We start from the raw sequence: 48,989 nt of genomic DNA on the forward strand, positions 1-48,989 counted from the left end.
AGGACGGCGAGGTACATGGTGATCTCCGAACGAAAGTTTCTAAGGGTGATGGATGAAGCGGAATGAAGCAGATGAAGGGTGACGCAAACTCAGTGACTGTCTTCGGCCAGGCTCAGATACACGATCGACAGCATCATGAAAATGAAGGCCTGCAGCGGAATCACCAACAGGTGGAACAGCATCCAGCCGAGGCCGAATGCGCCGCCAGCGACCATGCCGGCGATGCCCGCACCGCCCAGCACCCAGATCAGCAGGAAGACGATCTCGCCGCCGAACATGTTGCCGAACAGTCGCATCGCCAGCGAAATCGGCTTGCTCAGCCACTCGACGATGTTCAAAAGCAGGTTGAACGGCATCATCCACTTGCCGAACGGCGCCGTCAGGAACTCCTTGGTCATGCCGCCCACGCCCTTGGAGCGCAGCGAGAACACGATCATCAGGAAGAACACGCTGATCGACATGCCCAGGGTGGCATTGACGTCGGCGGTGGGCACCGGCTTCCAGGCGTGGATGCCGGCCCAGCCCAGCGGGATGGCGATGAAATCGGCCGGGATCATCTTGATGAGGTTCATCAACAGGATCCAGAAGAAGATGGTGATCGCGATCGGCGTCACCAGCTTGCTGCTGCCGTGATAGGTGTCCTTGGCCTGGCGGTCGACAAACTCGAGGCAGATCTCGACAAACGCCTGCCACTTGCCCGGCACGCCGGCGGTGGCATTGCGGGTTGCCGTCCAGAACGCGAAGACCATCACCAGGCCCATCAACACCGCCATGACCAGGGTATCGACGTGGATGGTCCAAAACGTGCCGCCACCCTCGCGAACCGGATAGATCAGGTTCTGCAAGTGATGCTGGATATAGGAGGTAGGTGTTGCTGCCTCGCCCGCCATGTGTCCGGAGCCCTTTAAGTTCGAATCAACGCCTGGCCAGAGCCAGAACCTGAAAAATCAGCCCGATGGCGATACCCGCCAGCAAGGCCAGAGGAGGCAGCCGCCACAGGCCGAAGCCCAGCGCCAGCGCCACGAAAACCAACACCCACTTCAACACCATCGCCAGAATCAGCCGGACCATGGCAATGCCGGCGGCCTGGATACCGCCACCTAGCGCGGTACGTGCTGCCACCCAACCGCCCAGCACCGTCGCAAACCCGGTCAATGCCAGACCGGCGGAGTAACGGGGACCGACCAACAGCAACCCCAGACTGGTTATAGCTACAGCGGCAAGCGGATATACCGCAGCGCGCAGCATCAACCGCCGACCCGCGTCAACGGAGTTCAGCACTACGGTTACCTTACGTGTGAATGAGTGGGAAGCGCAGCTGCGCCTCGTCGAGCCGCGAAAGTATAGCAATGGGACAAATTGCGAGACAACCGGCAGAGGTCATCGCTTGCTGCAATGCACCACGTGGCTGCCGCCGCAGCGGGTGGGAACTTTGCCACAAACCGGCGGTCATAACCCGCGAGGCCTGCACATCCTCGTCGAAAGGTACTGCCGCAGGTCGCTTATGGGAGCCCCGGAACACCGGGGCTCCTGCTTTTTTACGCATTTTGTCGCACCTTGCGACCTTCCCGTCGGCGGTCCAATCCGCGCCCGCGTCAGGTGAAACACGCCATATCGCTTCGCGATTGGCGCGCGGATTGTGTGGCTTACGAATAAAGTCTGACCCCTGCAGCAGCGGACCGTTTTGTCCGATTGCTATCTCGGCCTTCACGCTCATGCGACAGTTCCTTCACTCATGGAAGACGTCGGCTTATCGAAGATGCGCCGCACAGGCCAGAACGCCTGACCATTCCAAGAATTCGGAGCTCCCCATGAAACACCTTCTCGCACTGGCCATCCCGTGCGTATTGGCTGCCGCCTACGCCGCGCCGGCGCACGCAGAAGATACCGATGACCGCTTCCAGCTCCGTCTCGGTGCGATGAACGTCGACAACGACAACACCATCCGTGGCAACACGCTGGTGGCGGGCAACAACGTGTCGGTCAACGAAGACTTCAAGCTCGGCGGCAAGGAGTGGGAGCCGCGCGTCGATGGCGTGTTCCGCATCAGCACCCGCCAGCGCCTGATCTTCGATTACTTCAAGTACGACAAGGATCGCCGCGAGACCCTGACCCAGGACATCAGCGGCGGCGGCGTCACCGTGCCGACCGGCAGCTTCATCAAGGGCGAGCTGAAGTATCAGGTCGCTACCCTGGTGTACGACTACTCGGTCATCGATTCGCCGGAATTCAGCCTGGGCCTGCAGATCGGCGCCGAGTACGCCAAGGTCGAAGCCAACGCATACGCCGATCTGGGCAGCGTCTTCAGTGGCGACGTGCTGGACGAAAGCGAAGACGGCGTCGCGCCGGTGGTCGGCATCCGCTTCACCGCACGTCCGAGCGAGCACTGGCTGTTCAACGTGCAGGGCCAGTACCTCAACACCAGCTGGGGCGACTTCGGCGATTACGACGGCGACCTGAGCCGCGCCAACGCGATTGCCGAATACCGCTTCACCAAGAACTTCGGCATCTTCGCCGGCTACGACTGGTTCAAGCTCGACGTCGACCAGCGCGGCAGCGACGGCCTGATCGGCCTGAAGCAGGAGTTCAAGGGCCCGGTCGCAGGCGTGACGTTCGCGTTCTGATCGACGCGCAGCGTTGCACCAAAAGGCCCGCGTTTTGCGGGCCTTTTGTCTTTTTGTGCGGTGCCGACAGCACTAGCGAGTGCGCCGATATCGCCATGCGCGACCTATTGCATCTGCGCCTTGAAGGCCGGATCGGCATGGCAATGCCGCACCAGCATCCACACCGTCACGCCCGCCTGCGCCGCACGGCAGGTCATTGTGCACGGCGACGATGCGCCGGCCCCTCGTCCTGCTGCGCAGCTGCAACGCGCCATGGGACCACAGCGCAGAGCATCAACACTGCGAGCACTGCATTCCGTGGCGCATGCAGCGCCCCGGCGGGAACGGCCGCACCCTGAAACCCGCCCGGCAGCACACCGAAACAACAACGCCCCGCGCAAGGCGGGGCGTCGCTGGCCGTGCCGCAAGTGGCGGCGCTTACTTCTTCTTGGGGATGTACAGGTCGGTGATGGTGCCGTCGTAGACCTCGGCGGCCATGCCGACCGATTCGCTCAGGGTCGGATGCGCGTGGATGGTGTGGCCGATGTCTTCGGCCTCGGCGCCCATCTCGATCGCTAGGCCGATTTCGGCCAGCAGGTCGCCGGCATGCACGCCGACGATGGCGCCACCGATCACGCGATGGGTCTCTTCATCGAAGATCAGCTTGGTGAAGCCCTCGGTGCGGCCGATGCCGATGGCGCGGCCGCTGGCGGCCCACGGGAACTTGGCCACGCCGACCTTCAGGCCCTTGGCCTTGGCTTCGGTTTCGGTGACGCCGACCCAGGCGATTTCCGGATTGGTGTACGCCACCGACGGAATGACCCGCGCTACCCATTCCTTCTTCTCGCCGGCAGCCACTTCGGCGGCCAGCTTGCCTTCGTGCGTGGCCTTGTGCGCCAGCATCGGGTTACCGACGATGTCGCCGATGGCGAAGATGTGCGGCACGTTGGTGCGCATCTGCCGATCGACCGGAATGAAGCCGCGCTCGGTGACGGTGACGCCGGCCTTGTCGGCACCGATCTTCTTGCCGTTGGGAGTACGGCCCACGGCGACTAGCACGCGATCGTACGCAGTGGCCTGCAGGGCCGGCTTTTCGCCTTCCACGGCCGCTTCGAAGGACACGGTGATGCCGGCCTTGTCGGCCCTGACGTCGGTGGCCTTGGTCTTGAGATGGACCTCCACGCCCTGCTTCTTCAGGCGATCGGCCAGCGGCTTGACCAGGTCCTTGTCGGCGCCCGGCATCAGCTGGTCCATGAACTCGACCACGGTGACCTTGCTGCCGAGCGCGCTGTACACCGTGGCCATTTCCAGGCCGATGATGCCGCCGCCGACCACCAGCAGGGTCGTTGGAATGTCGTGCAGCTCCAGCGCGTCGGTGGAGTCCATCACGCGCTTGTCGTCCCACGGGAAGTTCGGCAGCTTCACCGCCTGCGAACCGGCGGCGATGATGCAATGCTCGAAGCGCAGCAGCTGGGTCTTGCCGTCGTCGCCAACGATCTCCAGCTCGTTGGGCGACACGAACGACGCCACGCCGGTGACGGTGCGCACCTTGCGCTGCTTGGCCATGCTGGCCAGGCCACCGGTGAGCTTGCCGACCACCTTTTCCTTGTACTCGCGCAGCTTGTCCAGGGTGATCCTGGGCTGGCCGAAGTCCACGCCAAAATCGCCAGCGTGCGCCACTTCGTCGATCACCGCGGCGGCATGCAGCAGCGCCTTGGACGGGATGCAGCCGACATTGAGGCAGACCCCGCCCAGGCTGGCGTAGCGCTCGATCAGCACCGTATCCAGGCCGAGGTCGGCGGCGCGGAATGCGGCGGTGTAGCCGCCGGGGCCGGCGCCGAGCACCACCATCTTGCAGTCGATGTCGGCCGGCTTGCCGCTGGCCAGTGCGGGCTTGGACGGCGCCGGTTCGGCCGGAGCGCGATGCGACGGCGTCACCGGCGGCTTGCTGCCGGGCGCGACGGCGGGCGCTGCAGCCGCCGGTGCGGGCTTGCTGTCGGCCTTGGCGGGCGCAGCCGGTGCGGCGGCCTCGCCTTCGGCTTCCAGCAGCAGCACCAGCGCACCTTCGGACAGGCTGTCGCCCACCTTGACCTTGAGCTCCTTGACCACACCGGCGGCCGAGGACGGCACTTCCAGCGTGGCCTTGTCCGACTCCAGCGTTACCAGGCCCTGGTCCTTGACCACGCTGTCGCCGACGGCGACCAGCACTTCGATGACGGGGACATCGCTGTAATCGCCGATGTCGGGAACCTTGATTTCAATGACCGCCATTTGCTTCTCCTGTGGCTCAACCGGCCGTGCCGGCAAGCGTCTGCTGGAGTTCATCCAGCGACGATTCGATTTGGGTCCAGCGCTTGTCGCGCTTCTTTTCCCTGCCTTCGCTGGCTTCGATCAGCAGCGCGGCCTGTTGCAACAGCAACTCGCCGGCGCCGCAGCTCGGGCGCGTGCCGCTGTAGCGCACGCCATCGACCTGGAACGACAGCACTTCGCCCTCGCTCACCGGCGCAGTGCGTCCGTTCGGTGCGAGCCGGGTCAGCGTAGTGGTCCAGTTGCTGACCAAGCGCTTCGCCAGCGCCGCCGGAATCGGGACCTCCGCCGTTTCCGGGGTCTGTTCGGTGCGGAACTGCACACTGCCGCGGTCGGTCTGGCTGACCCAGCTGTAGACGCGCTCATCGGCGCGGCTATGCCGCAGCGTCCAGTCGGCGCCGTCCTTGCCCGGCACCAGCGACACCGCGCTCTCCACGCCACGCGTGGGCAGCGTCAACAGCGACAAGGCCGGCTTGCTGCCGCCATCCAGCAGCGTGGCGACAGCAGTACCGTAGTTGCCCACGGCCGGCGGCCAGCCGCGCCCCAGCGTGCTGTCGCATTCGCGGGCGACCGCCGCTGTCCACGGCAGCACGCCGAGCACGGCAATGGTCAGCAGCGCAGCCCTCACAGCAGGACGCGACGCATGTCGGCCAGCACCTGGCTGAGGTAGGTGGTGAAGCGTGCGGCCAGCGCGCCGTCGATGACGCGGTGGTCGTAGCTCAACGACAGCGGCAGCATCAGCTTGGGCGAGAAGTCCTTGCCGTTCCAGACCGGCTGCATCGCCGACTTGGACACGCCCAGGATCGCCACTTCCGGCGCATTGATGATCGGCGTGAACGCCGTGCCACCGATGCCGCCGAGCGAACTGATCGAGAAGCAACCGCCGCTCATGTCGGCCGGGCCCAGCTTGCCGTCGCGCGCCTTCTTGGCCAGCTCGCCGCTTTCCTGCGCGATCTGCAGCACGCCCTTCTTGTCGACGTCGCGGATCACCGGTACCACCAGGCCGTTCGGCGTATCGGCAGCAAATCCAATGTGGAAGTATTTCTTCAGGGTGAGGTTTTCACCGGCCGCATCCAGCGAGGCGTTGAACTCGGGGAACTTCTTCAACGCCGCGGCGCTGGCCTTGACCAGGAAGGCAAGCATGGTCAGCTTGATGCCGACCTTCTCGTTTTCCTTGTTGAGGGCCACGCGCAGGGCTTCCAGATCGGTGATGTCGGCCGATTCGAACTGGGTGACGTGCGGAATCATCGCCCAGTTGCGTGCCAGGTTGGCACCGGAAATCTTCTTGATGCGCGACAGCGGCTGGGTCTCGGTCTCGCCGAACTTGCTGAAGTCCACCTTCGGCCAGGCCAGCAGGTTCAGGCCGTTGCCGCCACCGGCCGGTGCGGCCCCGGCTGCGGCAGGCGCGCCGCCGCTGAGTGCGGCCTTGACGAAGCGCTGCACGTCCTCGCGGGTGATGCGGCCGCCCTTCTCGCTGCCCTTGAGCTGGTTCAGATCCACGCCCAGCTCGCGTGCGAACACACGCACCACCGGGCTGGCGTAGGCTACCTTGGACGGCAGCACGCTGTCGGCATCGAAGGTCACCGGCGGGCTGGACGGCTGCCCGGCCGACGGCTGACCGCCCTGCGCAGGCTGCGCGGCCTCGCTGGAGCGGGCGCCCTGCACCTGCGCGATCTCGCGCTGGGCCAGCTTGTCCGGCACCGCAGACACGGCGACCGGCTCGACCTTGCCGGCGGTTTCGGCGGTGTCGGTGCTGGGCTTGGCCGGAGACTGCGCCGCACCGGCGCCGCCATCGCTGGCCGCGATGATCGCCACCACATTGCCCTGCGAAAGCGTGTCGCCGACCTTGACCTTGAGTTCCTTGACCACACCGGCGGCCGAGGACGGCACTTCCATCGTGGCCTTGTCCGATTCCAGCGTGACCAGGCTCTGGTCCTTGGCGACGGTATCGCCGACCGCGACCAGCACCTCGATCACCGGGATATCGGTGTAATCGCCGATATCGGGCACGCGGGCCTCGACCAGGCCGCCGTCCGAGGACGCGGCAGGCGCAGCCGGCTCGGCCTTGGCGGCAGGCGCCGGCGCGGCAGCGGGCGCAGCCTTGGCCGGAGCGGCGGCCGGAGCGGGTGCGGCAGCGGTTTCGGCGCCGGCGTCGGCCACTTCGATCAGCGCGACCAGCGCGCCCTGCGACAGCGAATCGCCGACCTTGACCTTGATCTCCTTGACCACGCCGGCCACCGACGAGGGCACTTCCATCGTGGCCTTGTCCGATTCCAGCGTGACCAGGCTCTGGTCCTTGCTGACCGTATCGCCGACCGACACCAGCACCTCGATCACCGGGACATCGCTGTAGTCACCGATATCGGGGACAAGTGCTTCCTTGATTTCGGCCATACGGGGAACTCCGGCAACAGAATGGGGAAACCCCTATTGTGGCCGGCTGCGGGCCGCAGCGCCAACCATTGCCGTGGAAAAAGTCGCGCACCTGGCAGGATGCAGCGTTCGCGGGCGCATGCGCCGGATCATTTCGACGCGTGTCGATCGACCCGCAACAGTTGCAGTGGCTCGCCCGAGGGCAAACGATACGCCAGCGCATTGTCCAAGCCGTCGAGCGCTTCGACCCGCGCGCACAGTTGCTGCGCGCGTGGCCGCAACGCACGCGCCTGCGGCTCGATCAGGCGCTCGATGCGCGTTTCCACCCCGTCCAGCGACCGCAGCTGCAGATCGTTTCCGGTCAATGCCGACTGCACCGCACCGGCGACGACATCGCCGATCAGCTGCGGCAACAGCTCGGCCACCATCGCGCCGATGTCGTCATCGATATCGATCGAGGTGAGCTGGCTCTTGCCGAAGCTCTGCTTCAGGCGGGTGTCGATCTTTTCGCGCACGGCCGCCAGCTGCACGCGCGTGGCCTCGGGGCTGCGGCTGAAGCCTGCCGCCACCTCGCCCAGCGCGGTGACGGCGATGTCGGCCGCTTCGCGCCCGACCTCCTGCGCCAGCGGCACCACGTCGCGGGTCTGCCGCTCGAACTGGATCAACCGCGCGCGATCGTCCGCGCTCACCGCGACCCAGCGGTCGTCGACGAACAACGCGCCCTGGCCCATCACCAGCCGCTGCGGCGTACCCGATGTGCGGATCAGGATCAGGCTGCGCGGGTTGAGCGTGAGGTCGTAGTCGCTGCTGACGTTGCAGTGCAGATCGTCGGCGCTGGCGGCCGGTAAGGCGACCAGCAGGCCCAGCAGCAGGCCCGCTGCCATCGGTAGTGCCTGCTTGATCGCCATCTGGTCGCTTCCGTTGATGCGTTGGCTGCAGCATGCCTGCACGGGAGTGGCACTTGCCCGTGCCGGACGCTGGCATGACTTCCGGCCTGCGGCTGCGCGCTGAGCAACCAGGCCGGCGCTGCGGTGGTGGCGGGTGTCGGCCAAATCCGCCACGACGCTGGCACATGGCCCGCACGCCGCCATTCGCTCGCTGATGCCTTCGATCTCGCTGATGCCTTCGCTCATGCGCCGATTGCGCGGCGATCCGACATTGCTAGTCCAGCGCATCGCGCAGCGGCTGCCAGGCCGCGCACAGCCGTGGCAGCGACCATGCCGCATTGGCCGGGCTGGTGGACGGCAAGGCCCATACCGGCACCGTGTGCAGCGCGACCGGCAGCAGCGGCTGCACATGCCGGCGCCATGCCTGCGCGGCGGCCGCACCGTTGCAGGCGACCGCGCGCAGCTGCGGCAGCGTCGCCAGCCGCGCCGCCAGCGGATTGACCACGATGCTGCTGGCGACGATGGCGGTGTCCAGGCTGCCGCGCCGCTCGCATTGGCCGATCACGTCCCACAGGCCGACTCCGCGGCCGGCCAATGCCTGCAGGCGCGCCGGATACGCCAACCCGGCCTCGATCCCCAGCAGCTCCTGCATCAGCGGCCAGAAACGGTTGCGCGGATGGGCGTAGTACATCGCCGCATGCAACGAGGCGTTGCCCGGCATCGAGCCGAGCACCAGCACACGGCAATCGTTGGGAATGTGCGCTGGAAGGCCCTGCAACAGGTCGGTTTTCGTCACGGCGATCGCATCTGCGTGAATGTCTTTTCCAGCTTGCCTGTCGCAGCCACGGCCTTCTCCGGAAACTTGCTGAACAAACGAAATTTTAGCGGGCCACGGGTGGGCGTGGATTCAGATTTTCAGGAATAGCTTTGGCGCGGCCCACTCCACGGGCCTAACAAGAACACTGAGGAGACCCCCAATGCGTGCCATTTCCATCCTGAGCCTGGCTGCCGTATCCGCACTTGCGTTCGCGCCGTCGGCATTTGCACAAGACACCACCTACACCGGCGACACCTCCTCGGCTTCCACCAGCACCGATAGCGGGTCCGGAAAGCATTGGGCAGTGGTCGGCGGTGTTGCCCTGATCAAGCCGAAGAACGATCCGGCTCCCGGCCTGGACGTCGATGGCGGCCCGGCACCGACGCTGAGCGCCAGCTACTACATCAACGACAACTGGGCCGTCGAGTTGTGGGGCGCCGCCGACAAGTTCAACCACCGTGTCAACGCCGATGGCGTGGGCAAGATCGGTACCGTCGAGCAGCAGCCGATCGCCATCAGCGGCCAGTACCACTTCGGCCAGGCCGATAACGTGTTCCGTCCGTTCGTGGGCGTGGGCTACTACGAGTCGAACTTCAGCAACGAGAAGATCGACGCGGCGTCGGCCACCGGCCAGCACGTGGGCCTGGACACCGCCAAGGGTGTCATCGGCACCGTCGGCGTGGACATGAACATCAACTCCACCTGGTTCGCACGTGCCGACGCCCGCTACATGCGTTCGCGTCCGGAACTGCGCGTGGGCGGCCAGGGCACCGGCAGCGAGCTGGAACTGGATCCGTGGACCGTCGGCTTCGGCGTCGGCGCGCGCTTCTAAGCACGCGGGAAAGCGACGTTTCAGTCGATAAAAACGGGCCGCAAGGCCCGTTTTTTTTTTTGAAATCGTGGGGCCGCCCGTTCACCGCCAGTAGACGCTGCCGCGCAGGCGCGCGCTGCGCCAGCGCCACCACAGCAAGGTGGCATAGGCGAGCGCATAGCCGAGCAATACGCCGGCCGCGCCCAACAGGCTGGCGTGACTGAGCCACCCTTCCGTGGGCCAGGCAGCACCCTGCCAGGTGCTGCGCCAGCCCTGCACCATGCCGGCGATCACGCGTAGCACCACCAGCGCGGTCAAGGCCAGCACCAGCCACAGATTGGGCCGGTAGAACAACCCCTGCTGGGTGCGCTCGAAGCGGGTCAGACGCAGTGCCAGCCCCCCCAGCGCCAGCCCGCAGGCCCAGCCGAAGGCGGCATGGCTGATCGCGCCGGGCCAGAACGCGGCGGCGATCAACACGAAGATCACGAACAACACGGTGGAAAGCCCGGCCGAGACCAGGTTGATCATCAACAGCCAGCCGCGTGCCTGCCGCCGCGCGGTGCCGACGCGAAAGCGCTGCAGCAGCGACAACGGCAACAGCACCGCGAACACCGCCAGGGCGATGATCACGGCCAGCGGTATGGCGAGGAGAAGTGGCATCACATGCTCGGTGGCGATGAAGAGTGGTTGGCAACCCGTAACGCGCGGACGCCAGGTGAAGGTGCACGGCCCGCAGCAACCGGCGTGTCCGCGGGGTGCCTGCCGATGCCGGGCGCCGGCCGCACCCGCCTGGCGGTGAGCGCAGTCGGTTTGATCGCCGCTCTCAGAACGCCGGCAACACCGCGCCCTTGTACTTCTGCTCGATAAACGCCTTCACTTCCGGGCTGGTCAAGGCCTTGGCCAGCTTCTGCACGCGCGGGTCGTCCTTGTTGTCCGGGCGCGAGACCAGGAAGTTCACGTACGGCGAGTCCCTGCTCTCGATCGCCAGCGCGTCGCGGGTCGGATTGAGGCCGGCGTCGAGCGCGTAGTTGGTGTTGATCAGCGCCAGATCGACCTGGTCGAGCACGCGCGGCAGCATCGCCGAGTCGAGCTCGCGGAACTTCAGCTGCTTGGGGTTCTCGACGATGTCGCGCTGGCTGGACAGGGCATTGCCCGGGTCCTTGAGTTTGATCACGCCCGCCTTGTCGAGCAGGATCAGCGCCCGGCTGTTGTTGCTCGGGTCGTTGGGAATCACCACGTCGGCGCCGTTGGGCAGTTCGGCCAATGCCTTGAATCGGCGCGAGTAGGCGCCGAACGGCTCGATATGCACGCCGACCACGGTCACCAGCTGGCTCTTGCGGTCGCGGTTGTAGGCGTCCAGGTACGGCTCGGTCTGGAAGTAGTTGACGTCGATCTGCTTCTGCACGACCTGGTCGTTGGGCTGCACGTAGTCGTTGAACACCCGCACGTCCAGCTTGACGCCCTGCTTGGCCAGCAGCGGTTCGACCACCTCCAGGATCTCGGCATGCGGCACCGCGGTGGCGGCCACCGTCAGCGTGTCGCCGCCGCTGCTGCTGCCACCGCTACCGCCACAGGAAGCCAGGGCCAGCGTGGCCGCAGCCAGGAGGGAACGAAACGCGAATGTGCTCATGTGGGGGTCCGTGGGAGGAGGAATGCGGCACTGCCGCAAGCGCTAAACCTAGCAGACCTCGGGTGCAGCGGCGATCGGCAGGTCCGTGTTTCGTGCGTGGCCCTGCGCGCGCCGGCAACGCGCGATCGCGGTCGAGCTCAGCGCCGGCTGTAGCGCGCCACCAGCCGGTCGCCCAGCATCTGCAGCAGCTGCACCAGCACCAGCAGGGCGATCACGGTGATCAGCGCGACATCCGAATGCGAGCGCAGATAGCCCTCGCGGTACGCGACATCGCCCAGCCCGCCGGAGCCGATCGCACCGCCCATCGCGGTGAAACCGATCAGCGCGATGGTGGTCACGGTGGCGCCGGCGATCAGGCCCGGGCGCGCTTCGGGCAGCAGCACGCGCACCACCAGCTGGCGGGTGGTGGCGCCCATCGCCTGGCTGGCTTCGATGATCCCGCGGTCCACTTCGCGCAAGGCGGTTTCCACCAGCCGTGCGTAGAACGGTGCGGCGCCGACCACCAGCGGCAGGATCGCGCCGCGCACGCCCAGCGAGGTGCCCATCAGCATCAGCGTGAGCGGAATCATCGCGATCATCAGGATGATGAAGGGCACCGAGCGCAGCAGGTTGATCAGTGCCGCGAGCACGCCGTACAGCACCGGGCGGCGGCGCAGCTGCGGGGCACCGCACAGGAACAGCGCAACGCCCAGCGGCAGGCCGATCAGCAGCGTCAACGGCAGCGCGCCGGCCAGCATCAGCAAGGTATCGAGCGTGGCCTGGCCGATATCGCCCCACTTGGCGGCATCGAGATTGCGGAAAAATCCGCTTGTCGTGGCGATCAGAGTCATACGCGCAGATCCTCCACGTGCACGCCGGCGGCGACGAAGCCGGCGCGTGCCGCGTTATGGTCGCCGCCGGTCAGCGCGACGATGAGCTGGCCATACGGGGTGTCCTTGATGCGGTCCACGCGCCCGGACAGGATGTTGTAGTCCACCCCGGTCTCGCGGGCGATGCGGCCCAGCACCGGTTCGTAGGTGCCGTTGCCCAGGAAGGTCAGCCGCACGATGCGCCCGCCTACCGCAGCGAAGTCGCGATGCAGCTCGGCTTCGTCCACATGCTCGGCTTCGGACACGAAGCGCCGGGTGGTGGCGTGCTGCGGGTGCAGGAACACCTCGGTCACCGGGCCGGTTTCCACCAGCTTGCCGGCATCCAGCACCGCGACGCGGTCGCAGACCCGGCGGATCACGTCCATCTCGTGGGTGATCAGCACGATGGTCAGGCCCAGCTCGCGGTTGATCTGCGCCAGCAGCTGCAGCACCGAGGCGGTGGTCTGCGGGTCCAGCGCGCTGGTGGCCTCGTCGCACAGCAGGATCTGTGGCCGGGTGGCCAGCGCGCGCGCGATGCCCACGCGCTGCTTCTGCCCGCCGGACAACTGCGCCGGGTACTTGCTGGCATGCTGCTCCAGCCCGACCCGTGCCAGCAGCGCGGCCACGCGCGCATCGACCTCGGCGCGCGGCGTGCCGGCCAGTTCCAGCGGAAACGCCACATTGCCGGCCACGGTGCGCGAGGACAGCAGGTTGAAGTGCTGGAAGATCATCCCCACACGCCGGCGCAGCGCGCGCAGGCCCTGGCTGTCCAGCGCGGTGACGTCCTCGTCGCCGATCAGCAGCCGCCCGCCGCTGGGTTCTTCCAGCCGGTTGATCAGCCGGATCAGGGTCGACTTGCCGGCACCGGAATGGCCGATGATGCCGAACACCTCGCCGGGGCCGATCCGCAGATCGAGTGGATGCAGCGCCACGATCTGGCGACCGTCAACGGAATAAGACTTGTGCAGGCGCTGAAACTGGATCACCGCGCGTGGCCGATTGGGGGGCCGTGAAGCCTACCAGTCAATGTTTGCGGACGATATTCCAATGAGTTCTAACGGCTGGGAGTCGGGAGTCGGGATTCGCATAGGACGGGATTGGTGATTGGAGATTCGGGATTCGTAACAGCCAAAGCGCCTTGCCGTTGCTCTGGCGAATCCCGAATCCCGAATCCCCAATCACGGCCTATCCAGCGGCGGCGGACGGTCAGCCTGGCGTATCCGCTCCCGGCGCAACAGATACAGCCCGCTGGCGACGATGATGCCGGCGCCGGTCCAGGTCCAGCTGTCGGGCAGGGTCTGCCACAGCAGCCAGTCCCAGCCGATCACCCAGACCAGGCCGGTGTATTCCAGCGGCGCGATCATCGAGGCCTCGCCGCGCAGGAAGGCCTGGGTCAGCGCGATCTGCCCCAGTGCGCCGGCCAGGCCCATGCCGGCGATCAGCCAGGCGTGCTCGCCCCGCAACGGCACCCAGTCGGGAATGGCCAGCAGGCCGGCGCCGACCGCCATGAACAGCAGGAACCACACCACCATCGCCTGCGGGGTGTCGGTGCGGGTCAGCAGGCTCACGCTGATGGCGGCGATGGCATAGGCGGTGGCCGCCAGCAGCACCATCAGCCCGGGCAGCGAGATCAGCCCGTCCACGCCCGGGCGCAATACCACGATCACCCCGACCAGGCCGATGCCGATCGCGGTCCAGCGGCGTGGCCCGACCCGCTCGCCCAGCAATGGCACCGACAGCGCCGCCACCAGCAGCGGCGCGACGAAATACAGCGTGTAGGCGGTCGACAGCGGCATGCGCTTCAGGCCGTAGACGAAGCAGCCGATCATCACCATGCCCAGCACCCCGCGCAGCAGGTGCAGGCCCCAGCGCACCGGCATGACCGAGCGCGGGCCGGCGGTGGCCAGCACCCACACCAGCACGAACGGCAGCGAGGCGGCGCCACGCAGCAAAGTGACCTGCAGCGGCGGGTAATGCGCCGAGAGCAGCTTCATTCCCGCATCCATCAGCGAGAAGCAGGCCACGGCGGCCACCATCCAGGCGATGGCGGGGAGCGGAGAGCGGATGGTGGGCATGCACCATTATCGCTGCGCCTGCGCGCAGACTGGCAAGCGCGTGTCGACAGGGGCGACGACGCGATGCCCTAGAATGGCGGCTGTTTACAGACAGCAGGAGCTTTGCATGCCTTCCTTCGACGTGGTGTCCGAAGTCGACAAGCACGAACTGACCAATGCGGTGGACCAGGCCAACCGCGAGCTGGATACGCGCTTCGATTTCAAGGGGGTCGAGGCCAGGTTCGAACTGGAAGACGGCAAGGCGATCAACCAGTCCGCGCCCAGCGATTTCCAGGTCAAGCAGATGACCGACATCCTGCGCGCGCGCCTGCTGGCGCGCGGCATCGACGTGCGTTGCCTGGAGTTCGGCGACATGGAAACCAACCTGGCCGGTGCGCGCCAGACGGTCACCGTCAAGCAGGGCATCGAGCAGAAGCAGGCCAAGCAGCTGGTGGCCAAGCTGAAGGAAGCCAAGCTCAAGGTCGAGGCGCAGATCAATGGCGACAAGCTGCGCGTGAGCGGCAAGAAGCGCGACGATCTGCAGGACGCGATGGCGCTGCTGAAGAAGGCCGACTTCGAGCTGCCGCTGCAGTTCGACAACTTCCGCGACTGAGCACGCGTGGTGGCTGACACGGCGCCTTGTCGTGCCGCGCTATGCAGGCACGCCGCGCAGCGCGGCATGCCTGCCGCCCGTTACCCGGGCATCGGCCACGCGCGCGCCGGCGCGTTACGGATCTGATGCAGGCATGCGTGGCCTGCTCTCCAGCCTGTTGCAACGCGCGCGCCCGGCCACAGTGCCGCAGGCGCCGCCCGCTACCGGGACGGCCTGCGCCATGACGCACGCACAGCCACGCATCGAGGCCGGCTCGACGCTGCACACGCTGGCCGGGCTGGACCCGCTGGCGGCTGCCGCGTTTGCTGATGCGTTTGCGGCAGAAGTGCAGCGCGCCATCGCCGGCTGCACGCTCGGCCAGGCCGGCACCACCCAGGCGCAGGCACTGGAGCAGATCCATGCGCTCAAGAACACGCTCTCGCTGACCGGCTCTGCCCCACTGATGAACGCCTGCGACCAGTTACGCTGCGATGTCGACGGCGGCGAGCCCGGGTCCGCGCTTGCGCAGCGCTACACCGCGATTGCGACCGCGGCCGGCCTGTTGGTCGAGAATTACCGGCGCACCCTCCCCAACGACGACACCGGCCCCCATGCGTAGTGGATCCAACCGCGCGGCGCCCGGCCTGATTCTGGCCGCCCGGCAGCTGCGCAACGACAGGCTGGTGCGGCTGTTCGAATCGTTCCTGGAATATCGCGCCTGCGTCGGCCGGGTGATCGTGCAGACCATCGTGGCGCTGTGGTGCTTCGGCTGGCTGTACGGGCCGCAGCCGGTGCTGGTCAGGGATGCGCAGGCGGTCTTCCCCACCGCGGCGACGCTGTGGGTGGTGGCGGTGGTCTGGATGGTGCTGGTGCGACGCAGGATCATCCCGCCGGGCGAGTGGCTGGATGCGATCGGGTTCGCGATGAACCTGCTGTTCATCGGCATCCAGACCTATCTGGCCTTCATCCTGCTGATGTCGCTGAACGCCTTCCTGCCCTTCATCACCATCGCCGCGGTGGCGCGCTATGGGCAGAAGGCGACGCTGCCGGTGCTGCTCAGTACCTTCGTGCTGATGCTGCTGACCGCGCCGGCCGGCTACTGGCTGTCGCGGCCGGCCTACTTCGTGTATGCGGTGGCGCTGAGCGTGGTGCTGCCGCTGCTGGTGGCGCGCATCGTCAGCGCGATGCAGGAGATCGCCCTGCAGGCGCTGGCCTCGCGCGATGCGCAGAGCCGCTTCATCAGCACCATGAACCACGAACTGCGCACGCCGTTGAACGCGGTCATCAACTGCGCGCAGCTGATCGACAGCGACACCTTGTCGGCGCAACAACGCGAATTGATGCAGGCGATGACGGTCAATGCGATCGCGCTGCGGCAGCGCGTGAACGAAGTGATCGACGTGGCCAGCATCGACGGTGGCCGGCTGCAGCTGCACAGCAAGCCGCTGAGCCTGTTCGACGTGCTGGCCACGGTCAAAGCGGTGTGCGCGAGTGCAGCCTCGACCAAGGGCGTGGCGCTGACGCTGCGCAGCGATGCGGCGCAGACGCCTGACCTCATCGGCGACGAGGGGCGTATCGAACAGGTCATCACCAACCTGGTCATCAATGCGATCAAGTTCACCCCGGCCGGTGGATCGGTCGACGTGCTGATCGCCGCCACGCAGGTGCAGCAGCGCTGGGCGATCGCGGTGACCGTGACCGATACCGGCATCGGCATCCCCGACGCCCACAAGGCCTCTATCTTCGCGCCCTTCACCCAGCTCAGCACCGGTTTCAGCCGTGCCGAGGGCGGGGTCGGGCTGGGCCTGTTCATTGCGCTGTCGGTGTCCGAGGCGATGGGCGGCAGCCTGAGCGTGCGCGACAACCCCGGCGGCGGCAGCGTGTTTCGCTGGAGCTTCGCACTGGCCGCCGCCGCCGCGCAAGGCTGCCGCCCGCCGGCGCTGCGCGAGGCCCTGCAACGGCATGCCGAGACGGTGCCGCCGCTGCACTGCCTGGTGTTCGAGGACATGGACACCAATCGGCTGGTGATCGGCAATCTGCTCACCCGCGCCGGGCATCGGGTGAGTTTTTACAGCGATGGCAGCAACGCGGTGCAGCGCATCCGCGAGGCGGCGCCGGACCTGGTGTTCCTCGACCTGCACATGCCCGGCACCTCGGGCTGGGACGCGCTGGGGGAGGCGCGCGCGGCGATCGCCGCGCTGCCGCCGATCATCGTGCTGAGCGCCGACACCCGCACCGATTCGATGCGCGAGGCCACCGCTGCCGGCGTGGCCGGCTATCTGTCCAAACCGATCAACGCGCACCAATTGCTGGCCCTGCTCGCCGCGCATGCCACCCATGCAACCGGCTGACCTGAAACCGGGCAACGCGGCACGCCGGCACTGGCATACCGCCGCGCAGACGCGCACGCCGCTGGCGCTGCTGTACCTGCATGGGTTCACCGCCAGCCCGGGAGAAGCCGGCGAACTGCCCGAGCAGATCGCCGATGCGCTGGCTGCCAACCTGTACGTGCACCGTTGGCCCGGGCATGGCCGCAGTTCCGCCGATGCGATGCAGGGGCTGACGCCGACGGCGTTGCAGGCCTCGGCCCTGGATGCGCTGGCGCAGGCGCAGCACATGGGCGCGCGCGTGGCGATCGTCGGCTCGTCCATGGGCGCCACGCTGGGCTTGTGGCTTGCGGCGCAGCGCCCCGACGCGGTGGCTGCGGTGATCGCCTGGTCACCGGGCATCCGGCCGGCCGACCCGGCGCTGCTGGATCAGGTCTGCGCCGCGCAAACGCCAGTGACCGACCCACGCCCGCGCACCGCCGCGTCGCTGGCGTTCTGGTCCAGCACCATCCACCCGGATGGGTTCCGCGCGCTGCGCAGCCTGTTCGAGACGGTTGCCGCCGATCCACCGTGGCCACGCGTGCAATGCCCGGTATTTCTGGGCTATTACCGCGCTGCCAACGGCGAGGAGGATCCAACCGCCTCGGTGCCGGCGATGCTGGCGATGTTCGCTGCGCTCGGCACCGCGCCGGAGCACACCTGCGCGATGGCCTTCGACACCGGCGCGCATGCGATCGGCTCGCCGCACAAGACCCCGCGCGCCGATGCGGTTGCACAGGCATCGATTGCGTTTTTGCGTGCGCATGTCGGTGCAAATACGCACGCGGATGACACCTAGGCCGCGTCAGGGCAGCCACTGCTGGAGTTTTTCCTGCAGTCCGCCAACCGCTTCAGGTCACGCCGGCTTTGTGCTCCGCTGCACCGGCACAGGCGGCCGCGCCGGCAGCGATCGCATACACTGGCCCACCATCACGCCGCCGCCACGATGACGACCACGCCTGCCACGCTCGACCCGTTGACCGCCACCCGCCAGTGGATCGAGCGCGCGGTGATCGGCCTGAATCTGTGCCCGTTCGCCAAGGCGGTCTACGTCAAGGAGCAGGTGCGGCTGGTGCTCAGCGATGCCAGCACGCCCGAAGCGCTGCTCGAGCAACTGGCCGAGGAACTGGTGTTGCTGCGCGACACGCCGGCCGAGCAGATCGACACCACCTTGATCGTGCATCCGGACGTGCTCAGCGATTTCCTGGACTACAACGACTTCCTCGACAACGCCGATGCGGCGGTGGAAGCGCTGGACCTGGGCGGCGTGTTGCAGGTGGCCAGCTTCCATCCGGACTATCAGTTCGCAGGCGCGGCGGTGGATGACGTGGCCAACTTCACCAACCGCTCGCCCTACCCCACCCTGCACCTGCTGCGCGAAGACAGCGTGGAGCGTGCGGTGGCCGCGTTTCCGGACCCGGACGTGATCGTCGAACGCAACATCCAGACGCTGGAACGCCTGGGCCAGGACGGCTGGGAACGGTTGTTGAGCGCATCGCAGCACTGACCGCCGCATCGCATGCGGCAGCGCGTGCCTGAAACGCGTAGCGATGCCGGCGCACAGCGGCGCGGCATGACGCGATAACGGTGCGACAAAGCACCGGCATACATACGTCGCGCGCGGCGATCGCGTTGCTACGGCCACCACGGCGCCCGCGCTACAGTGCGCGCGACCTCACTGCCCTGGTGCGCCCGATGCCCCTGACCCCCGCCGTCTCCGCATGGAATCCCTCCCCATTGCAGGACCGCGTGGTGGTGATCACCGGCGGCGCCCAGGGCATCGGCCGTGGCATCGCGCAGGCGGTGCTGGGCGCCGGTGGCAGCGTGGTGATCGGCGACCTGGATGCCGATGCCGGCAAGGCCTGCCTGCAGGAGTGGGCATTGCCGCGACGTAGTGCCTTCGCGCGGTGCGATGCCGCGCGCCCGGCGCAGGCGGCGCGCCTGATCGCCACCGCGCTCACCCGCTTCGGGCGACTCGATGGCCTGGTCAACAACGCCGGCGTGGCCGATCCGCATGTGCCGCCATTGCCGCAACTGGACTGGGACGAGTGGAATCGCAGGCTGGCCAGCCTGCATGGCGCCTTCCTGTGCAGCAGGCAGGCCTTGCCCGCATTGGCGCAGGCCCAGGGCGGCGGTGCGATCGTCAACATCGCCTCCACCCGCGCCTGGCAATCCGAGCCGCATAGCGAAGCCTATGCCGCCGCCAAGGGCGGGCTGGTGGCCTTCACCCACGCCCTGGCGCTGAGCGAAGGCCCGCAGGTGCGCGTCAACAGCATCAGCCCGGGCTGGATCAGCACCGACGCCTGGCGCGCACCGGCGCGCCGGCGCACACCCAAGCTGTCGCGGCGCGACCATGCCCAGCATCCGGCCGGACGGGTCGGTACGCCGGAAGACATCGCGCAGCTGGCGGTCTATCTGCTGTCGCCGCAGCTGTCCGGCTTTGTGACCGGACAGGACTTCATCGTCGATGGCGGCATGTCGCGCAAGATGCAGTACGTCTGAGGCATTGCCGCGCAGGCGGCCTGCAGTAGACCGCGCAGGCCGGGAGCGCCGCAGGCGCAAGCACTAGCGGCGCGGCTCAGGCCTGCTCGCTGCGGCCGAACAACACCGCAAGATCTCCGGCCTCCAGCGCGCGCCATTGCCCGGACGGCAGACCGTCCAGCGCCAAGCCACCGATGCGGCTGCGGTGCAAGGCCACCACGTGATTGCCGGCGGCGGCGAACATGCGCCGCACCTGGTGGTAGCGGCCTTCGTGCAGGGTCAGGCGTGCCTCGCGTGGGCCGAGCACTTGCAGTTCGGCCGGCAGCAGCGGCTTGGTTTCGCCGTCCAGCAACAGCGTGCCGCTGGCAAACAGCGCCGCCTCGTCGCCGCGCAGGTCGTCGGCCAGGGTGACGTCGTAGACCTTGTCCAGCGCCGACTTGGGCGAAATGATCCGGTGCAGCAGCGCGCCGTCGTCGGTCATCAGCAACATGCCGCTGGTCTCCCGATCCAGCCGCCCCACCGGCGCCAGCACCGGTGCGCGCGCACGGAAGCGCGGCGGCAGCAGGTCGTAGATCAGCCGGCCGATGTCCTTGGTCGAGCAGGTGTAGCCGCTCGGCTTGTGCAGCAACAGGCTCAAACCCGCTGGCGGATCCAGCGGTTCGCCATCGATGCGGATCGCATCGTGCTCCACCTGGTCGTCGGCATACAGCACCTCGCCGGCGGCGTCGGTGACCGCGCCCTGGCGAAACAGCTGGGTCACCTGCTTGCGGCTGCCGTAGCCGAGGTTGGCGATGTGCTTGACCAGCTTCATGCGCGCGCTCCGCGGCCGCGGATGGCGGAAATCAGCTTGAAACCGTCGCGTTCGGCGGCCACGCGCACCTGCCCGAAGCTTTCGTTGAGCACGTACTCGTAGGGCAGATGCCGGTTGGCGACCAGCAGCAGCTGCCCACCCGGGCGCAGGGCCTGCGCGGCCACGGCGATGAAGCGCTGGCCGATATCCGGGCGATCGGCGCGCGAAGGCGTGTGGAACGGCGGGTTGCTGACGATGAAATCGTACTGCGCCCCCAGCCCGGCGGTGACGTCGCGCCAGTGGTACTGCAGCTGCGCCGGATGCGCGATGCCCTGCAGGTTGCGCCGCGCCAGGGTCAGCGCGCGCGCCTCGGCCTCGTACAGATCCAGCCCGGTGACCTTGGGGCAACGCGCCAGCACCTCGGCCGACAGATAGCCGAAGCCCGCGCCCAGATCGGCGCCGTGTCCGGCCAGGGTGCTCGGCAGATGCTCGACCAGCAGCGCCGAGGCAGGATCGATGCGGTCCCAGGCAAACACACCGGGGCGACTGACGAAGCGCCCGTCCAGAATGGGGCGCGGCGCATCCAGCGCGGCCCAGCGCGCCTGCAGCGCCGCATCGGTGTCGGCAGGCAGCGGCGCGCTCCAGTAGGTGCGGCAATGGTGCTTGGTCAGGCTGCCGGCCAGGCCGGTGAGCTGACGCAGATCCGCCTCGCCCGAGCGCGCGCCCTCGTTGTTGGACTGGCAGGCCACCACGCGGCCGCCCGGTGCGGCCAGCGCCACCGCGCGCGCGAACAGGGCACGCGCTTCCTCGCGTTGCCGCGGCGGCAACACCAGCACCAGGGCATAACGGGTGCTGTCGGCCTCGATCTCGCTCTCTTCGCGCACGTTCCAGCCATTGCGCTCCAGCGCCTCGGCGAAGGGACGAAAGCTCTGCTCGCAGGTCAGCGCATCGGCAGCCGCATGCTCGCGCAGCGGGAACCCGTCGCGCGCGCGCAGGAACAGCACCGGGCCGCTGGGCCATGGCAGCACGCCCTGGGCGAAGGGCAGAAACAAAGCTTGAAGCGGGGCATCGTGCGGGCCAGCCATCGGATCGTCGGGTCGGGAACAGGCCGCCATTGTAAGGGAGCGCTGCCTGCCGCCCGCCCTGGCGCCGGCTTGGGCGGGCGTTCGATCGGGTGACCTGCAGACGGCGCCGCCTTCCAATGTCTATACGCTGTATTGATGCGCACGCAACATCCGCCCGCCTAGGCTGGAATCACACCAATACCGGAGAGACGCGATGCGAGCCCTGTTCGTAGGTGGAGTGGTCGACAACAGCGAGATGGATCTGGATGACACCCCGCCACCGATGCACTACCCCGAAAACACCGGTGCCGGCCGGCCGCGTTATCGCCTGCACCAGGTCGGCGAGCGCGACGATGGCAGCGTCGCATATGCGGTGTATGGCGCCCCGGAAATGGCCGATGACGACATCAGCCGGATCACCGAAGAACGTGGTTATGCGCGGCGCTTCAGTGCCTCGCCGGAGCCGCCGCGCTGAGCGTGCGCGCCGTGGCGTAACCCCGCGCATGACTGCGGCATGCGCAAAAGACCGTGCCTGGACCCGGTTTTTTCGTTTGAACGCCTGGGCCAGCGCGTCGCCTGGATCAGCGCGCCCTGGGTGTCACCCGCCAGATCACATTGCCGACATCGTCGGCCACCAGCAGTGCGCCGGTATTGTCCGGGCTCACGCCCACCGGGCGCCCCTGCGCACTGCCTTCGGCATCCAGGAAACCGTCCAGCATGGTGATCGGCGTGCCGCTGGGCTTGCCATCGACGAACGGCACGAACAGCACCTTGTAGCCGCTGGGCGGGTCGCGATTCCACGAGCCGTGCTGGCCGATGAAGGCGCCCTGGCGGAAGCGCTCCGGCAGCAGGCTTCCGCTGGCAAAGCTCAGGCCCAGCGAAGCGGTATGCGGACCCAGCGCGTAATCGGGTTTGATCGCCTTGGCCACCAGCTCGGGGTTCTGCGGTGTGACCCGCTCGTCCACATGCTGGCCGTAATAGCTGTAGGGCCAGCCATAAAAGCCGCCGTCGCGCACCGAGGTCAGGTAGTCGGGCACCAGATCGCTGCCGATCTCGTCGCGCTCGTTGACCACCACCCACAGCGACTTGCTCTGCGGCTCCCAGGCGGTGCCGACCGGATTGCGCAGGCCGCTGGCGAAGACGCGGCTGCTGCCGGTGGCCGGGTCGATCTCCAGGATCGCGGCGCGGTTGAGTTCGGCCTCCATGCCGTTTTCGGCCACGTTGCTGTTGGAGCCGACGCCGACATACAGCTTGCTGCCGTCGGCACTGGCCAGCAGCGACTTGGTCCAATGGTGATTCAGGCCGCCAGGCAGATTGGCCACGAAGGTCGGCTTGGCGGTGATATGCGTCTCGCCGGGCTTGTACGGAAAGCTCACCAGCGCATCGGCATTGGCCACGTAGAAACGATCGCCGATCAGCGCCATGCCGAACGGGGAAAACAGGCCGCTGATGAACTGGGTGCGCACTTCGGCCACGCCGTCGCCATCGGCATCGCGCAACAAGGTGATGCGGTTGGCACTGGGCACCACGGCGCCGGCCTTGCTCATCATCGCGCCCTGCACCTTCTTGCGGATGCCGCCACCTTCGGCGTCTTCCGGCTTGGGCGGCTCGGCGGTCTCGGCCACCAGCACGTCGCCGTTCGGCAGCACGTAGACCCAGCGCGGGTGGTCCAGGTCGCGCGCAAACGCGGCAACCTGCAGGTCGTCGGCAGCGATCGGCTTGGCGTTCTCGGTCCAGCGCTTGACCGGCGCCACCTTGACGGTGGGGATCAGGCGTTTGACCGGCTCGGGCAATTGCGGGTTCGGCCCGGTCCCTTGTTCGATGGCAAGCGTGGCGGTATCGCCGCAGGCGGCGAGGATGGCGACGGTCATTAACGACAGCGGCCAGCGGGCGAGCTTCAACGCGGGAGCATTCATGGCGCGATCGATCCTGAACAGTTACGACAATCGGCCATCATGCCGTCAACGCCACGACGAGAAGTAAACACATCGTCAATGCGTGGCTCAGGGAGCGGCTTGCGGATCGCTGCCCAGCGGCAAGGGGTGCACTGCCACGATGCGGTCCATCCAGATCCAGTGCGGCTCCTGCGCGGCATCCAGTTGGTCGATGCGCAACTGGCCGTTGAGACCTTCGCGCTGCTGGTCGTCCAGGTAGGTCTGGATGCTCGGGCGCACAGCGACGGTGCCGCTGATCGTGCTGCCATCATCGAGCTCGACGCGCACGCGCTCCTGCCCACCGAGCAGCGACACCCAGTGTTCGAGCGTGGCGATCTGCACCTGTTCCGAATAGACATGCGGGGCGTATCTGGACATGGCGTCATCTCCATCGAGGGAGTGCACCACGCTAGGCCATCCGCCGTGAAAGAGGCAGCAAACAGCCTTTTCACCTGAACTACGGATCTGACGACGCAGTGGCGCGCCATCGGCGCCGCCTGCCGTCTCACTCCACCGATTCGCGCGCGGCGCGCACCGCAGTGACCAGTTGGGCGACGCTGTAGGGCTTGGCCAGATGTTCCTGGAAACCGGAATCCAGCGCGCGCTTGCGGTCGTCGTCGCGTGCCAGTGCGGTCACCGCGACTGCAGGCAGGGCTGCCGCATCCAGCCCCAGGTTCTCGCGCACGGTGCGGATCAGCCCGTAGCCGTCCATGCCCGGCATGCCGATGTCGGTCAACATCAGGTCGAAGCGCGCATGGCCGCGATGGTCGATCAATGCCAGCGCATCGGTGGCGCTGCCGGCGGTGACTACTTCGGCGCCCTGCTCCTCCAGCAGGCGGCGCAGGTAATCGAGCATGTCCGGCTGGTCTTCCACCGCCAGCAGGCGCAAGCCATTGAGCGCGCGCGCCTCGATGATCTGCTCGGACATCAGCCGCCGGCGCAACTCGCGCCGCGGACGCCTGGCCTGATCGGGAACATGCTCGGGCAGGCGCACGGTGAAGGTGGCGCCCTTGCCGCGGCCGCCGCTGGTGGCGCTGACCTGGCCGCCATGCATCTCCACCAGTTGCTGCACGATCGCCAGGCCCAGGCCCAGCCCGCCATGCTGGCGCGTGGTGGTGCCGTCGGCCTGGCGGAAGCGGCCGAACAGATGCGGCAGGAACTCCGCAGCGATGCCGTCGCCGGAATCGCGTATCGCGACCAGCAGGTGGCCGTCGTCGCGCTCGATGCTGACATCGATGCGGCCATGCGCCGGGGTGAACTTGATCGCGTTGGACAGCAGGTTCCACAGTACCTGCTGCAGCCGCGTTGCATCGCCGAGCACCAGACACGGCGTGGACGGGGCATGCACCTGCAGCACCTGGTCCTTGCCTTCGGCAGCCAGTTCCTGGGTGTTCAGGGCCTCGCGTACCTGTTCGGCCAGATCCAGCGACTCGACCTCCAGCTGCACCTTGCCCAGCAACATGCTGCTGAGATCGAGCATGTCCGAGATCAGGCGTTTCTGCGCACGGGCGCTGCTGGCGATCACCGACAGGCCCTTGTAGTTGGGATGACCTTCCTCGACCCGCTGCAGCAACAGTTCGCTCCAGCCCAGAATGGTGGTCAGCGGCGTGCGCAACTCGTGCGACAAGGTGGCCAGGAACTCGTCCTTCAGCCGCGCCATGCTCTCGGCTTCGTTGCGTGCGCTGCGCTCGGATTCGAGCAGCTGCTCGCGCGCCAGTTCGATCTCGCGCTGTTCGGTCACGTCCGGGCTGCTGCCGGCCAGGCCGATGAAACGCCCGTCGGCCGAGTAGCGCGGCGTGGCGGTCATTTCGATCCAGCGCCACTGCCCGTCGTGGCGACGCGCGCGCACCAGTGCGTGCAGGCCGCGCTGTTCTTCCAATGCGGTGGCCAGTTCGAACTGGAAGATCGACAGGTCGTCCGGATGCAGCAACTCGCTCCAGGCCGACACCGTGCCGCTGGAGATGTCGATGCCGAAAAATTCGCCATAGGCGCTGTTGACGAAGCGCACCACGCCTTGCGCGTCCAGCACCCACACCGGCATCGGCAGGCCGTCGGCCAGGGCGCTGAACCGCGCCTCGCTCTCGGCCAGCTCGCGCTCCACCCGCTTGCGTTCGGTGATGTCCATGAACAACACCGCCACCCGCGCCTGCTCCGGCTGCCCGACCCGGAACGCATCCACCGAATACCAACGGCGCAGTGCCTTGGCCTGCATTTCGAAATGGATGCGGTTGCCGGTGCGGGCGACATGGCCGTAGCGGTCGAACCATTCCTGTTCGTGATCGACCAGCATGCCGCGGATGGAGGCGTTCAGGACATTGGACAGGCCGGTGTAGCGCTCGAACGCGCCATTGGTCATGCGGATCACATAATCGACGGCCCGGTCGCCATCGAACACCATGTCGATAACGCAAAACCCCGCGTCAAGATTATGGAAAATCTCGTGATACATCCCCGGGTCGAGGAAGGGCTCGGCGAGGGCTGCCGGGTGGCCGGTGGCCAGATCGGGGCTGGTGGTCGAGGTGCTCAAATCGGAATCCAGGGATGGTGCCAGAGCGGATGACGAGCAGATGAAACCACGCCCGGTGTCGTCAGCGGGTGCACGGCCGGCCGGTCCGGTTCACCCCATGCTACCGGCTCTCGGCGGTCACCACAGCAGCGCCGCGCACAACGCGATGCAGGCCGCCAGAATCAAAATCCCGGCAATCACGCCGCGAAACAGCCACTCGCCTTCGCGACGTAATTGCTCGTCCATCCAACGCTGCGCTTCTTCGCGCCAGGCAGTGGAACGCGCGTACTCGGCGTCCAGCAACAGCAGCCGTACCCGCGACAGGCCCAGCTTGGCGCATTCGCTGCGGCAGCGCTCGCTGAAGCCATCCTCCCCGCTGGCGACCTGCGAGCCCAGCGGCAACTGCAATTCGAGTTCATGCCTGGACATAACGGGGGCGCTCCTGATCAAGCTCGTGTTCCAGCGCCATCCGCGCCAGTTGGGTGTAATTGGCGCGCGGACCCTGGCCGCGGCCGGTGAGCATTCCCTGGTAATCCAGGTCCTGCCAGACCCGCCCGGTCCATTCCACGCAATCCTCGGCAATCACCAGCATCAGCGAGTAGCGGTACTCCAGCCCGTTGGCGGCGGTGTAGGCGTAGACCGGCGGGAACTGCACCGCCACATCGCCCTGGCGCGCCAACGCGGCCAGATGCTCGCGCAAGGCATCGCGTGGCGAGGCTCCCGGCTCCAGGCGCAGCGTGCGCGTGGCCAGATCAAGGTCCACGTCGCTTTGCAGGGCGACGAAGGCGGCGGCCCCGGTGGCAGGGTTATGACCGTGCTGCTTCGCCCAGTCGATGAACTGCAGGCGCACGTCCGACGGCAGGTGTGCCGGCGCCGAAGAGGCTGACTTTGTGCGGAAGGAGTGGGTGTCCATGCTGGCGATCTTCCCGGCTGCGCCGTGAAGCGCAGGCGCAGGCGCAGGCGCGGTGAACCCGCCGTCATGGCGCCACCGCTGCGGATTAACCGTGTGGCAATGGCCGGCAAGCCCTTGCGCGGCAAGCGTTGCCGGCGGGCAGACGCGCCCCCACACTGCAGCTACGTCCGGTACGTGCACGTACCTTCCGCTTGGAGACTTTCCATGAAACGTTCCAGCCTTTGCGGCGCCAGCCTGTTGCTGGCAGGACTGCTCGCGGCAACCGGCGCGCAGGCACGTGTACGCAACGTCACCGACCCGCAGGCGCCGCGTGCGCTGACCGGCGACGGCAAGGTCGATGTGCGCTGGACCGACCCGGCGCAGTTTTCCGAAGTGCGCTTCAGCGGCAACCGCTGGGAAGCGCAGCGCGGCGACTGGGTGACCCAGTTGGCGACCTATTTGCAGCAGAGCGCCGCGCGCAAGCTGCCCGACGGCCAGCGCCTGAGCGTGACCATCACCGACATCCGCCGCGCTGGCCAGTACGAGCCCTGGCACGGGCCGCGCCTGCAGGACGTGCGCATCGTCAAGGACATCTACCCGCCGCGCCTGAGCTTCACCTACACGCTGACCGGTGCCGATGGCCAGGTGATCGACCAGGGCGAACGCAAGCTGGTGGATTCGGCGTTTCTGATGAGCGGCCCGCGCCTGACCGACAGCGACCCGCTGCGCTTCGAAAAGGCGATGATCGACGACTGGGTGCGCAAGCAATTCCGCGGCGACCGGAGTACCGCCGCGTTGTGAGCTGCCGCTTCAAGCCCTCTCCCGCCGGGGCGCCACGGCACGGCCTGCGCGCCACTGGCGCGCCTGCCCTGGTGCGCCTGCGCCGCTGGCGCAGGCTGGGGTGCGGAGCGGGGGTTGGGGTGAGGGTACGGAGCGAAGCCCACGTGTTGCTCCAGGTGCATGTGGCTTCGCACGTCCCCTCATCCGCCCCTTCGGGGCACCTTCTCCCGATGGGAGAAGGGACACATCACCGCGTGACTCCCTCGCCCACATAGGTCCGCGGCACGCGTTTGAGTCCGCACAACAATTGATACGCACTGACATTGCACTGCGCCGCCAACGGGGAGACCCGCGGCGCATCGCCCCATAGCTGCACGCTGGCACCGATGTCGGCCTGCGGGTGGTCGGTGAGGTCTACGGTGAGCATGTCCATCGACACGCGCCCGATCGACGGGCAGACCTGGCCGTCCACCAGCACCGGGGTGCCGTTGGGCGCGAACTGCGGGTAGCCGTCGGCATAGCCCATCGCCACCACGCCGACACGCGTCGGCCGTTCGGCAACGAAACGGGCGCCGTAGCCCACCGGTTCGCCGGCCGGCAGCTCGCGCACGGAGATGATGCGCGAGCGCAGCGTCATCACCGGGCGCAGTTGCGCGGTGTTCTCGGTGTCCTGCGGGAACGGGTTGGCGCCGTACAACATCAGCCCCGGGCGCGACCAGTCGTTACGCAGTGCCGGCCAGCCGAGCAGGCCGGGCGAATTGCGCAGGCTGGTTTCCGCGCGCATGCCGCCGGCGGTCAGCGCGAAGGCCACCGCCTGTTCGTCGGTGCGGCTGCACTCCAGTTCGTCGGCACGTGCCAGGTGGGTCATCAGCACCAGCGAGGCGATCTGCGGCAACCCGCGCAGGCGCAGCCATGCAGCGCGGAAATCCTCCGGCGACAGACCCAGCCGATGCATGCCGCTGTCCAGCTTCAGCCACACCCGCAACGGTCGCGGGCTTTGGAACTCGGCCAGCGCGCGGACCTGTTGCGGCGTGGCCGCCACCGTCCACAGGTCGTGTTCGGCGATCAGGCGCAGCTCGTCGTGTTCGAAGAACCCTTCCAGCAACAGGATCGGCGCACGGATGCCGGCCTGGCGCAGTTCCAGCGCTTCTTCGATGCAGGCCACCGCAAAGCCATCGGCCTCCGGTTCCAGCGCCTGGGCGCAGCGCACCGCGCCGTGCCCGTAGGCGTCGGCCTTGACCACCGCCAGCGCCTTGCTGCCGCCCAGGCGCTTGGCCAGACGGTAGTTATGGCGCAACGCCTCAAGATCGATCGACGCTTGCGCAGGACGCACTACGCGGCCTCCTGCTGCGCGCGGGCGCTGCGTGGCGACAGGTAACGGAAGATGTCCAGGCCTTCGCTATCGATGTCGGGCGTGCGGCCCTGCATCAGGTCGGCCAGATAGCGGCCCGAGCCGCAGGCCATGGTCCAGCCCAGGGTGCCGTGACCGGTGTTGAGGAACAGGTTGGCATACGGCGTGGCACCGACCACCGGCGTGCCGTCCGGCGTGGCCGGGCGCAGGCCGGTCCAGAACTCGGCCTGCGCCAGATCGCCGGCACCGGGGAACAGGTCGTTGACCACCATCTCCAGGGTGGCGCGGCGGCGCGGATTCAACGACAGGTCGAAGCCGGCCACCTCGGCCATGCCGCCGACGCGGATACGCGCGTCGAAGCGGGTCAGCGCGATCTTGTAGCTCTCGTCCAGCACCGTGGAGGTCGGCGCGCGCGCGGCATCCACGATCGGGATGGTCAGCGAATAGCCCTTGAGCGGATACACCGGCAGGTGCAGGCCGAGCGAGAGCAGCAGGTCGGCCGAATAGCTGCCCAGCGCCAGCACGTAGCGGTCGGCAGTTTCGAGGCGCCCATCGATCTGCACGCCGGTGACGCGCCCGCCTGCGTGCTGCAGATGCTCGATCTGCTGCCCGTAGCGGAATTCCACCCCCGCCTGTGCGGCCAGTTCGGCCAGGCGCTGGGTGAACAGCCGGCAGTCGCCGGTCTGGTCCTCGGGCAGGCGCAGGGCGCCGGCCATCTGCGCGCCACCGCCGGCCAGGCCAGGTTCGAACTGCGCGATCTGCGCCGGGGTCAGCAGCTCATAGGGCACGCCGTACTGGGCCAGCACCTCGATGTCCTGCGCGGCGGCATCCAGCTGCTGCTGGGTGCGGAACAGCTGGGTGGTGCCGAGCTGGCGGCCTTCGAACTCGATGCCGGTGCTGGCACGCAATGCGTTCAGGCAATCGCGGCTGTAGTCGGACATGCGCACCATGCGCGCCTTGTTCACCGCATAGCGCTCGGCGGTGCAGTTGCGCAGCATCTGGCTGAGCCAGGCCAGCTGACGCAGGTCGCGGGTGGGCCGGATCGACAGCGGCGCATGCTGCTCGAACAACCACTTCACCGCCTTGCCGGGCACACCCGGCGCGGCCCACGGCGAGGTGTAGCCGAACGACAGCTGGCCGGCGTTGGCGTAGCTGGTTTCCAGCGCCGCCGCCGGCTGGCGGTCGACCACGGTGACCTCGCAACCGGCCTGTGCCAGATACCAGGCCGTGGTGGTGCCGATGACGCCGCTACCGAGAATGAGCACCCGCATGTCGTTCTCCTGGAAAGGGTATTCCCCCACAACCAGGCGCCGAGGGGGACAGTTAGACGCAGTATATTGCGAGCCAGGCAGTGCCATTTCTGGAATCAGCCCGTCTTGGCAGTGAGTCCTCCTGGCAAACCCTGTGGAAGCAGACCCGATGACGACGCGCACCCGCGAGCTGGACAAGATCGACCGCAAGATCCTGCGCATCCTGCAGCAGGAGGGGCGGATTTCCTTTACCGAACTGGGCGAGCGGGTGGGCCTGTCGACCACGCCCTGCACCGAGCGCGTGCGCCGGCTGGAGCGCGATGGCGCCATCACCGGCTACTACGCGCGGCTGGACCCGCACTATCTCAAGGCCAGCCTGCTGGTGTTCGTGGAAATCAGTCTGGCCTACAAATCCGGCGACATCTTCGAGGAATTCCGCCGCGCCGCGCTCAAGCTGCCCAACGTGCTGGAGTGCCATCTGGTCTCCGGCGATTTCGACTACCTGCTCAAGGCGCGCATCAGCGAGATGGCCTCCTATCGCAAGCTGCTCGGCAGCACCTTGCTGACCATGCCGCATGTGCGCGAGTCCAAGAGCTACATCGTGATGGAAGAGGTCAAGGAGACCCTGGCGTTGCCGATCGATGGCTGAGATTCGGGAGTCGGGAGTCGGGATTCGGGATTGGTAACAGCGCGGGTCAGCGCACCACGCGCATGCCGTCGCCGGCCGGGACCGCGTCGTAATAGCGCCCGGTCTTGGTATCCAGCACGCGGTTGGCGCCGGCCGGCTGCATGCCCTGCAGCAAGCGGCCATTGCGGTCGTAGACCATCGGCGCGCTGGCCGGCGCAACCTGGCTGCCGGCCGGGGCCACCGGCGTCTGTGCCGGGCCACGGGTCGGGATGGTGGGCGCGGACGGGCGTTGGCCGAGCTGCGATGGCACCGGAGCCGTGGCCGACGCAGGCTGCACTGCGCGCGGCGCGGTCAGCGTGGGCTGGGCGGGCGTCGGGCTGGTAATCGGCTGCAGGGTATTGGACGAGCGTGTGCTGGTGGCCGATTGCGCCGCCGCAGCGCTGGCGGCAGCCAACAGGCCGCACAGCAGCAGGCCGCGCATCGAAGGAGAGATCGCCATGACGGACACCGTGCTTGATCGAGGAGTACTCACTGGATGGGGGCGCCGGCGTGCTGCGGCAATGCATCGGGTCGGCTATGGCCTGAACGCATTCGCGAGATGAGTGCGGTGCGAAAGGCACGTCCTGCTCCCATCGGGAGAAGGTGGCGCGCAGCGCCGGATGAGGGTGCGTGAAGCCTGGCAATCACTACTGCCTAATGGCTTCGCCGCCATACCCTCACCCCACCCCCCGCTCCGCGCCCCGGCCGGCGCCAGCGGCGCAGGCGCACCAAGGCACGCGCGCCAGTGGCGCGCAAGCTGTGCCGTGGCGCCCCGGCGGGAGAGGGGCTTGCTCCCCCGGCACGCTTGAACCACGCCGACAGCGCCCACATCACGGCTGCAGGCGCGGCACCCTGCCAGCGCGCGCATGCGAGAACCCCATGAGCCAGTTCGATCTGACCCCTCCCTCCCCCGCCCAGCGCGACGCCCTGATCGCCGGGCTCAGCGACGAGGAACAGCGCGTGCTGCTGCAGCATGGCACCGAAGCGCCGTTCTGCGGGGTGTTCCTGGACAACAAGCTCGACGGCGTCTACACCTGCCGCCTGTGCGGGTTGCCGTTGTTCCGTTCCAGCGCCAAGTTCGAATCCGGCACCGGCTGGCCGAGCTTCTTCGCCCCGTACGACACCGCCCATGTGCGCGAAATCCGCGACACCAGCTACGGCATGATCCGCACCGAGATCGTCTGCGCGCGTTGCGACAGCCACCTGGGCCACGTCTTCCCCGACGGCCCGCCGCCGACCGGCGAACGCCATTGCCTGAACTCGGTCTCGCTGGGCTTTACCGAAAACGGCCAGGCCCTGCCCAACCCCTTGCAGCGCGAAGGCGCCGAGACGCAACCGGCCTGAGCCGACACATGCATCCGGCCCGGAGGGATTCCGTGCCGGATGCCCGCCTGCAACACCTGCGCCCACTGGCAGGCGCTGCCGAATCGCCGACGCAATGCAGCGACCCCGAGAAGGCGTCGAACCACCACTGCAACGACGCAATGCAGCGACCCCGAGAAGGCGTCGAACCACCACTGCAACCCTGCGCGATTCACCTGAGCAAGGCTGCGTCATGACGAGCATTTCAGGGATTGCTTGCAGTAGGCAGCCGCGCCGTGAAGTCCTTCCATCAAGGGCTGGAACCACCTGAGCGCACCTGGCGCAAGCAACGACAGCGCCACCACCCGCTGCGTGAAGATGCGATCCACCAAGCGATCGTTCAGTTACACCACACACCTTCACGCCGTGCGCTTCAAGAATCCGCCGCGCAAGCCGAAACAACAGCAACCCTGTTTGCTTTTGGCTGCGCCATGCTCATCATCATCGGCTTCATCGTCGTCATCGTCAGTGTCCTCGGCGGCTATGTGTTGTCGCATGGCAAGCTGGGCGCGCTCTGGCAGCCGTACGAGCTGATGATCATCGGTGGCGCGGCGTTCGGTGCGTTTCTGGTCAGCACGCCCGGCAAGATCGTCAAGGAAACCTTCAGCAGCATCCTGGGCGTGTTCAAGGGCCCGCAGTACAAGTCCGATGACTACAAGGACACCCTGAGCCTGATCTACGAGCTGCTCAACAAGGCGCGCCGCGACGGCTTCATGGCGCTGGAAGATCACGTCGAAAAACCGCAGGACAGCACCATCTTCGGCAACTACCCCAAGGTGGTCGCCGACCACCACCTGCTGGACTTCATCACCGACTGCCTGCGCCTGATGATCGGCAGCAACATCGAGCCGCACGAGCTGGAGCCGCTGCTCGAGCTGGAGCTGGAAAAACATCACCATGAAGCGCTGGCGCCCTCGCATGCGTTGAGCAAGGTGTCCGACGGCCTGCCCGGCTTCGGCATCGTGGCGGCCGTGCTCGGCATCGTGATCACCATGGGCTCGATCGGCGGGCCGATCGAGGAGATCGGCCATCACGTCGGCGCCGCCCTGGTCGGCACCTTCCTGGGCATCCTGCTGGCCTATGGTTTCGTCGCGCCGCTGGCCGCGGCGATGGAAGCGCGCGCCGAGCAGGACGGACGCATGTACGAGGCGGTCAAGACCGCGCTGCTGGCCTGCCTGCGTGGCTACAACCCGAAGATTGCGCTGGAATTCGCGCGCAAGACGCTGCCCTCCAACGTGCGTCCGAGCTTTGCGGATTTCGAAACGCACCTGAAGACGATCAAGTAGGACCGCGGTCATGGCCGAGGGCAAATCCACCGTCGTCATCCGACGGGTCAAGAAGGTGCAGGGCGGCGGCCATCATGGCGGCGCCTGGAAGGTGGCGTTTGCCGACTTCGTGACCGCGATGATGGCGTTCTTCCTGGTGCTGTGGCTGATGGCCGCCACCACCAAGGAGCAGCGCGCGGCGATCTCGGAATACTTCCGCAATCCCAGCCCGTTGTCGGGCAAGTCGCCGGCACCCTCGCCGGGCATGAACGGCCCCGGCGGCGCCAGCACCTCGATGATCAAGCTCGGCGGCACCGCCGACATGGCCAAGGGGCAGAAGGACGAGATGGGCCGCAAGCGCGACAACGCCGCCGATACCAACGAAGACAGCCGCGCCAGGGACAAGAAGCGCCTGGAAGCGCTGATGCAGGACCTGAAGGAGGCCATCGACAAGAGCCAGGCGCTGGAGCCGTTCAAGGACCAGTTGCTGCTCGACCTCACCCCGGACGGCCTGCGCATCCAGATCGTGGACAAGCAGAACCGGCCGATGTTCGACATGGGCCGCGACCAGCTCAAGCCGTACACCGTGGCGATCCTGCGCGAGCTGTCCAGTTTCATCAACCAGGTGCCCAACCACATCAGCATTACCGGCCACACCGACACCACCGCCTACAGCAGCGATACCGGTTACACCAACTGGGAACTCAGCGCCGACCGCGCCAATGCCGCGCGCCGTGCGCTGGTGGGCGGCGGCATGGACGATGCCAAGGTCACCCGCGTGGTGGGGCTGTCCTCGTCGGTGCTGTTCGACAAGGCCGACCCGCAGAACCCGATCAACCGCCGCATCAGCATCGTGGTGATGACCCAGGATGCCGAACAGGCCGCGCTGGCCGGCGCCGGCCAGGGCATTGCGCTGGGCAAGCCCACCCACGACGCCGACACCCAAGTGCCGGACCTGAGTGCCGCGGCGACCACCGCCACGGCGGTGGGGACACCGGCCGCGCTGCCTGCGGCAGGACCCACCGCAGTTGCGCCGGCGGGCGGGTCTGCGGCAGCGGCCAGCGCCACACCGCCCGCTGCAGCGACCCCAGCCAGCAACACCGCGCCGGCGGCACCGCGCGTCTCCACGCGCAGCCAGGTGGCCTCGGCCACCGCACTGGCCAAGGCTGCCGAAGCCGCCGTGGCTGCACCGCGCACTGCCGTCAGCCAAGCACCCGAGCGGCGCTGACGGCGGCTGAGCGCACCTGGCAAGACCTTGCCTGGCAGTTCTTGGCGTTCTTGGCGTTCTTGGCGTTCTTGGCGTTCTTGGCGTTCTTGGCGTTCTTGGCGTTGTTGGCGTTGTTGGCGTTGTTGGCGTTCTTGGCGTTGTTGGCGTTGTTGGCGGCTGTGGGCTGTGGGCTGTGGGCTACGGCAGACGGCAGACGGCAGACGGCAGACGGCATCGTGCATGTCGAATCCGACGTGCATCCCGAACTTGATGTGCATCTCGGATCTGGTCGCCCTGCGGGCTGCTTGTCGGGCTGCTTGTCGGGCTGCTTGTCGTCCTGCTTGTCGTCCTGCAGGCCGATCCTGACCAGCAATCGCGCGTTGGCGCTCCGGCAGACGCGCGGTGCCAGCCGCTGCAGCCTGTCCGACATATCGGTGTCAGCGGCCTTCGGAACGCCGGAAGCGCCGACAGGGGCATCCCCCGTCGCGGCTGGCGTTCACCGGCCCAGCGGCGGCGCGCAAGCCGGGTCGCGCGCAAGCGCCTAGAATGGTCGGCCATTCCCAGCGTCGAGATCACCGTGTCCCGCAATTCCAAGGCCAAGCGCGACAAGCGCAAGAAGTCCCAACCCAAGCGCCCGATCGTCCGTCTGGGCCAGGCGCCGCAGATCGCCAACCATGCCGTGCTGCAGGATGCCGACGGCCGCGTGGTCGCTGCGATCGGCTTGCAGAACGGCAGCGAATGGCTGCTGTCGATCGGCGGCCAGACCATGGGCAGCGCCGACAACCCGGTGCCGATGCTGGCCATGCTCAAGCATCTGGCCAATCTGCAGGAGAAGGAAGGCAAGACCATCTCGCTGGAATACTCCACCCAGCTGCAGCAGATGATCGACGACCTGGCCGCCGAAGACGGCAAGACCGCCGAGGAATATCTGACCGCGCTGGTGTCCGAGTTCGAGAACGGCGACGCTGAAGGCGACGACGACGACGGCGAAGCCGAAGACGCAGGCGCCGAGGCAGGCGATGCCCAGGCAGATGCCGACGCGGACACCGATGCCGACGCTGATGCCACCGCCGAAGATGCTACTGCCGACACCGCAGGCGACGCGTCGCAGGACGACGCCGACGACGCAACTGACGGCGGCAAGAAGAAGGGCAAGAAGGCCTAAGGGCCTGCCGATGGCCGTCTACGTCGATGATGCGGTGCATCCGTGGCGCGAGCAGCGCTGGGCGCACCTGCTCGGCGATACGCTGGACGAGCTGCATGCGATGGCGGCGCGGCTGGGCATTCCCCGCCGCGCCTTCCAGAACAAACTCAGCGGCGCGCACTACGATGTGTCCGCAACGCTACGCGCCGAAGCGATCGCGCTCGGTGCCATAGCGATCTCCCGTCACACCGACCGCGCCTTGCTCAAGGCCTTGATCGCCAACGCGCGTGCACAGGCGCGCGGCGCGGCGCCTTGAGGCGGGGCCCCTTGTAGGAGCGCGCCCAAGCGCGCGGGAATCGGGAATCGGGCGTGGGGAATCGCAGGAGCCGAAGCGGTCCTGCCGCCCGGGTTGTGTAGGAGCGCGCTTGCGCGCGATGGGACGTTGGCGGTGAAGCCTCATCGCGCGCAAGCACGCTCCTACATGGAGATGCGCCAGCAAATGGACGCAGCAGGCGTGTGAGCGCGCGGGAATCGGGCGTGGGGAATCGCAGGAGCCGAAACGGTCCTGCCGCCCAGGTTGTGTAGGAGCGCGCTTGCGCGCGAGCGGCTGTCCCGGTAACGCCCGTCGCGCGCAGGCACGCTCCTACGTGGCGATCGCCGGGCCGTTCATGTGTCCTGGCCTGGAGGCCTGCAACGTCCAGCACCCATGATGAAGGCACGCCATTGTAGGAGCGCGCCTGAGCGCGAGGAGCTGTCCCGGTAACGCCCGTCGCGCGCGGGCACGCCCCTACGTGGCGATCGCCGGGCCGTGGACAATAGATCCTAGTGGCTACCACGCGCTTGGCGTGCTGCTGCGGCAGCACGCACCACCGCGGCTCGACACAACCACACCCACACAGCGTTCCTGCGAATCCCGAATCCCGAATCCCCACTCAGAACGCCTCATTCCCCAGCCGCACTTCCACCCCCAACAGCGAGGTCAGCGCCAGCATGGCGTCGTCGTCGCGGCTGAGCGCGATCCAGCCGGCATAGGCGTCGCCGCCGGTGTTCCAGTTCCACAGCGAGTAGCCGTGCTCGCGCAGACGATCGAAGGCCACCGCCATCAGGTCGGGCACACTCAGATCGCTGGAAAACTCCTCGTCATCCAGGTCGCCGCCCCAGTCGATGCGCAGGTTCCAGCGCGCGCTGAGTTCGTCGATGGCGGCAATGAACGCGTCGGTGTCCTTCCAGTCCACGAAAAAGCCCGAGCGCCAGTCGATCGCATCCTTCAAGGCCCACAACCAGGCATCGTCGCCCTCGTCGTCGTCCAGGTCGGCCTGCGCCTCGCGCCAGGTATCGAACTGGCCCAGGGCGGTGTCTTCGTCGCCGGGATTGATCAGCACCAGCAGATTCCACACCCGCGCCGGGTGGTCGTCGACATCGTCTTCATCGCCCTCGGGCTGCAGGCCTTCGTCGTCTTCGTAATCGGCGCTGTTATCGGGCATGGCGGTCTGGTTCCAGGAGTGCAGGCGTGAAGTGTGAGGCCTGGCGGGGCGCAAGCAAACCGCCCGGCGCGTGCGCAGGCAGCGCCGGGGCTGATCTTCGCGGCGCGGGCCCGTATCCTGTGCGGCCGAAGACGGCCATCCCGGCCGCCATGACGCCTTTCCCATGAGCGATACCCCTCCCGATCATCTGGCCATCGATGCACGCAGCCCGTTCCACAATGCCGATGCGCTCGGCCGCGGCGTCGGCGTGCGCTTCAACGGTGTCGAACGCGACAACGTGGAGGAGTATTCGGTCAGCGAAGGCTGGATCAAGGTGCAGGTCGGCAAGGCCCGCGACCGTCGCGGCAACCCGATGACGATGAAGATCAAGGGTGAGGTGGTGGCCTACTTCCTGGACACCAAGAGCGACGCCAAGCCGGCCGCCGAATAAGAGCGGCTGACACCACCACGTCACGCCGGGCTACTGCAGGCCGGCTGCCCTGCGCCCTGGCTGCAGAGCCCTGGCCCGCCCACGCTCGCGGGGCACGCTGCAAGTACGTCCTTGCATTAGCGCTGGCGACGGTGAGAGGGCAAGGACCATCGGAGGTGGTCGTTTCGTTGCGCAGAGCTTTCAATAAAGCAGCCGGCACACTGTCTGGCGTGGTGCCCTCGCCGATTGCGAGACCGTGGGGACGGCATGGATGCCGCTACCGGACCCCCAGGGCCGAGTTTACGGCGTGTCCCGCGAGCGGTAAGGGCACCGCGCACTCGCCCCACTCAGCGCTTTACCTGGACACCCGACGGCATCCATCACGATGCGGCCGACAACACCACTGCATCCACCACTCACGCCTTGAGCCGATACCCGCTGCGGAAGATCGCCGCCACCACGCCCAGGCACACCAGCAGGAACAGGAAGGTCATGCCGGTGCTCACCGCGATGTGTACATCGGCCTTGCCGTAGAAACTCCAGCGGAACCCGCTGATCAGGTACACCACCGGGTTGAACAGGGTGACCTTCTGCCACAACGGCGGCAGCATGTTGATCGAGTAGAAACTGCCGCCCAGGAAGGTCAGCGGTGTCACCACCATCAGCGGAATCACCTGCAGTTTTTCGAAGCCGTCGGCCCAGATGCCGATGATGAAGCCGAATAGGCTGAAGGTCAGCGCGGTGAGCACCAGAAAGCCCAGCATCCACAGCGGATGCGCGATCTCGTAAGGCACGAACAGCCGCGCGGTGAGCAGGATCAGCAAGCCCAGCAGCACCGACTTGGTCGCCGCCGCACCCACATACCCGATCACGATCTCCCACCAGGCCACCGGCGCGGACAGCACCTCGTAGATGGTGCCGGCCCAGCGCGGCATGTAGATGCCGAACGAGGCGTTGGAAATGCTCTCGTTGAGCAGGGACAGCATCACCAGCCCGGGAATGATGAAGGCGCCGTAGCTGACGCCGTCGATGTCGCCCATGCGCGAGCCGATCGCCGCGCCGAACACCACGAAATACAGCGAGGTCGACAACACCGGCGAGGCGATCGACTGGGTCAGCGTGCGGAAGGCGCGCGCCATCTCGAAGCGGTAGATCGCCGCAATCGCATGCAGGTTCATGCGCGCACCTCCGCGTTGCGGGCGCCATGCACCAGGTTGACGAAGATCTCCTCCAGCGAACTCTCGCTGGAATGCAGGTCCTTGAAGTCGATGCCCTGCTCGTTGAGCCGGCGCAGCAACGCGCCGATGCCGGTCTGCTCGGCCTGGGTGTCGAAGGTGTAGGTCAGGCTGTTGCCGTCGCCCGACAGTTCCAGCGGCAGATCGCCCAGCGCGGCCGGGATGGCCTGCAGCGGCGCCTGCAGGCTCAGCGTGAGCTGCTTCTTGCCGAGCTTGCGCATCAGCGTGTGCTTGTCTTCCACCAGCACCAGCTCGCCGCGATTGATCACCCCGACCCGGTCGGCCATGTCCTCGGCTTCCTCGATGTAATGGGTGGTCAGGATCACCGTGGTGCCCTGCTCGCGCAGCCTGCGCACCATCTGCCACATGTCGTGGCGCAGCTCCACGTCCACACCGGCAGTGGGCTCGTCCAGAAACAGGATGCGCGGCTCGTGCGCCAGCGCCTTGGCGATCAGCACGCGCCGCTTCATGCCGCCGGACAGCGTGGAAATCTTGTTGTGGCGCTTGTCCCACAGCGAGAGCTCGCGCAGCACCGTTTCCAGATACGCCGGATTGGCCGGCTTGCCGAACAGGCCGCGACTGAAACGCACGGTGGCCCACACGGTTTCGAACGCGTCGGTGGCCAGCTCCTGCGGCACCAGGCCGATGCTGGCACGCGCGGCGCGGTAGTCGCGCACGATGTCGTGGCCATCGGCCAGCACGGTGCCGGTGCTGGGGTTGATCAGCCCGCAGATGATGCTGATCAGCGTGGTCTTGCCGGCGCCGTTGGGACCGAGCAGCGCGAAGATCTCGCCGCGCTGGATATCAAGATCCACCTGTTTGAGCGCCTGAAAACCGCCGGCGTAGGTCTTGCTCAAGCCCTGGATGGAAACGATCGAAGTCATGGGTCTGGCACGGGAACGATAAGCGCCACAGGGTAGGCCGTGCGCCGTGACGATGGGAGGGGGATAGATGGGATGGTGTCTCCCGACCCACGTTTTGCCTGGTGTTTGCTGCACACCGGACAAGACCCACCGGCCGCCCGTCGCGTGCTGCGCCGTAGGAGCGCACCTGGGCGCGAGAGGCGTTCTCCGGACAGCCCCATCGCGCCCAGGTGCGCTCCTACGACAGCCGTCGTCATTTGTCCCGGCTTTTACGATTCCCGATTCCCGAATCCCGCGCGCATCAGCGCGCTCAGGCGCGCTTGCGCGACTCGATCAGGTCCAGATTGCGCACCAGCCGGCGCGACAGGTCGTCGGAAATCTCGCGGCGCCTGGCCAGCTTGAACAGCTCGTTGCGCTCGGCCACCAGCGCGGCGTGGCGGAACTGGCGCAGCGCCTGTTCGTAGGCGCCGGCCTCTTCCGGATCGGTCTCGGCCATGTCCACCGCACCCAGTTTGCGCTGATAGCGCTGGCTGACCTGGTTGGCGGCGGCGTTGTAGCGCTCGGCATGCTTGCTGCCGTCCACCAGCCGCTGGCGTAGTTTTTCCACCGCTTCCAGCGCAGCCTGCGAGGCCGCCTTCACCGCCAGGTCCTCCTTGAGCTGCTCGTCTTCCTCTTCGGGCAGTTCCAGCCCGCGCAGCAGCCGCGGCAAGGCCACACTGGCCACCAGCAGCGACACCAGGATCACCGAGGCGGCCAGGAAGATCGCCAACTGGCGGGCCGGAAATGGCGAGCCGTCCTCCAGCATCAACGGCAGCGTGAGCACGCCGGCCAGGGTGATCGCACCACGCACGCCGGCCAGCGACACCGCCACCACGATCCGCCACGGCGGGCTGACATGCGCTTCGCCACGCCGCTGCGCCTTGAAGATGTTCCAGCGCAGCGACAGGAACACCCACACGAAGCGCAACGCCATCAGGCTGGCGCTGATGGTGGCCACGTACACCGCCAGCCACCACGGATTGAGGTGCCCGGCCTCCTGCACGCTGCGCACCGCCCCGTCCAGGATGCCCGGCAACTGTTCGCCCAGCAGCACGAAGATGATGCCGTTGAAGGTGAACTGCACCGTGTCCCACACCGCCGAGCGCTGCAGGCGCATGTTGCCCGGCGCGTTGCCGGCCATTTCCACGTAGCTCATGGTGACGCCGGCGGCCACCGCGGCCAGGATGCCCGAGGCATGGAAGGCTTCGGCCAGCAGATAGGCCGCGAACGGGGTGAGCAGGTTGACCAGGATCGCCGAACCCGGCTCCTCGCCGAAATGCCGCCAGATCCAGGCCTGGATGCGGCTCAGTCCGAAGGTGGTGGCTACACCCAACGCGAGACCGGCCAACGCCACCCACAAAAAGGTCAGCGAGGCGCTGGCGATGGAGAAGGTGCCGGTGAGCACCGCCGCCACTGCGAACTGGAAGCAGACCAGGCCGGAGGCGTCATTGAGCAGCGACTCGCCCTCCAGGATGTGCATCAGCCGCTTGGGGATCGACGCCTTGGAGGCGATCGAGGATACCGCCACCGGATCGGTCGGCGAGATGATCGCCGCCAGCGCAAAGGCCACCGCCAGCGGCATCGCCGGGATCAGCCAATGGATCAGCAGGCCCGCACCGATCACGGTGAACACCACCAGCCCCAGCGCCAGCTCGAGGATGGCCGCCTTGTCGCGGAACAGGCCTTGCTTGGGAATGCGCCAGCCATCCAGGAACAGCAGCGGCGGCAGGAACAACAGGAAGAACAACTCCGGTTCCAGCTCGTGCCCGGCATCGAACACACCCGACACCACCGCGCCAAGCGCAATCTGGACCAACGGCAGGGGCAACGAGAACGGCAGGATGCGGATCAGATAACCGCTGGCCGCGACCGCCAGCAACATGGCGAGGACGACATCGATCGAATGCATAAAAACCCGAAATGAAAAAAACGGCCGCACGTGCGGCATCGCATAGTGCGATGCACCACAACGCGCCTACCGGACCATACCGGTTTGCACCCGGTGATGAAACCACCGTAGCGCGCCGGCCGCCGACACGCTGCGTCGCATGTCGGCACACGCTGGCGATGCGGATGCTCCGTTGCAACGTCGGCTCGATCGGCCTGCGTTGGATACGCTGGCGGATGGAAAGATACGCGATGAAGCTGCCGGGCGTGCGTGCCGCAGCAAGCCGGTGCCAGGTCTCCGCGACGAGCAGATGCTGCAAACGCAGCAATGAACGCAAGTTGCCGGCGTGCGCCTGCATGACCGCAGGTCTCTTTCGCAACGCTAGCCAGCGCTGTTACCGCAGGTTCTCTGTAGCGGCCAGGCAGGCCCATTGCGCATTCGACGCAATCAAGCCGGAACCTGTGCAGGCCCCAGCGCGTTACCTTCGCCGTTTCCTCGAGACCTGCACTGCATCGCGCTGGATGCCACAAACGACGCGAAGTGCATCCGCCATCGTTCAGCGCTGTAAACCGGCCAGTCCGCTGCAGGGTGATGCGGCCATCACCAGGCCAAACGTAGTGATGAATGTCAAAGCCACGTGATGCATCCGGCCGATTGGGACGCGCGTATTGACGCTACGGTTGCCATCCAGGCGATCGCCAACCCAAAGGATCGATGCCTCATGAAGACCGCATTCCAGTCGCTTGCCGTTGCCACTGCCATTGCCCTGACCGGCGCCATGGCCCCCGCCTACGCCGCGTCGAACCCGACCGTGGGCGGTGCGCCGATGCTGGTGACCAAGGACATCGTCGACAACGCCGTCAACTCCAAGGACCACACCACCCTGGTCGCCGCGGTCAAGGCCGCCGGCCTGGTCGACACGCTGAAGGGGCCGGGCCCGTTCACCGTGTTCGCCCCGACCAACGCCGCATTCGCCGCCCTGCCGGCCGGCACGGTGGAAACGCTGCTCAAGCCCGAATCCAAGCCCACGCTGACCAAGGTGCTGACCTATCACGTGGTACCGGGCAAGGTCGACGCCGCGTCGCTGGTCGCCAAGATCAAGGCCGGCGGCGGCAGCGCCTCGCTGACCACCGTGCAGGGCGAGGCCCTGACCGCAAAGCTCAACGGCAAGAAGGTCACCATCACCGATGCCAAGGGCAACACTGCCAACGTCACCATCGCCGATGTCATACAGAGCAATGGCGTGATCCACGTGGTCGACAAGGTGTTGATGCCGTAACGGCAGCTTGCTGCCTGATGCAGGCAGTCGCATGCGTGTGACCTGCATCGACGGAACGCAGCCAGGTTCCGTCGATGGGTCGACGACGATTTGCGCACGCCAGCAACGTTCAGAACAGCTGCATCGTCGCAAGCACTCAGGTAGGCGCGGACGCTGCGCTCGGAACCGGCAGGTACGGGTGGTACCTGCCGATGTCGACCACCGACCGCGCCTGCCTGACCGTCCTGCAACAGGCCTGTTGGTCGCTCTGGCCTGACGTGGTTGGTTGCGCTGGCGTTGCACAACAACGCCGACGCATCGGCTGCACAGGAGTTAGGTGCAGACACTGTTGCATCGTTGTATCCGCGCGTGCCAGGAAACAGGCGCCAGGCAGCGCCACCACACCGCAAAGCGGCGGTAAGGGAACCACTGGCTCGCCAGTGGTTCCACTTGGTGTCTCGTTCTCCGACACCGTGCGCGTGCATTTGCACGTGTATTTTTTATGTCCTCATCAAACGCTCTACAGCGACCGGTGCATCCAGCAACTGGCGCAGATCGTCGACAAACCCGCGGTAGCCTTGCTCGCGCGCGGCCTCCGAGCGCTGCCGCAATACCCAGGAGGGATGCACGGTGGTCAGCACCGGCGTGCCGTCGTCCAGCCGCTGCCACTGGCCGCGCTGCTGCATCAAGCGAAAGCCGTTTCCCAACACCGCCTGTGCCGCGGTTGCGCCCAGGCACACGATCTGCGCCGGACGCAGCTGCGCGCGTTCGGCATGCAACCAGCCACTGCAGGCCTGCACATGCGACCGTTCCGGGTTGCGATGCAGACGCCGCTTGCCACGTTGCTCGAAGCGAAAATGCTTGACCGCATTGGTGACGTAGAACGTCTCGCGGTCGATACCCATCTCGCCCAGCGCCATGTTGAACAAGCGCCCGGCCGGCCCGACAAACGGACGCCCGCTCAGATCCTCTTCGTCGCCCGGCTGCTCGCCGATCACCATCACCGATGCATCGTCGGGCCCTTCGCCAAACACGGTCTGGGTTGCCGGTTGCCACAGCTCGCAGCGGCGGCAATCGCGTGCAGCGCTGCGCAAGTGCGCCAGGCTTTGGCTTGTCACTTCCGGGAGAGGCGCGGGCGCTGCCGGTAGCCGCCGCCGCACCGGTTCGGGCGCACGCTCGGCCATCTCGCGCACGCGCACGCCCGCCTCGCGGATCAGCTCCGGCAGCAACGCCGCTTCGGGCAGGTTCTTCCAGTATTTCTGCGGCATTTCCTGCCGCATCATGGTCGGATTGAGCCGCGCCGGATTGAAGATATGCGCGTAATAGGTGCGCCAGAGCGTCTCCTGCGCATCGTCGGCCGGCACCTGGGTGCGCACCGCGCCTTCGCCGAACGTCAACGCCTCGCCATCCCAGCGCACGCTGCGATACGGGGTGAGGATCGCCCAGCGCATGCCGGCGAAACGGCGCGCGAAAAACGGCGCCACCCGATCCACGATCCAATGCTCGGGCTCGAACCATGCCACGAAGTCTTCCTCCTCCACCGGCAAACGCCGAAAGCGCACGAACGCCTTCATCTTGTGCGTATCGCGCTGCACCGCCTTTTGCCACTGCGTCACCCGATGCACGTCGACATCGGTGGCCCGCTCGAGCAGCGCGCGCTCGCCGCAGGCCACCCGCCACAACAACCGGTACAGCACCGCATAGCGCTGCGGATCGCGGTGACACAGCACCGCTCCTGCCATCTGCAGGAACTCCGCCGACACCCGCGGCGCCGCAACCACGGCCGGCAAATCCAGCAGCCCCTGCCCCATCAACAAGCCGCCCTGCGCTCCGCCAGTCCACGCGATGGAGTCGGGCTCCACCTGCGCGCACCACCCCGCCCGCGCCAGCGCACGCCATGCTTCAAGGCTCCAACCCGGCTCGACGTCAGCGTTGAACATCGCGGTGGTCAGGATGGAGAGGTAGGATTGGGGATTGGGAATTAGGGATTCGCAAAGCGTCGCGTTCCTGTGTCAGCACTGGCCTTCGGTGGCAGCTTTGCGCCTGATGCCATCCTTATCCGCACTTCTCGGGCAGCTTGCCCGGCAACACGGCAGACGCCAGCGGACGCGGCGTTGCGCCGGATGCCGGCGGCCAGCTGCGGTTTCAATCGAACAGACTCGCCTGCCGGGGTGCCGGCGCCAGTTGCACGCGCAAGCGCACCGGGTCGTCCAGGCGCTGGCGCGGATGATGGTCCAGCACGCTCACAAACGGCAGCAGCTTCTTCATCGGCACCCGCAACCGCGCCAGGTCGCCCACCCGCAAGCGTGCGTGCCGGCGCGACAACAACAGGCGCTCCACGTTGCGCGTGCCCAGGCCCGGCACGCGCAGCAGCATCTCGCGCGGCGCCGCGTTCAGATCCACCGGGAAGCGCTCCGGATTGCGCAACGCCCAGGCCAGCTTCGGATCCACGTCCAGATCGAGCATGCCGCTGGACTGCGCCGGTGCGATCTCCTCCACGCTGAACTCGTAGAAGCGCAGCAACCAGTCGGCCTGATACAGGCGGTGCTCGCGCTGCAACGGCGGCGCCTGCAGCGGCAGTTTCGACGAGGCATCCGGGATCGGGCTGAAAGCCGAGTAATACACCCGGCGCATCCGGTAATTGCCGTAGAGATTGTGGCTGGTGTCCAGGATGCTGCGGTCGTTGGCATCGTCGGCGCCGACGATCATCTGCGTGCTCTGCCCGGCCGGCGCAAACCGCGGCGGCTTGGCGCGGCGGACGTTTTCGGCCTTGCGTTCGAGCTGATTTTCTTCGATGCGCCAACGCAACTCGCCCATCGCCGAGCGGATGCCGCCGACGCTTTTTTCCGGCGCCAGCAACGTCAATCCCTGCTCGGTCGGCAGCTCCACGTTGATGCTCAGGCGGTCGGCGTAGCGGCCGGCGGCGGCCAGCAATTCCGGCGTTGCATCGGGGATGGTCTTGAGGTGGATGTAGCCGGCGAAGTGATGCACCTCGCGCAGCTGCCGCGCCACTTCCACCAGCTGCTCCATCGTGTAATCGGAGTTGCGGATGATGCCGCTGGACAGGAACAGGCCTTCGATGTAATTGCGCTTGTAGAAGTCCAGCGTCAGCGTGACCACTTCTTCCGGCGTGAAGCGCGCACGGCGTACGTTGCTGGACACGCGGTTGACGCAATACGCGCAATCGAACACGCAGAAATTGGTGAGCAGGATCTTCAACAGCGACACGCAGCGGCCGTCGGGCGTGTACGAGTGGCAGATGCCCATGCCCTCGGTGCTGCCGATCCCGCCGGTGCCGAGCGAATTGCGCTTGTTCGCGCCACTGGAGGCGCAGGACGCGTCGTATTTGGCCGCATCGGCCAGCACTGCGAGTTTGTCGAGGATTTTCACGCAAGCAGCATGTCGTGAAGGCGTCTCAGCCTATGAGACTGCACGCAACCTCATCGTGAATGCTTCAGAGCGCTGCGCTGCCGGCACTTGTGGGCAGCATGCCTTGTCGCTCCGCTGCCGGCTCTTGTGCGCAGCATGCCTTATCGCTGCGCTGCCGGCACTTGTCGGCAGCATGCCTTGTCGCTGCGGGCCGGTGTGCCGCAGGGACCAAGCCGTATCGCCATGGATCTTGCGGGCTATAGCTACCGCGCCACACCGGTTTGCAGCGGCAGTAACTGGCCACATGCCATGGCTTGCAGGCGGCTGGGCAGTGTCTCGGGATTGCGTGGCCGGCATGCCGCCTGCACAGTCGATGACAGCGACGGTGCAGGCGTGCTGCGGCCCCCAGGGCTCAGGCGGCGACCGGGCCCGCAAGCGCGCGATCATCACCGGGATCGCCGTCGAACCGGTAGATATCCATCGCCAGAAACCCCGCATCGATGCCGGCATCGATGCGCTGCGCGCCGAGCCGGTCGGCGCCGGCGGCGCCCATCGCCACGTACAGCGGCAACAGGTGCTCGTCGGTGGGATGCGCCCGTGCCGCATGCGGTGCCTGCCGTCGATAGTCCAGCAACGCGGCGATGTCGTCCTCCACCAGTTTGCGCTCGGTCCATTCGATGAAGGGCCGCACATAGGGCGCCTCGCGCTCGGCGCTGTAGCCATGGCGGAAGTCGTGCAGGTTATGGGTGATGCTGCCGGAGCCGATCACCAGCACCCCGTCCTCGCGCAGCGGCGCCAGCGCGCGGCCGACCGCAAACTGGTGTGCCGGCCCCAGCTCGGGCTGGATCGACACCGACACCACCGGGATGTCGGCGGCCGGATACAGCAGGCGCAGCGGCACCCACACGCCGTGATCGAAGCCGCGCTGCGGGTCCAGATGCGGATGCAGGCCAGCCTGTTCCAGCCGGCGCAGGATCTGCTGCGCCAGCGCCGGCTCGCCGGGCGCGGGATATTCCAGCTCGTACAACGGCGCCGGAAAGCCGCCGAAGTCATAAATGGTGGGCGGCCGCGCCGCGCCGCTGACCAGCGGGCGATGGCCCAGCCAGTGCGCGGATGCAACCACGATCGCGCGCGGCCGCGGCAAGGTCTGCGCGAGTTCGGCCAGGCGCTCGCCGACCTGCCCCGGCTGCAGCGCAGTCATCGGCGATCCGTGCGAGATGTACAGGGAAGGTAAACGGGTCATGGCGCATTCCTCTAGAAGAACGACAGGCAGCTTCAACGCGCCGGCTTCAGCGCCCACGCGCCTTCGCCAAGCAGCGCCTGCACGATCAGCAGCACCGCCCATAACGCCGGGTATTCCCAGCCGCCACCCGGATTGGAAAAACCGAACCCATTTGCACCATGCACGCTGACAATCGTGCCCAGCAGCAACGGCACGCCCAGCAACCCGATCCAACGCGCATAGAGGCCCAGCAGCAGGGACAGGCCCAGGCCCAGTTCCAGCGCGATGGTGAGATAGGCCAGGGCGCCCGGCAGGCCCAGCGCGTGGAAATAGGCCACGGTGCCGGCCGGGGTGAACACCAGCAACTTGGTCAGGCCATGGACCAGAAACAGCGCCCCCAGGCTGATGCGCAACAAGGCGGCGCCATAGGCAGCGGAACGCGGGGAAGCAAGCGAGATGGACATTGGACAGACTCCGGTGATGACCTGCACAGCCTATTGCTTACAAATTTCTGATAAATAGGTTTACTTCGGATAATTTATTGCGATCAAAGCAACAATCGGACGTTCATGGATACCCTCGATGCGATGCGCGTGTTCGCAGCAGTGGCCGAGCGCAGCGGTTTCAGTGCCGCCGCCGATGCGCTGGACCGCTCCACCGCCAGCGTGACCCGGCAGGTCGCCGCGCTCGAGCAACGGCTGGGCACCCGCCTGCTCAACCGCACCACCCGGCGGGTCAGCCTGACCAGCGCCGGCACCGCGTATTACCAGCGCTGTCTGCAACTGCTGGCCGACCTGGACGATCTGGAGGCCACGGTCGGCGCGCAGGCGCTGGAGCCGGCCGGGGTGCTGCGCGTCAATGCACCGGTGAGCTATGGCATCGAGCGCCTGGCCGCGCTGCTGCCGGGCTTTTGCGCGCGCTACCCGCAGGTGGAACTTGACCTGTCGCTGTCGGACCGGCTGGTGGACATGGTCGAAGAAGGCTTCGATGTCGCCATCCGCATCACCCGGCAGCCGGCGCCGACGCTGATCGCCCGGCGCCTGGGCACGGTCCGCCTGGTGCCCTGCGCGGCGCCGGCCTACCTGGCCCGTGCCGGCACCCCGATGCATCCGTCCGACCTGGCCGGCCACGACTGCCTGCTGTACCACTAGAGCGTGTTATGAACTTTGAAAGAGCGTGGCTGCATTTCCAAGCATCAGAATCGTGAAGACAACAAAGTGCAAACCGGCCAAGGTTTCCGG

At 67.0% G+C, this 48,989-nt stretch carries 51 protein-coding genes and 1 pseudogene (1 of these 52 running past the window's edge); 19 read left to right on the forward strand and 33 right to left on the reverse strand.

Going from position 1 to position 48,989, the window contains the following annotated elements; genetic code table 11:
* The 4 genes from atpE to XarbCFBP7408_RS22310 all read right to left on the reverse strand — a co-directional run.
* Window positions 1-17, reverse strand: the 5' end (the start) of a protein-coding gene (atpE, locus tag XarbCFBP7408_RS05500; protein ID WP_002814105.1) for a F0F1 ATP synthase subunit C. It extends 286 nt beyond the left edge of the window; only the first 17 of its 303 coding nucleotides appear in the window; its start codon is at window positions 15-17; its stop codon lies off the left edge, out of view.
* 72 nt (window positions 18-89) lie between these two features.
* Entirely contained in the window at window positions 90-890 is an 801-nt protein-coding gene (gene atpB, locus XarbCFBP7408_RS05505) for a F0F1 ATP synthase subunit A (RefSeq protein WP_104562080.1), read from the reverse strand.
* Between the two features lie 25 nt (window positions 891-915).
* Window positions 916-1,281 (reverse strand): hypothetical protein, encoded by a 366-nt coding sequence (locus XarbCFBP7408_RS05510; RefSeq protein ID WP_016901016.1) that lies wholly within the window; start codon window positions 1,279-1,281, stop codon window positions 916-918.
* A 10-nt stretch (window positions 1,282-1,291) separates the two neighbouring features.
* Window positions 1,292-1,717, reverse strand: a complete 426-nt coding sequence (locus XarbCFBP7408_RS22310; protein ID WP_146093740.1) for a hypothetical protein — start codon at window positions 1,715-1,717, stop codon at window positions 1,292-1,294.
* Between the two features lie 94 nt (window positions 1,718-1,811).
* Between XarbCFBP7408_RS22310 and XarbCFBP7408_RS05515 the strand changes: the two genes are divergently transcribed.
* Complete coding sequence (locus tag XarbCFBP7408_RS05515) at window positions 1,812-2,624, forward strand: hypothetical protein (protein ID WP_026064024.1); 813 nt, start codon at window positions 1,812-1,814, stop codon at window positions 2,622-2,624.
* Between the two features lie 417 nt (window positions 2,625-3,041).
* Here the strand turns inward: XarbCFBP7408_RS05515 and lpdA are convergent, their stop codons facing one another.
* From lpdA to XarbCFBP7408_RS05540, 5 genes are all read right to left on the reverse strand, one after another.
* Complete coding sequence (lpdA, locus tag XarbCFBP7408_RS05520; protein ID WP_104562082.1) at window positions 3,042-4,874, reverse strand: dihydrolipoyl dehydrogenase; 1,833 nt, start codon at window positions 4,872-4,874, stop codon at window positions 3,042-3,044.
* 16 nt (window positions 4,875-4,890) lie between these two features.
* Window positions 4,891-5,538, reverse strand: coding sequence for a hypothetical protein (locus XarbCFBP7408_RS05525; protein WP_104562083.1), 648 nt, complete (start codon window positions 5,536-5,538; stop codon window positions 4,891-4,893).
* Complete coding sequence (locus XarbCFBP7408_RS05530; RefSeq protein WP_104562085.1) at window positions 5,535-7,304, reverse strand: dihydrolipoyllysine-residue acetyltransferase; 1,770 nt, start codon at window positions 7,302-7,304, stop codon at window positions 5,535-5,537. Before XarbCFBP7408_RS05530 ends, XarbCFBP7408_RS05525 begins: the two co-directional genes overlap by 4 nt.
* Before the next feature lie 128 nt (window positions 7,305-7,432).
* A complete protein-coding gene (locus XarbCFBP7408_RS05535) occupies window positions 7,433-8,191 on the reverse strand; it encodes a DUF2884 family protein (protein WP_104562135.1) in 759 nt (252 codons plus the stop codon).
* Window positions 8,192-8,444: 253 nt separating this feature from the next.
* Window positions 8,445-8,972 carry a DNA-deoxyinosine glycosylase gene (locus XarbCFBP7408_RS05540; protein WP_429001372.1) on the reverse strand — a complete coding sequence of 176 codons (528 nt, stop codon included), beginning with the start codon at window positions 8,970-8,972 and terminating at the stop codon, window positions 8,445-8,447.
* Between the two features lie 175 nt (window positions 8,973-9,147).
* On the opposite strand from XarbCFBP7408_RS05540, the gene XarbCFBP7408_RS05545 reads away from it, so the two are divergent.
* Entirely contained in the window at window positions 9,148-9,819 is a 672-nt protein-coding gene (locus XarbCFBP7408_RS05545; RefSeq protein WP_104562089.1) for an OmpW/AlkL family protein, read from the forward strand.
* 81 nt (window positions 9,820-9,900) lie between these two features.
* Here the strand turns inward: XarbCFBP7408_RS05545 and XarbCFBP7408_RS05550 are convergent, their stop codons facing one another.
* The 5 genes from XarbCFBP7408_RS05550 to XarbCFBP7408_RS05570 all read right to left on the reverse strand — a co-directional run bounded on the left by XarbCFBP7408_RS05550 (window position 9,901) and on the right by XarbCFBP7408_RS05570 (window position 14,351).
* Window positions 9,901-10,458 (reverse strand): DUF1453 domain-containing protein, encoded by a 558-nt coding sequence (locus tag XarbCFBP7408_RS05550; RefSeq protein WP_104562091.1) that lies wholly within the window; start codon window positions 10,456-10,458, stop codon window positions 9,901-9,903.
* A gap of 163 nt (window positions 10,459-10,621) precedes the next feature.
* Window positions 10,622-11,428: a MetQ/NlpA family ABC transporter substrate-binding protein gene (locus XarbCFBP7408_RS05555; protein WP_104562094.1), complete on the reverse strand. Its 807-nt coding sequence runs from the start codon at window positions 11,426-11,428 to the stop codon at window positions 10,622-10,624.
* A 137-nt stretch (window positions 11,429-11,565) separates the two neighbouring features.
* Window positions 11,566-12,258, reverse strand: coding sequence for a methionine ABC transporter permease (locus XarbCFBP7408_RS05560; RefSeq protein WP_104562096.1), 693 nt, complete (start codon window positions 12,256-12,258; stop codon window positions 11,566-11,568).
* On the reverse strand, window positions 12,255-13,262 hold the full coding sequence (locus XarbCFBP7408_RS05565) for a methionine ABC transporter ATP-binding protein (RefSeq protein WP_104562098.1): 1,008 nt from the start codon (window positions 13,260-13,262) through the stop codon (window positions 12,255-12,257). The genes XarbCFBP7408_RS05560 and XarbCFBP7408_RS05565 overlap by 4 nt, the downstream gene beginning before the upstream one ends.
* 192 nt (window positions 13,263-13,454) lie before the next feature.
* Window positions 13,455-14,351, reverse strand: a complete 897-nt coding sequence (locus tag XarbCFBP7408_RS05570) for a DMT family transporter (protein ID WP_104562100.1) — start codon at window positions 14,349-14,351, stop codon at window positions 13,455-13,457.
* Between the two features lie 106 nt (window positions 14,352-14,457).
* On the opposite strand from XarbCFBP7408_RS05570, the gene XarbCFBP7408_RS05575 reads away from it, so the two are divergent.
* The 6 genes from XarbCFBP7408_RS05575 (at window position 14,458) to XarbCFBP7408_RS05600 (ending at window position 19,790) form a co-directional block, all read left to right on the forward strand.
* On the forward strand, window positions 14,458-14,943 hold the full coding sequence (locus XarbCFBP7408_RS05575; RefSeq protein ID WP_104562101.1) for a YajQ family cyclic di-GMP-binding protein: 486 nt from the start codon (window positions 14,458-14,460) through the stop codon (window positions 14,941-14,943).
* A 133-nt stretch (window positions 14,944-15,076) separates the two neighbouring features.
* Window positions 15,077-15,541, forward strand: a complete 465-nt coding sequence (locus tag XarbCFBP7408_RS05580) for a hypothetical protein (RefSeq protein ID WP_104562102.1) — start codon at window positions 15,077-15,079, stop codon at window positions 15,539-15,541.
* Window positions 15,534-17,273 carry an ATP-binding response regulator gene (locus XarbCFBP7408_RS05585; protein WP_104562103.1) on the forward strand — a complete coding sequence of 580 codons (1,740 nt, stop codon included), beginning with the start codon at window positions 15,534-15,536 and terminating at the stop codon, window positions 17,271-17,273. The genes XarbCFBP7408_RS05580 and XarbCFBP7408_RS05585 overlap by 8 nt, the downstream gene beginning before the upstream one ends.
* Window positions 17,260-18,087 (forward strand): alpha/beta hydrolase, encoded by an 828-nt coding sequence (locus tag XarbCFBP7408_RS05590; RefSeq protein ID WP_104562104.1) that lies wholly within the window; start codon window positions 17,260-17,262, stop codon window positions 18,085-18,087. The genes XarbCFBP7408_RS05585 and XarbCFBP7408_RS05590 overlap by 14 nt, the downstream gene beginning before the upstream one ends.
* A 147-nt stretch (window positions 18,088-18,234) precedes the next feature.
* Window positions 18,235-18,795, forward strand: a complete 561-nt coding sequence (locus tag XarbCFBP7408_RS05595; RefSeq protein ID WP_104562105.1) for a DUF1415 domain-containing protein — start codon at window positions 18,235-18,237, stop codon at window positions 18,793-18,795.
* 188 nt (window positions 18,796-18,983) lie between these two features.
* Window positions 18,984-19,790, forward strand: coding sequence for an SDR family oxidoreductase (locus tag XarbCFBP7408_RS05600; protein WP_104562106.1), 807 nt, complete (start codon window positions 18,984-18,986; stop codon window positions 19,788-19,790).
* A gap of 76 nt (window positions 19,791-19,866) precedes the next feature.
* On the opposite strand, the gene XarbCFBP7408_RS05605 is transcribed toward XarbCFBP7408_RS05600, so the two are convergent.
* A complete protein-coding gene (locus XarbCFBP7408_RS05605; protein ID WP_104562107.1) occupies window positions 19,867-20,580 on the reverse strand; it encodes a pseudouridine synthase in 714 nt (237 codons plus the stop codon).
* Complete coding sequence (locus tag XarbCFBP7408_RS05610; RefSeq protein WP_104562108.1) at window positions 20,577-21,644, reverse strand: class I SAM-dependent methyltransferase; 1,068 nt, start codon at window positions 21,642-21,644, stop codon at window positions 20,577-20,579. Before XarbCFBP7408_RS05610 ends, XarbCFBP7408_RS05605 begins: the two co-directional genes overlap by 4 nt.
* Window positions 21,645-21,837: 193 nt before the next feature.
* On the opposite strand from XarbCFBP7408_RS05610, the gene XarbCFBP7408_RS05615 reads away from it, so the two are divergent.
* On the forward strand, window positions 21,838-22,098 hold the full coding sequence (locus XarbCFBP7408_RS05615; protein WP_087962350.1) for a hypothetical protein: 261 nt from the start codon (window positions 21,838-21,840) through the stop codon (window positions 22,096-22,098).
* A 106-nt stretch (window positions 22,099-22,204) separates the two neighbouring features.
* Here the strand turns inward: XarbCFBP7408_RS05615 and XarbCFBP7408_RS05620 are convergent, their stop codons facing one another.
* The 5 genes from XarbCFBP7408_RS05620 to XarbCFBP7408_RS05640 all read right to left on the reverse strand — a co-directional run bounded on the left by XarbCFBP7408_RS05620 (window position 22,205) and on the right by XarbCFBP7408_RS05640 (window position 26,925).
* Complete coding sequence (locus XarbCFBP7408_RS05620; RefSeq protein WP_104562109.1) at window positions 22,205-23,539, reverse strand: PQQ-dependent sugar dehydrogenase; 1,335 nt, start codon at window positions 23,537-23,539, stop codon at window positions 22,205-22,207.
* Between the two features lie 87 nt (window positions 23,540-23,626).
* On the reverse strand, window positions 23,627-23,935 hold the full coding sequence (locus XarbCFBP7408_RS05625) for a DUF3247 family protein (RefSeq protein ID WP_104562110.1): 309 nt from the start codon (window positions 23,933-23,935) through the stop codon (window positions 23,627-23,629).
* A 127-nt stretch (window positions 23,936-24,062) separates the two neighbouring features.
* Window positions 24,063-26,096, reverse strand: coding sequence for a hybrid sensor histidine kinase/response regulator (locus XarbCFBP7408_RS05630; RefSeq protein WP_181106287.1), 2,034 nt, complete (start codon window positions 26,094-26,096; stop codon window positions 24,063-24,065).
* Between the two features lie 105 nt (window positions 26,097-26,201).
* Window positions 26,202-26,492 (reverse strand): hypothetical protein, encoded by a 291-nt coding sequence (locus tag XarbCFBP7408_RS05635; protein WP_104562112.1) that lies wholly within the window; start codon window positions 26,490-26,492, stop codon window positions 26,202-26,204.
* A complete protein-coding gene (locus tag XarbCFBP7408_RS05640) occupies window positions 26,479-26,925 on the reverse strand; it encodes a hypothetical protein (protein ID WP_024940280.1) in 447 nt (148 codons plus the stop codon). The genes XarbCFBP7408_RS05635 and XarbCFBP7408_RS05640 overlap by 14 nt, the downstream gene beginning before the upstream one ends.
* 255 nt (window positions 26,926-27,180) lie before the next feature.
* Between XarbCFBP7408_RS05640 and XarbCFBP7408_RS05645 the strand changes: the two genes are divergently transcribed.
* Complete coding sequence (locus XarbCFBP7408_RS05645) at window positions 27,181-27,756, forward strand: DUF3016 domain-containing protein (RefSeq protein ID WP_104562114.1); 576 nt, start codon at window positions 27,181-27,183, stop codon at window positions 27,754-27,756.
* A 226-nt stretch (window positions 27,757-27,982) separates the two neighbouring features.
* Here XarbCFBP7408_RS05645 and alr read toward each other — a convergent pair whose 3' ends face one another.
* Entirely contained in the window at window positions 27,983-29,068 is a 1,086-nt protein-coding gene (gene alr / locus XarbCFBP7408_RS05650) for an alanine racemase (RefSeq protein WP_104562115.1), read from the reverse strand.
* Window positions 29,068-30,357 carry a D-amino acid dehydrogenase gene (locus XarbCFBP7408_RS05655; RefSeq protein ID WP_104562116.1) on the reverse strand — a complete coding sequence of 430 codons (1,290 nt, stop codon included), beginning with the start codon at window positions 30,355-30,357 and terminating at the stop codon, window positions 29,068-29,070. Before XarbCFBP7408_RS05655 ends, alr begins: the two co-directional genes overlap by 1 nt.
* 148 nt (window positions 30,358-30,505) lie before the next feature.
* On the opposite strand from XarbCFBP7408_RS05655, the gene XarbCFBP7408_RS05660 reads away from it, so the two are divergent.
* A complete protein-coding gene (locus tag XarbCFBP7408_RS05660; RefSeq protein WP_104562117.1) occupies window positions 30,506-30,985 on the forward strand; it encodes an Lrp/AsnC ligand binding domain-containing protein in 480 nt (159 codons plus the stop codon).
* A 46-nt stretch (window positions 30,986-31,031) separates the two neighbouring features.
* On the opposite strand, the gene XarbCFBP7408_RS05665 is transcribed toward XarbCFBP7408_RS05660, so the two are convergent.
* Window positions 31,032-31,463, reverse strand: coding sequence for a hypothetical protein (locus tag XarbCFBP7408_RS05665; RefSeq protein ID WP_104562118.1), 432 nt, complete (start codon window positions 31,461-31,463; stop codon window positions 31,032-31,034).
* Window positions 31,464-31,882: 419 nt separating this feature from the next.
* Here XarbCFBP7408_RS05665 and msrB point away from each other — a divergent pair, with 419 nt between their 5' ends.
* The 3 genes from msrB to motB all read left to right on the forward strand — a co-directional run bounded on the left by msrB (window position 31,883) and on the right by motB (window position 34,858).
* The gene (msrB, locus tag XarbCFBP7408_RS05670; protein WP_104562119.1) at window positions 31,883-32,347 is read left to right on the forward strand and encodes a peptide-methionine (R)-S-oxide reductase MsrB; all 465 of its coding nucleotides are present in this window, start codon (window positions 31,883-31,885) and stop codon (window positions 32,345-32,347) included.
* 449 nt (window positions 32,348-32,796) lie between these two features.
* Complete coding sequence (gene motA, locus XarbCFBP7408_RS05675; RefSeq protein WP_024940287.1) at window positions 32,797-33,651, forward strand: flagellar motor stator protein MotA; 855 nt, start codon at window positions 32,797-32,799, stop codon at window positions 33,649-33,651.
* 10 nt (window positions 33,652-33,661) lie between these two features.
* Window positions 33,662-34,858 carry a flagellar motor protein MotB gene (gene motB, locus XarbCFBP7408_RS05680; protein WP_104562120.1) on the forward strand — a complete coding sequence of 399 codons (1,197 nt, stop codon included), beginning with the start codon at window positions 33,662-33,664 and terminating at the stop codon, window positions 34,856-34,858.
* Here the strand turns inward: motB and XarbCFBP7408_RS05685 are convergent.
* Window positions 34,833-35,267 (reverse strand): hypothetical protein, encoded by a 435-nt coding sequence (locus tag XarbCFBP7408_RS05685; protein ID WP_104562121.1) that lies wholly within the window; start codon window positions 35,265-35,267, stop codon window positions 34,833-34,835. The genes motB and XarbCFBP7408_RS05685 overlap by 26 nt on opposite strands.
* A gap of 147 nt (window positions 35,268-35,414) precedes the next feature.
* Between XarbCFBP7408_RS05685 and XarbCFBP7408_RS05690 the strand changes: the two genes are divergently transcribed.
* Window positions 35,415-36,002: a hypothetical protein gene (locus XarbCFBP7408_RS05690; protein WP_181106276.1), complete on the forward strand. Its 588-nt coding sequence runs from the start codon at window positions 35,415-35,417 to the stop codon at window positions 36,000-36,002.
* Window positions 36,003-36,012: 10 nt separating this feature from the next.
* Window positions 36,013-36,297, forward strand: a complete 285-nt coding sequence (locus XarbCFBP7408_RS05695; RefSeq protein WP_104562123.1) for a DUF4031 domain-containing protein — start codon at window positions 36,013-36,015, stop codon at window positions 36,295-36,297.
* Between the two features lie 616 nt (window positions 36,298-36,913).
* Here XarbCFBP7408_RS05695 and XarbCFBP7408_RS05700 read toward each other — a convergent pair.
* On the reverse strand, window positions 36,914-37,465 hold the full coding sequence (locus tag XarbCFBP7408_RS05700; RefSeq protein ID WP_024940705.1) for a DUF6630 family protein: 552 nt from the start codon (window positions 37,463-37,465) through the stop codon (window positions 36,914-36,916).
* Window positions 37,466-37,628: 163 nt separating this feature from the next.
* On the opposite strand from XarbCFBP7408_RS05700, the gene XarbCFBP7408_RS05705 reads away from it, so the two are divergent.
* On the forward strand, window positions 37,629-37,895 hold the full coding sequence (locus tag XarbCFBP7408_RS05705; RefSeq protein WP_046344507.1) for a DUF3297 family protein: 267 nt from the start codon (window positions 37,629-37,631) through the stop codon (window positions 37,893-37,895).
* A gap of 395 nt (window positions 37,896-38,290) precedes the next feature.
* Here XarbCFBP7408_RS05705 and XarbCFBP7408_RS05710 read toward each other — a convergent pair whose 3' ends face one another.
* The 3 genes from XarbCFBP7408_RS05710 to XarbCFBP7408_RS05720 all read right to left on the reverse strand — a co-directional run bounded on the left by XarbCFBP7408_RS05710 (window position 38,291) and on the right by XarbCFBP7408_RS05720 (window position 41,959).
* Window positions 38,291-39,052 carry an ABC transporter permease gene (locus XarbCFBP7408_RS05710; protein ID WP_104562124.1) on the reverse strand — a complete coding sequence of 254 codons (762 nt, stop codon included), beginning with the start codon at window positions 39,050-39,052 and terminating at the stop codon, window positions 38,291-38,293.
* Complete coding sequence (locus tag XarbCFBP7408_RS05715; protein WP_104562125.1) at window positions 39,049-39,993, reverse strand: ABC transporter ATP-binding protein; 945 nt, start codon at window positions 39,991-39,993, stop codon at window positions 39,049-39,051. Before XarbCFBP7408_RS05715 ends, XarbCFBP7408_RS05710 begins: the two co-directional genes overlap by 4 nt.
* Window positions 39,994-40,282: 289 nt before the next feature.
* Window positions 40,283-41,959: a Na+/H+ antiporter gene (locus XarbCFBP7408_RS05720; protein ID WP_181106274.1), complete on the reverse strand. Its 1,677-nt coding sequence runs from the start codon at window positions 41,957-41,959 to the stop codon at window positions 40,283-40,285.
* A 661-nt stretch (window positions 41,960-42,620) separates the two neighbouring features.
* On the opposite strand from XarbCFBP7408_RS05720, the gene XarbCFBP7408_RS05725 reads away from it, so the two are divergent.
* Window positions 42,621-43,178 carry a fasciclin domain-containing protein gene (locus XarbCFBP7408_RS05725; RefSeq protein ID WP_181106272.1) on the forward strand — a complete coding sequence of 186 codons (558 nt, stop codon included), beginning with the start codon at window positions 42,621-42,623 and terminating at the stop codon, window positions 43,176-43,178.
* A 479-nt stretch (window positions 43,179-43,657) separates the two neighbouring features.
* Here the strand turns inward: XarbCFBP7408_RS05725 and XarbCFBP7408_RS05730 are convergent, their stop codons facing one another.
* From XarbCFBP7408_RS05730 to XarbCFBP7408_RS05745, 4 genes are all read right to left on the reverse strand, one after another.
* Window positions 43,658-45,097, reverse strand: a complete 1,440-nt coding sequence (locus XarbCFBP7408_RS05730) for a UdgX family uracil-DNA binding protein (RefSeq protein ID WP_104562127.1) — start codon at window positions 45,095-45,097, stop codon at window positions 43,658-43,660.
* A 205-nt stretch (window positions 45,098-45,302) separates the two neighbouring features.
* The gene (locus XarbCFBP7408_RS05735; RefSeq protein ID WP_104562128.1) at window positions 45,303-46,547 is read right to left on the reverse strand and encodes a putative DNA modification/repair radical SAM protein; all 1,245 of its coding nucleotides are present in this window, start codon (window positions 46,545-46,547) and stop codon (window positions 45,303-45,305) included.
* Window positions 46,548-46,938: 391 nt separating this feature from the next.
* Complete coding sequence (locus XarbCFBP7408_RS05740; RefSeq protein ID WP_104562129.1) at window positions 46,939-47,769, reverse strand: dioxygenase family protein; 831 nt, start codon at window positions 47,767-47,769, stop codon at window positions 46,939-46,941.
* Between the two features lie 32 nt (window positions 47,770-47,801).
* Entirely contained in the window at window positions 47,802-48,212 is a 411-nt protein-coding gene (locus XarbCFBP7408_RS05745; RefSeq protein WP_104562130.1) for a DoxX family protein, read from the reverse strand.
* Between the two features lie 105 nt (window positions 48,213-48,317).
* On the opposite strand from XarbCFBP7408_RS05745, the pseudogene XarbCFBP7408_RS05750 reads away from it, so the two are divergent.
* Window positions 48,318-48,896, forward strand: a pseudogene (locus tag XarbCFBP7408_RS05750) (LysR substrate-binding domain-containing protein); the annotation flags it as partial.
* Window positions 48,897-48,989 lie beyond the last annotated feature (93 nt).

It is taken from the genome of Xanthomonas arboricola pv. guizotiae (genome assembly GCF_002940205.1).
GTDB classification, from domain to species: domain Bacteria; phylum Pseudomonadota; class Gammaproteobacteria; order Xanthomonadales; family Xanthomonadaceae; genus Xanthomonas; species Xanthomonas arboricola_C.

Excerpts from the sequence above, each read along its gene's own strand:
- atpB (WP_104562080.1), bottom strand. The coding sequence starts at position 890 with ATGGCGGGCGAGGCAGCAACACCTACCTCCTATATCCAGCATCACTTG.
- XarbCFBP7408_RS22310 (WP_146093740.1), bottom strand. The coding sequence starts at position 1,717 with ATGAGCGTGAAGGCCGAGATAGCAATCGGACAAAACGGTCCGCTGCTG.
- XarbCFBP7408_RS05515 (WP_026064024.1), top strand. The coding sequence starts at position 1,812 with ATGAAACACCTTCTCGCACTGGCCATCCCGTGCGTATTGGCTGCCGCC.
- lpdA (WP_104562082.1), bottom strand. The coding sequence starts at position 4,874 with ATGGCGGTCATTGAAATCAAGGTTCCCGACATCGGCGATTACAGCGAT.
- XarbCFBP7408_RS05530 (WP_104562085.1), bottom strand. The coding sequence starts at position 7,304 with ATGGCCGAAATCAAGGAAGCACTTGTCCCCGATATCGGTGACTACAGC.
- XarbCFBP7408_RS05535 (WP_104562135.1), bottom strand. The coding sequence starts at position 8,191 with ATGGCGATCAAGCAGGCACTACCGATGGCAGCGGGCCTGCTGCTGGGC.
- XarbCFBP7408_RS05545 (WP_104562089.1), top strand. The coding sequence starts at position 9,148 with ATGCGTGCCATTTCCATCCTGAGCCTGGCTGCCGTATCCGCACTTGCG.
- XarbCFBP7408_RS05550 (WP_104562091.1), bottom strand. The coding sequence starts at position 10,458 with ATGCCACTTCTCCTCGCCATACCGCTGGCCGTGATCATCGCCCTGGCG.
- XarbCFBP7408_RS05555 (WP_104562094.1), bottom strand. The coding sequence starts at position 11,428 with ATGAGCACATTCGCGTTTCGTTCCCTCCTGGCTGCGGCCACGCTGGCC.
- XarbCFBP7408_RS05560 (WP_104562096.1), bottom strand. The coding sequence starts at position 12,258 with ATGACTCTGATCGCCACGACAAGCGGATTTTTCCGCAATCTCGATGCC.
- XarbCFBP7408_RS05570 (WP_104562100.1), bottom strand. The coding sequence starts at position 14,351 with ATGCCCACCATCCGCTCTCCGCTCCCCGCCATCGCCTGGATGGTGGCC.
- XarbCFBP7408_RS05575 (WP_104562101.1), top strand. The coding sequence starts at position 14,458 with ATGCCTTCCTTCGACGTGGTGTCCGAAGTCGACAAGCACGAACTGACC.
- XarbCFBP7408_RS05580 (WP_104562102.1), top strand. The coding sequence starts at position 15,077 with ATGCGTGGCCTGCTCTCCAGCCTGTTGCAACGCGCGCGCCCGGCCACA.
- XarbCFBP7408_RS05585 (WP_104562103.1), top strand. The coding sequence starts at position 15,534 with ATGCGTAGTGGATCCAACCGCGCGGCGCCCGGCCTGATTCTGGCCGCC.
- XarbCFBP7408_RS05590 (WP_104562104.1), top strand. The coding sequence starts at position 17,260 with ATGCAACCGGCTGACCTGAAACCGGGCAACGCGGCACGCCGGCACTGG.
- XarbCFBP7408_RS05595 (WP_104562105.1), top strand. The coding sequence starts at position 18,235 with ATGACGACCACGCCTGCCACGCTCGACCCGTTGACCGCCACCCGCCAG.
- XarbCFBP7408_RS05600 (WP_104562106.1), top strand. The coding sequence starts at position 18,984 with ATGCCCCTGACCCCCGCCGTCTCCGCATGGAATCCCTCCCCATTGCAG.
- XarbCFBP7408_RS05605 (WP_104562107.1), bottom strand. The coding sequence starts at position 20,580 with ATGAAGCTGGTCAAGCACATCGCCAACCTCGGCTACGGCAGCCGCAAG.
- XarbCFBP7408_RS05610 (WP_104562108.1), bottom strand. The coding sequence starts at position 21,644 with ATGGCTGGCCCGCACGATGCCCCGCTTCAAGCTTTGTTTCTGCCCTTC.
- XarbCFBP7408_RS05615 (WP_087962350.1), top strand. The coding sequence starts at position 21,838 with ATGCGAGCCCTGTTCGTAGGTGGAGTGGTCGACAACAGCGAGATGGAT.
- XarbCFBP7408_RS05620 (WP_104562109.1), bottom strand. The coding sequence starts at position 23,539 with ATGAATGCTCCCGCGTTGAAGCTCGCCCGCTGGCCGCTGTCGTTAATG.
- XarbCFBP7408_RS05625 (WP_104562110.1), bottom strand. The coding sequence starts at position 23,935 with ATGTCCAGATACGCCCCGCATGTCTATTCGGAACAGGTGCAGATCGCC.
- XarbCFBP7408_RS05635 (WP_104562112.1), bottom strand. The coding sequence starts at position 26,492 with ATGTCCAGGCATGAACTCGAATTGCAGTTGCCGCTGGGCTCGCAGGTC.
- XarbCFBP7408_RS05645 (WP_104562114.1), top strand. The coding sequence starts at position 27,181 with ATGAAACGTTCCAGCCTTTGCGGCGCCAGCCTGTTGCTGGCAGGACTG.
- XarbCFBP7408_RS05655 (WP_104562116.1), bottom strand. The coding sequence starts at position 30,357 with ATGCGGGTGCTCATTCTCGGTAGCGGCGTCATCGGCACCACCACGGCC.
- XarbCFBP7408_RS05660 (WP_104562117.1), top strand. The coding sequence starts at position 30,506 with ATGACGACGCGCACCCGCGAGCTGGACAAGATCGACCGCAAGATCCTG.
- XarbCFBP7408_RS05665 (WP_104562118.1), bottom strand. The coding sequence starts at position 31,463 with ATGGCGATCTCTCCTTCGATGCGCGGCCTGCTGCTGTGCGGCCTGTTG.
- msrB (WP_104562119.1), top strand. The coding sequence starts at position 31,883 with ATGAGCCAGTTCGATCTGACCCCTCCCTCCCCCGCCCAGCGCGACGCC.
- motA (WP_024940287.1), top strand. The coding sequence starts at position 32,797 with ATGCTCATCATCATCGGCTTCATCGTCGTCATCGTCAGTGTCCTCGGC.
- motB (WP_104562120.1), top strand. The coding sequence starts at position 33,662 with ATGGCCGAGGGCAAATCCACCGTCGTCATCCGACGGGTCAAGAAGGTG.
- XarbCFBP7408_RS05685 (WP_104562121.1), bottom strand. The coding sequence starts at position 35,267 with ATGTCGGACAGGCTGCAGCGGCTGGCACCGCGCGTCTGCCGGAGCGCC.
- XarbCFBP7408_RS05695 (WP_104562123.1), top strand. The coding sequence starts at position 36,013 with ATGGCCGTCTACGTCGATGATGCGGTGCATCCGTGGCGCGAGCAGCGC.
- XarbCFBP7408_RS05700 (WP_024940705.1), bottom strand. The coding sequence starts at position 37,465 with ATGCCCGATAACAGCGCCGATTACGAAGACGACGAAGGCCTGCAGCCC.
- XarbCFBP7408_RS05705 (WP_046344507.1), top strand. The coding sequence starts at position 37,629 with ATGAGCGATACCCCTCCCGATCATCTGGCCATCGATGCACGCAGCCCG.
- XarbCFBP7408_RS05710 (WP_104562124.1), bottom strand. The coding sequence starts at position 39,052 with ATGAACCTGCATGCGATTGCGGCGATCTACCGCTTCGAGATGGCGCGC.
- XarbCFBP7408_RS05715 (WP_104562125.1), bottom strand. The coding sequence starts at position 39,993 with ATGACTTCGATCGTTTCCATCCAGGGCTTGAGCAAGACCTACGCCGGC.
- XarbCFBP7408_RS05720 (WP_181106274.1), bottom strand. The coding sequence starts at position 41,959 with ATGCCGCACGTGCGGCCGTTTTTTTCATTTCGGGTTTTTATGCATTCG.
- XarbCFBP7408_RS05725 (WP_181106272.1), top strand. The coding sequence starts at position 42,621 with ATGAAGACCGCATTCCAGTCGCTTGCCGTTGCCACTGCCATTGCCCTG.
- XarbCFBP7408_RS05730 (WP_104562127.1), bottom strand. The coding sequence starts at position 45,097 with ATGTTCAACGCTGACGTCGAGCCGGGTTGGAGCCTTGAAGCATGGCGT.
- XarbCFBP7408_RS05740 (WP_104562129.1), bottom strand. The coding sequence starts at position 47,769 with ATGACCCGTTTACCTTCCCTGTACATCTCGCACGGATCGCCGATGACT.
- XarbCFBP7408_RS05745 (WP_104562130.1), bottom strand. The coding sequence starts at position 48,212 with ATGTCCATCTCGCTTGCTTCCCCGCGTTCCGCTGCCTATGGCGCCGCC.